The sequence below is a fragment of the Serratia sp. CY32780 genome, assembly GCF_052169135.1.
GTDB lineage: Bacteria > Pseudomonadota > Gammaproteobacteria > Enterobacterales > Enterobacteriaceae > Serratia > Serratia sarumanii.
On the sequence record NZ_JBJNLI010000002.1, the window covers coordinates 1 to 56,072 of the forward strand.

General features: G+C 58.7%; 57 protein-coding genes, 4 tRNA genes, 1 rRNA gene and 1 other annotated feature (1 of these 63 running past the window's edge). Of the genes, 19 read left to right on the forward strand and 43 right to left on the reverse strand.

Annotated elements, in window-relative coordinates:
* The 4 genes from ACJ8HH_RS13550 to rluD all read right to left on the reverse strand — a co-directional run.
* Positions 1-211, reverse strand: a 16S ribosomal RNA gene (locus ACJ8HH_RS13550); the annotation flags it as partial.
* 511 nt (positions 212-722) lie between these two features.
* Positions 723-3,296 (reverse strand): ATP-dependent chaperone ClpB, encoded by a 2,574-nt coding sequence (gene clpB, locus ACJ8HH_RS13555; protein WP_025301647.1) that lies wholly within the window; start codon positions 3,294-3,296, stop codon positions 723-725.
* Between the two features lie 130 nt (positions 3,297-3,426).
* On the reverse strand, positions 3,427-4,158 hold the full coding sequence (gene yfiH, locus ACJ8HH_RS13560; protein ID WP_060451846.1) for a purine nucleoside phosphorylase YfiH: 732 nt from the start codon (positions 4,156-4,158) through the stop codon (positions 3,427-3,429).
* Positions 4,158-5,135, reverse strand: coding sequence for a 23S rRNA pseudouridine(1911/1915/1917) synthase RluD (gene rluD / locus ACJ8HH_RS13565; RefSeq protein ID WP_004932452.1), 978 nt, complete (start codon positions 5,133-5,135; stop codon positions 4,158-4,160). Before rluD ends, yfiH begins: the two co-directional genes overlap by 1 nt.
* A 131-nt stretch (positions 5,136-5,266) precedes the next feature.
* On the opposite strand from rluD, the gene bamD reads away from it, so the two are divergent.
* The 4 genes from bamD (at position 5,267) to pheA (ending at position 8,101) form a co-directional block, all read left to right on the forward strand.
* Positions 5,267-5,998, forward strand: a complete 732-nt coding sequence (gene bamD, locus ACJ8HH_RS13570) for an outer membrane protein assembly factor BamD (RefSeq protein ID WP_004932456.1) — start codon at positions 5,267-5,269, stop codon at positions 5,996-5,998.
* A 312-nt stretch (positions 5,999-6,310) separates the two neighbouring features.
* A complete protein-coding gene (gene raiA, locus ACJ8HH_RS13575) occupies positions 6,311-6,652 on the forward strand; it encodes a ribosome-associated translation inhibitor RaiA (protein WP_004932457.1) in 342 nt (113 codons plus the stop codon).
* Between the two features lie 122 nt (positions 6,653-6,774).
* Positions 6,775-6,901: a sequence feature (Phe leader region), on the forward strand.
* Positions 6,776-6,823, forward strand: a complete 48-nt coding sequence (locus ACJ8HH_RS13580) for a hypothetical protein (RefSeq protein WP_101428074.1) — start codon at positions 6,776-6,778, stop codon at positions 6,821-6,823. Its footprint overlaps the feature before it by 48 nt.
* A gap of 42 nt (positions 6,902-6,943) precedes the next feature.
* Entirely contained in the window at positions 6,944-8,101 is a 1,158-nt protein-coding gene (gene pheA / locus ACJ8HH_RS13585) for a bifunctional chorismate mutase/prephenate dehydratase (RefSeq protein ID WP_033650020.1), read from the forward strand.
* A gap of 58 nt (positions 8,102-8,159) precedes the next feature.
* On the opposite strand, the gene tyrA is transcribed toward pheA, so the two are convergent.
* Both tyrA and ACJ8HH_RS13595 read right to left on the reverse strand, forming a co-directional pair.
* Positions 8,160-9,281: a bifunctional chorismate mutase/prephenate dehydrogenase gene (gene tyrA, locus ACJ8HH_RS13590; protein WP_033637185.1), complete on the reverse strand. Its 1,122-nt coding sequence runs from the start codon at positions 9,279-9,281 to the stop codon at positions 8,160-8,162.
* A 3-nt stretch (positions 9,282-9,284) separates the two neighbouring features.
* Positions 9,285-10,361 (reverse strand): 3-deoxy-7-phosphoheptulonate synthase, encoded by a 1,077-nt coding sequence (locus ACJ8HH_RS13595; protein ID WP_060451845.1) that lies wholly within the window; start codon positions 10,359-10,361, stop codon positions 9,285-9,287.
* 507 nt (positions 10,362-10,868) lie between these two features.
* Between ACJ8HH_RS13595 and ACJ8HH_RS13600 the strand changes: the two genes are divergently transcribed.
* The 4 genes from ACJ8HH_RS13600 (at position 10,869) to ACJ8HH_RS13615 (ending at position 12,894) form a co-directional block, all read left to right on the forward strand.
* Entirely contained in the window at positions 10,869-11,633 is a 765-nt protein-coding gene (locus tag ACJ8HH_RS13600; protein ID WP_004932469.1) for a DUF481 domain-containing protein, read from the forward strand.
* A 249-nt stretch (positions 11,634-11,882) separates the two neighbouring features.
* Positions 11,883-12,104, forward strand: a complete 222-nt coding sequence (locus ACJ8HH_RS13605) for an HP1 family phage holin (RefSeq protein WP_025301641.1) — start codon at positions 11,883-11,885, stop codon at positions 12,102-12,104.
* Complete coding sequence (locus ACJ8HH_RS13610; protein WP_039568943.1) at positions 12,088-12,603, forward strand: lysozyme; 516 nt, start codon at positions 12,088-12,090, stop codon at positions 12,601-12,603. The genes ACJ8HH_RS13605 and ACJ8HH_RS13610 overlap by 17 nt, the downstream gene beginning before the upstream one ends.
* A gap of 63 nt (positions 12,604-12,666) precedes the next feature.
* Positions 12,667-12,894 carry an ogr/Delta-like zinc finger family protein gene (locus tag ACJ8HH_RS13615; protein ID WP_033637183.1) on the forward strand — a complete coding sequence of 76 codons (228 nt, stop codon included), beginning with the start codon at positions 12,667-12,669 and terminating at the stop codon, positions 12,892-12,894.
* Between the two features lie 143 nt (positions 12,895-13,037).
* Here the strand turns inward: ACJ8HH_RS13615 and rplS are convergent, their stop codons facing one another.
* The 5 genes from rplS to ffh all read right to left on the reverse strand — a co-directional run bounded on the left by rplS (position 13,038) and on the right by ffh (position 16,654).
* Positions 13,038-13,394: a 50S ribosomal protein L19 gene (gene rplS, locus ACJ8HH_RS13620; protein ID WP_025301638.1), complete on the reverse strand. Its 357-nt coding sequence runs from the start codon at positions 13,392-13,394 to the stop codon at positions 13,038-13,040.
* Between the two features lie 48 nt (positions 13,395-13,442).
* The gene (trmD, locus tag ACJ8HH_RS13625) at positions 13,443-14,210 is read right to left on the reverse strand and encodes a tRNA (guanosine(37)-N1)-methyltransferase TrmD (protein WP_004932485.1); all 768 of its coding nucleotides are present in this window, start codon (positions 14,208-14,210) and stop codon (positions 13,443-13,445) included.
* Positions 14,211-14,262: 52 nt separating this feature from the next.
* Positions 14,263-14,811 carry a ribosome maturation factor RimM gene (rimM, locus tag ACJ8HH_RS13630; RefSeq protein WP_060451844.1) on the reverse strand — a complete coding sequence of 183 codons (549 nt, stop codon included), beginning with the start codon at positions 14,809-14,811 and terminating at the stop codon, positions 14,263-14,265.
* Between the two features lie 18 nt (positions 14,812-14,829).
* A complete protein-coding gene (gene rpsP, locus ACJ8HH_RS13635; RefSeq protein WP_004932501.1) occupies positions 14,830-15,078 on the reverse strand; it encodes a 30S ribosomal protein S16 in 249 nt (82 codons plus the stop codon).
* A gap of 214 nt (positions 15,079-15,292) precedes the next feature.
* Entirely contained in the window at positions 15,293-16,654 is a 1,362-nt protein-coding gene (gene ffh, locus ACJ8HH_RS13640) for a signal recognition particle protein (RefSeq protein ID WP_004932504.1), read from the reverse strand.
* A gap of 169 nt (positions 16,655-16,823) precedes the next feature.
* On the opposite strand from ffh, the gene ACJ8HH_RS13645 reads away from it, so the two are divergent.
* Entirely contained in the window at positions 16,824-17,615 is a 792-nt protein-coding gene (locus tag ACJ8HH_RS13645; protein ID WP_004932506.1) for a cytochrome C assembly family protein, read from the forward strand.
* Between the two features lie 41 nt (positions 17,616-17,656).
* Complete coding sequence (locus ACJ8HH_RS13650) at positions 17,657-18,946, forward strand: HlyC/CorC family transporter (protein WP_033637180.1); 1,290 nt, start codon at positions 17,657-17,659, stop codon at positions 18,944-18,946.
* A gap of 63 nt (positions 18,947-19,009) precedes the next feature.
* Here the strand turns inward: ACJ8HH_RS13650 and luxS are convergent, their stop codons facing one another.
* From luxS to pncC, 13 genes are all read right to left on the reverse strand, one after another.
* The gene (luxS, locus tag ACJ8HH_RS13655) at positions 19,010-19,525 is read right to left on the reverse strand and encodes an S-ribosylhomocysteine lyase (RefSeq protein ID WP_019455133.1); all 516 of its coding nucleotides are present in this window, start codon (positions 19,523-19,525) and stop codon (positions 19,010-19,012) included.
* Positions 19,526-19,691: 166 nt separating this feature from the next.
* Positions 19,692-21,254 (reverse strand): glutamate--cysteine ligase, encoded by a 1,563-nt coding sequence (gshA, locus tag ACJ8HH_RS13660; protein WP_039568927.1) that lies wholly within the window; start codon positions 21,252-21,254, stop codon positions 19,692-19,694.
* An 82-nt stretch (positions 21,255-21,336) separates the two neighbouring features.
* Complete coding sequence (locus tag ACJ8HH_RS13665; RefSeq protein WP_004932520.1) at positions 21,337-21,765, reverse strand: YqaA family protein; 429 nt, start codon at positions 21,763-21,765, stop codon at positions 21,337-21,339.
* On the reverse strand, positions 21,762-22,328 hold the full coding sequence (gene yqaB / locus ACJ8HH_RS13670) for a fructose-1-phosphate/6-phosphogluconate phosphatase (RefSeq protein WP_033650025.1): 567 nt from the start codon (positions 22,326-22,328) through the stop codon (positions 21,762-21,764). The genes ACJ8HH_RS13665 and yqaB overlap by 4 nt, the downstream gene beginning before the upstream one ends.
* A gap of 178 nt (positions 22,329-22,506) precedes the next feature.
* Positions 22,507-22,583: transfer RNA gene (locus tag ACJ8HH_RS13675), tRNA-Arg, on the reverse strand.
* Positions 22,584-22,774: 191 nt separating this feature from the next.
* A tRNA-Arg gene (locus tag ACJ8HH_RS13680) sits at positions 22,775-22,851 on the reverse strand.
* 58 nt (positions 22,852-22,909) lie between these two features.
* Positions 22,910-22,986: transfer RNA gene (locus ACJ8HH_RS13685), tRNA-Arg, on the reverse strand.
* Between the two features lie 3 nt (positions 22,987-22,989).
* Positions 22,990-23,082: transfer RNA gene (locus tag ACJ8HH_RS13690), tRNA-Ser, on the reverse strand.
* A 311-nt stretch (positions 23,083-23,393) separates the two neighbouring features.
* Positions 23,394-23,579, reverse strand: coding sequence for a carbon storage regulator CsrA (gene csrA / locus ACJ8HH_RS13695; protein ID WP_004091602.1), 186 nt, complete (start codon positions 23,577-23,579; stop codon positions 23,394-23,396).
* Between the two features lie 252 nt (positions 23,580-23,831).
* A complete protein-coding gene (alaS, locus tag ACJ8HH_RS13700; RefSeq protein ID WP_060388115.1) occupies positions 23,832-26,459 on the reverse strand; it encodes an alanine--tRNA ligase in 2,628 nt (875 codons plus the stop codon).
* Positions 26,460-26,592: 133 nt separating this feature from the next.
* Positions 26,593-27,105 carry a recombination regulator RecX gene (gene recX / locus ACJ8HH_RS13705; protein WP_033649272.1) on the reverse strand — a complete coding sequence of 171 codons (513 nt, stop codon included), beginning with the start codon at positions 27,103-27,105 and terminating at the stop codon, positions 26,593-26,595.
* A 60-nt stretch (positions 27,106-27,165) separates the two neighbouring features.
* Positions 27,166-28,230, reverse strand: a complete 1,065-nt coding sequence (gene recA, locus ACJ8HH_RS13710) for a recombinase RecA (protein WP_004932541.1) — start codon at positions 28,228-28,230, stop codon at positions 27,166-27,168.
* 111 nt (positions 28,231-28,341) lie between these two features.
* A complete protein-coding gene (pncC, locus tag ACJ8HH_RS13715; protein WP_033649270.1) occupies positions 28,342-28,830 on the reverse strand; it encodes a nicotinamide-nucleotide amidase in 489 nt (162 codons plus the stop codon).
* Positions 28,831-29,073: 243 nt separating this feature from the next.
* Between pncC and ACJ8HH_RS13720 the strand changes: the two genes are divergently transcribed.
* On the forward strand, positions 29,074-30,453 hold the full coding sequence (locus ACJ8HH_RS13720; RefSeq protein WP_049213106.1) for an MFS transporter: 1,380 nt from the start codon (positions 29,074-29,076) through the stop codon (positions 30,451-30,453).
* Between the two features lie 11 nt (positions 30,454-30,464).
* Here the strand turns inward: ACJ8HH_RS13720 and chbG are convergent, their stop codons facing one another.
* The 6 genes from chbG to ACJ8HH_RS13750 all read right to left on the reverse strand — a co-directional run bounded on the left by chbG (position 30,465) and on the right by ACJ8HH_RS13750 (position 36,670).
* Entirely contained in the window at positions 30,465-31,226 is a 762-nt protein-coding gene (chbG, locus tag ACJ8HH_RS13725; RefSeq protein ID WP_060451843.1) for a chitin disaccharide deacetylase, read from the reverse strand.
* A gap of 148 nt (positions 31,227-31,374) precedes the next feature.
* Positions 31,375-32,223, reverse strand: a complete 849-nt coding sequence (chbR, locus tag ACJ8HH_RS13730; protein WP_033637170.1) for a transcriptional regulator ChbR — start codon at positions 32,221-32,223, stop codon at positions 31,375-31,377.
* Positions 32,224-32,238: 15 nt separating this feature from the next.
* Complete coding sequence (locus tag ACJ8HH_RS13735; protein WP_060419449.1) at positions 32,239-33,624, reverse strand: glycoside hydrolase family 1 protein; 1,386 nt, start codon at positions 33,622-33,624, stop codon at positions 32,239-32,241.
* Positions 33,625-33,667: 43 nt separating this feature from the next.
* A complete protein-coding gene (gene chbC / locus ACJ8HH_RS13740; protein ID WP_004932557.1) occupies positions 33,668-35,029 on the reverse strand; it encodes a PTS N,N'-diacetylchitobiose transporter subunit IIC in 1,362 nt (453 codons plus the stop codon).
* A gap of 12 nt (positions 35,030-35,041) precedes the next feature.
* Positions 35,042-35,359 (reverse strand): PTS sugar transporter subunit IIB, encoded by a 318-nt coding sequence (locus tag ACJ8HH_RS13745; RefSeq protein ID WP_004932561.1) that lies wholly within the window; start codon positions 35,357-35,359, stop codon positions 35,042-35,044.
* A gap of 417 nt (positions 35,360-35,776) precedes the next feature.
* On the reverse strand, positions 35,777-36,670 hold the full coding sequence (locus tag ACJ8HH_RS13750) for a LysR family transcriptional regulator (protein ID WP_060451842.1): 894 nt from the start codon (positions 36,668-36,670) through the stop codon (positions 35,777-35,779).
* Positions 36,671-36,776: 106 nt separating this feature from the next.
* On the opposite strand from ACJ8HH_RS13750, the gene ACJ8HH_RS13755 reads away from it, so the two are divergent.
* The 4 genes from ACJ8HH_RS13755 to ACJ8HH_RS13770 all read left to right on the forward strand — a co-directional run bounded on the left by ACJ8HH_RS13755 (position 36,777) and on the right by ACJ8HH_RS13770 (position 40,397).
* Positions 36,777-37,577, forward strand: a complete 801-nt coding sequence (locus ACJ8HH_RS13755) for an SDR family NAD(P)-dependent oxidoreductase (protein WP_048321287.1) — start codon at positions 36,777-36,779, stop codon at positions 37,575-37,577.
* 12 nt (positions 37,578-37,589) lie between these two features.
* Complete coding sequence (locus tag ACJ8HH_RS13760; protein WP_039568911.1) at positions 37,590-38,561, forward strand: aldo/keto reductase; 972 nt, start codon at positions 37,590-37,592, stop codon at positions 38,559-38,561.
* Positions 38,562-38,590: 29 nt separating this feature from the next.
* On the forward strand, positions 38,591-39,583 hold the full coding sequence (locus tag ACJ8HH_RS13765) for a Vgb family protein (RefSeq protein ID WP_060428626.1): 993 nt from the start codon (positions 38,591-38,593) through the stop codon (positions 39,581-39,583).
* A 196-nt stretch (positions 39,584-39,779) separates the two neighbouring features.
* Positions 39,780-40,397 carry a Fic/DOC family protein gene (locus ACJ8HH_RS13770; RefSeq protein ID WP_033649260.1) on the forward strand — a complete coding sequence of 206 codons (618 nt, stop codon included), beginning with the start codon at positions 39,780-39,782 and terminating at the stop codon, positions 40,395-40,397.
* Here the strand turns inward: ACJ8HH_RS13770 and ACJ8HH_RS13775 are convergent.
* Positions 40,394-40,561: a hypothetical protein gene (locus ACJ8HH_RS13775; protein WP_162846236.1), complete on the reverse strand. Its 168-nt coding sequence runs from the start codon at positions 40,559-40,561 to the stop codon at positions 40,394-40,396. The genes ACJ8HH_RS13770 and ACJ8HH_RS13775 overlap by 4 nt on opposite strands.
* A 392-nt stretch (positions 40,562-40,953) precedes the next feature.
* Between ACJ8HH_RS13775 and mutS the strand changes: the two genes are divergently transcribed.
* On the forward strand, positions 40,954-43,509 hold the full coding sequence (gene mutS / locus ACJ8HH_RS13780) for a DNA mismatch repair protein MutS (protein ID WP_060451849.1): 2,556 nt from the start codon (positions 40,954-40,956) through the stop codon (positions 43,507-43,509).
* A 79-nt stretch (positions 43,510-43,588) separates the two neighbouring features.
* Here mutS and rpoS read toward each other — a convergent pair whose 3' ends face one another.
* The 8 genes from rpoS to ftsB form a co-directional block, all read right to left on the reverse strand.
* Entirely contained in the window at positions 43,589-44,587 is a 999-nt protein-coding gene (gene rpoS, locus ACJ8HH_RS13785; protein ID WP_004932578.1) for an RNA polymerase sigma factor RpoS, read from the reverse strand.
* A 54-nt stretch (positions 44,588-44,641) separates the two neighbouring features.
* Positions 44,642-45,640 (reverse strand): murein hydrolase activator NlpD, encoded by a 999-nt coding sequence (nlpD, locus tag ACJ8HH_RS13790; RefSeq protein ID WP_033649258.1) that lies wholly within the window; start codon positions 45,638-45,640, stop codon positions 44,642-44,644.
* 325 nt (positions 45,641-45,965) lie between these two features.
* Positions 45,966-46,592: a protein-L-isoaspartate(D-aspartate) O-methyltransferase gene (locus ACJ8HH_RS13795; RefSeq protein WP_033637164.1), complete on the reverse strand. Its 627-nt coding sequence runs from the start codon at positions 46,590-46,592 to the stop codon at positions 45,966-45,968.
* The gene (gene surE, locus ACJ8HH_RS13800) at positions 46,586-47,347 is read right to left on the reverse strand and encodes a 5'/3'-nucleotidase SurE (protein ID WP_039568903.1); all 762 of its coding nucleotides are present in this window, start codon (positions 47,345-47,347) and stop codon (positions 46,586-46,588) included. The genes ACJ8HH_RS13795 and surE overlap by 7 nt, the downstream gene beginning before the upstream one ends.
* Complete coding sequence (gene truD / locus ACJ8HH_RS13805; protein WP_033649256.1) at positions 47,328-48,374, reverse strand: tRNA pseudouridine(13) synthase TruD; 1,047 nt, start codon at positions 48,372-48,374, stop codon at positions 47,328-47,330. The genes surE and truD overlap by 20 nt, the downstream gene beginning before the upstream one ends.
* A gap of 4 nt (positions 48,375-48,378) precedes the next feature.
* Complete coding sequence (ispF, locus tag ACJ8HH_RS13810) at positions 48,379-48,852, reverse strand: 2-C-methyl-D-erythritol 2,4-cyclodiphosphate synthase (protein ID WP_004932594.1); 474 nt, start codon at positions 48,850-48,852, stop codon at positions 48,379-48,381.
* 10 nt (positions 48,853-48,862) lie between these two features.
* The gene (ispD, locus tag ACJ8HH_RS13815; RefSeq protein ID WP_033649254.1) at positions 48,863-49,570 is read right to left on the reverse strand and encodes a 2-C-methyl-D-erythritol 4-phosphate cytidylyltransferase; all 708 of its coding nucleotides are present in this window, start codon (positions 49,568-49,570) and stop codon (positions 48,863-48,865) included.
* Positions 49,571-49,573: 3 nt separating this feature from the next.
* Complete coding sequence (gene ftsB, locus ACJ8HH_RS13820; RefSeq protein ID WP_016929043.1) at positions 49,574-49,894, reverse strand: cell division protein FtsB; 321 nt, start codon at positions 49,892-49,894, stop codon at positions 49,574-49,576.
* Between the two features lie 403 nt (positions 49,895-50,297).
* Between ftsB and ACJ8HH_RS13825 the strand changes: the two genes are divergently transcribed.
* The 3 genes from ACJ8HH_RS13825 to ACJ8HH_RS13835 all read left to right on the forward strand — a co-directional run bounded on the left by ACJ8HH_RS13825 (position 50,298) and on the right by ACJ8HH_RS13835 (position 52,722).
* Entirely contained in the window at positions 50,298-51,068 is a 771-nt protein-coding gene (locus ACJ8HH_RS13825) for a basic amino acid ABC transporter substrate-binding protein (RefSeq protein ID WP_039568898.1), read from the forward strand.
* Between the two features lie 180 nt (positions 51,069-51,248).
* Positions 51,249-52,016: an amino acid ABC transporter permease gene (locus ACJ8HH_RS13830; RefSeq protein ID WP_086556831.1), complete on the forward strand. Its 768-nt coding sequence runs from the start codon at positions 51,249-51,251 to the stop codon at positions 52,014-52,016.
* A complete protein-coding gene (locus ACJ8HH_RS13835) occupies positions 52,000-52,722 on the forward strand; it encodes an amino acid ABC transporter ATP-binding protein (RefSeq protein ID WP_039568894.1) in 723 nt (240 codons plus the stop codon). The genes ACJ8HH_RS13830 and ACJ8HH_RS13835 overlap by 17 nt, the downstream gene beginning before the upstream one ends.
* Before the next feature lie 52 nt (positions 52,723-52,774).
* Here ACJ8HH_RS13835 and ACJ8HH_RS13840 read toward each other — a convergent pair whose 3' ends face one another.
* From ACJ8HH_RS13840 to cysD, 4 genes are all read right to left on the reverse strand, one after another.
* Positions 52,775-53,101: a DUF3561 family protein gene (locus tag ACJ8HH_RS13840; protein WP_004932611.1), complete on the reverse strand. Its 327-nt coding sequence runs from the start codon at positions 53,099-53,101 to the stop codon at positions 52,775-52,777.
* Positions 53,102-53,185: 84 nt separating this feature from the next.
* Positions 53,186-53,875 (reverse strand): adenylyl-sulfate kinase, encoded by a 690-nt coding sequence (gene cysC / locus ACJ8HH_RS13845; RefSeq protein WP_080311536.1) that lies wholly within the window; start codon positions 53,873-53,875, stop codon positions 53,186-53,188.
* Positions 53,814-55,241 (reverse strand): sulfate adenylyltransferase subunit CysN, encoded by a 1,428-nt coding sequence (gene cysN / locus ACJ8HH_RS13850; RefSeq protein ID WP_039568891.1) that lies wholly within the window; start codon positions 55,239-55,241, stop codon positions 53,814-53,816. The genes cysC and cysN overlap by 62 nt, the downstream gene beginning before the upstream one ends.
* An 11-nt stretch (positions 55,242-55,252) precedes the next feature.
* Positions 55,253-56,072, reverse strand: the 3' portion of a protein-coding gene (cysD, locus tag ACJ8HH_RS13855; protein ID WP_004932620.1) for a sulfate adenylyltransferase subunit CysD. 89 nt of this gene lie beyond the right edge of the window; 820 of the gene's 909 nt are visible here — the last part of the coding sequence; its start codon lies off the right edge, out of view — the gene reads right to left on this strand; it ends in the stop codon at positions 55,253-55,255.

A 56,072-nucleotide genomic window follows, 5' to 3' on the forward strand; every position in this document is an offset into this window, starting at 1 on the left:
CGAAGGTCCCCCTCTTTGGTCTTGCGACGTTATGCGGTATTAGCTACCGTTTCCAGTAGTTATCCCCCTCCATCAGGCAGTTTCCCAGACATTACTCACCCGTCCGCCGCTCGTCACCCAGGGAGCAAGCTCCCCTGTGCTACCGCTCGACTTGCATGTGTTAAGCCTGCCGCCAGCGTTCAATCTGAGCCATGATCAAACTCTTCAATTAAAAGCTTGATTTGCTTCCACTCGAGAAGCGATGCTCAAAGATTTACTGCATGAATTTTACTTCAGTTAGTCACTCTTCAAGACTTGATATTTTTTTGCATCCGAAGATGCTGGATATCGTCTTGTGGAGTGCCCACACAGATTGTCTGATAAATTGTTAAAGAGCAGTGCCGAGAAACTCATCGGCGCGGGCTGCGTATATTACGCTTTTAGCCCGGAGAGTCAAGCGTTTATTTCGCTTTTCTCTCGCTGACCCGGCGGCTTGTCAGTCGTTGTTCCCGGTCAGTGGAGGCGCATTATAGGGAGTTCTCGGCAGGCCGCAACCCCTAATTGCAAAAAACTTTTCAAGCGCTCAAATAATCGCCCAAAATGCCTTTTTAGGATGTTTATTAGTCAAAAAACACCGGTTTTAGCGCAGCAATAGCGGCAAACCCTGTAAATAGAGACAAATGAAGATAAAGAAAAGGGAGCGGTCACCCGCTCCCTTTCATCTTCACGACGCTTAATTGCCGTTATTGGCGTGCAACGATATGGTCGTTTTCCACATCCAGCGTCACCAGCTTGCCGGGAATCAGCTTGCCGGACAGGATTTGCTGCGCCAGCGGGTTCTCGATCTCCTGCTGAATCGCGCGTTTCAACGGACGCGCACCATACACAGGGTCGTAACCGGTTTTGCTCAACAAAGCCAGGGCCGGTTCGGTCATGGTCACTTCGTAACCTCGCTCTTCCAAACGTTTGTACAAACGCGACAGCTGAATTTTGGCGATTGCAGCAATGTGTTTCTCGCCCAGCGGATGGAACACCACCACTTCGTCGATACGGTTGATGAACTCAGGACGGAAGTGGTGGCTCACCATCTCCATCACCGACTCTTTCATCTGCGCGTAGTTCATCTGACCGAAGTGCTCCTGGATCAGATCGGAGCCCAGGTTGGAAGTCATGATCACCACGGTATTGCGGAAATCGACGGTACGGCCTTGGCCATCGGTCAGTCGGCCGTCATCCAACACCTGCAGCAGAATGTTGAATACGTCCGGGTGCGCTTTCTCGACTTCATCCAGCAGAATCACCGAGTAAGGCCGGCGGCGCACGGCTTCCGTCAGATAGCCGCCCTCTTCATAACCAACATAGCCCGGAGGCGCGCCGACCAGACGCGAAACGGAGTGTTTCTCCATAAACTCGGACATGTCGATACGCACCATGGCGTCGTCGCTGTCGAACAGGAACGAAGCCAGCGCCTTGCAGAGCTCGGTTTTCCCCACCCCGGTCGGGCCGAGGAACAGGAACGAACCGATCGGCCGGTTAGGATCGGACAACCCGGCGCGGCTGCGGCGGATAGCATTAGAGACCGCGCTGACCGCTTCGTCCTGGCCGATCACCCGCGAATGCAGCTCTTGCTCCAGGCGCAGCAGTTTGTCGCGTTCGCCTTCCAGCATTCTGGCCACCGGGATGCCGGTGGCACGCGCCAGCACTTCGGCAATTTCCGCATCGGTCACCCGATTGCGCAGCAGTTTCATGCTCTTGCCTTCGGCCTGCGTGGCGGCGGCGAGCTGTTTCTCCAGCTCAGGGATTTTGCCGTATTGCAGTTCCGACATCCGCCCCAGATCGCCGACGCGGCGCGCCTGCTCCAGGGTGATTTTGGCCTGCTCGAGTTCAGCCTTGATGTTCTGAGTGCCGGAGAGCGAGGCTTTTTCCGCTTTCCACTCTTCTTCCAGCTCCGAATATTCGCGCTCTTTCTGCCCCAGCTCATCGCTGAGCATGTCCAGGCGTTTCTTGCTGGCGTCGTCAGACTCTTTATTCAGCGCCTGCTGTTCCAGCTTCAACTGAATGATGCGGCGTTCAAGCCTGTCGAGCGACTCCGGCTTGGAATCCATCTGCATGCGAATACTGGATGCCGCTTCGTCGATCAGGTCGATAGCCTTGTCCGGCAATTGACGATCGGCGATATAACGGTGAGAAAGCGTCGCCGCCGCCACGATGGCCGGGTCGGTGATCTGCACGTGGTGGTGCAATTCGTAACGCTCTTTCAGGCCGCGCAGGATAGCGATGGTGTCTTCCACGCTCGGCTCCGCCACATACACTTTCTGGAAACGGCGTTCGAGCGCCGCGTCTTTCTCTATATATTGGCGGTACTCATCCAGCGTTGTGGCACCGACGCAGTGCAGTTCGCCGCGCGCCAGCGCCGGCTTGAGCATGTTGCCCGCATCCATCGCACCATCCGCCTTACCGGCGCCGACCATGGTGTGCAGTTCGTCGATAAACAGGATAACGCTGCCTTCCTGCTTGGCCAGATCGTTGAGCACGCCTTTCAGACGCTCTTCAAACTCGCCGCGGTATTTGGCGCCGGCGATCAAGGCGCCCATATCGAGGGACAATACGCGCTTGTGCTTCAGCCCTTCCGGCACTTCGCCGTTGATGATGCGCTGCGCCAGGCCTTCGACGATGGCGGTTTTACCCACGCCAGGTTCGCCGATCAGCACCGGGTTGTTTTTGGTACGGCGTTGCAGCACCTGAATGGTGCGGCGGATCTCTTCGTCACGGCCGATCACCGGGTCAAGTTTGCCCTGCTCGGCGCGTTCGGTCAGATCGATCGTGTATTTCTTCAATGCTTGCCGTTGGTCTTCGGCGCCTTGATCTTCCACGCTGTCACCGCCTCTCATTTGTTCAATGGCTTTGCTGATTTTGTCGGCCGTTGCGCCGGCCGCTTTCAACAAGTCGGTCAACGAGCCGCGGTCTTCCAGCACCGCCAGCACAAACAGCTCGGAAGAAATGAATTTGTCCGCACGCTTCTGTGCCAGCTTGTCGCACAGGTTCAGGACGCGCACCAACTCGTGGGACGGTTGAACGTCGCCACCGGTACCTTCTACCTGCGGCAAACGGGACAGCGCCTGTTCGATCTCGGTGCGCACGCGCCCGGCATCGATACCTGCGGAAGTTAAAAGTGGACGAACCGTGCCCCCTTCCTGATTGAGCAGGGCGCTCATCAGATGTAGCGGTTCAATAAACTGGTTGTCGTGCCCAAGGGCTAGTGACTGGGCATCGGCGAGGGCAAGCTGGAATTTGTTGGTAAGACGATCCAGACGCATAACACCTCCAAGATGGGTCGAAATTGCTACTGGAGATTAAATGAGGTCATCCCTCAAATTTTCAAGGTTATCTCGACGCTAAATTTTCGGTACAACGCCATGCGTCGTTGGATCGTCCTAATTCAATAGGTTATATCAGCCAGATTAAACTTGCCAGACGTCCGGTTATTCCATCGCGTCGATAGGAGAAAAAATGACTCTTTTCGTTAACCGTGCAGCGGTCGCCGCCGTAGATGGCCTGCACGCCTGCCCGCAACAAACGTTGGCGGGCCAGCAAGTAGATATTAGCCAAAAACTTATCGCCGTGCGGCGTAAATGCCAACGCGGCTTCGGCGTCTTCCGCGATAAAGGCAGCGCGCACCTCCGGCCCGACCTCAAACTGCTGCGGGCCGATCGCCGGCCCCAGCCAGGCGCTGATCTGGCTCGGCGCGGCGCTGAACGCCGTCACGGTTTGCTCCAGCACGCCATGGCATAACCCACGCCAGCCGGCGTGAGCGGCGGCCACTTCATCGCCGTGCTGCGAACAGAACAGCACCGGCAGACAATCCGCCGTCATCACGGCACACACCTGCCCCGGCACGTTGCTGTAAACCGCATCCGCCCGCAGATCGGCGGGCGCTTGCCCCGCCAACGTCACCACACGGGTGCCATGTATCTGCTCGAGCCACACCGGCATCTGCGGCAAGCCGGCGACGGTAACCAACCGTTCCCGATTGCGCTTCACCGCTTGCTCCTCGTCACCGACGTGGGCGCCGAGGTTCAGCGAGTCATAAGGCGGCAGGCTGACGCCGCCGCCGCGCGTGGTGCTGCAGGCCTTAACGCCGGGAGGCAATGGCCAGTCGGGCAGAATGAGCGAGTTCATTACCAGTCCATCTGATCTTTGAATTCTTCGGTATCCGCCTTCAGCGCGTTAATCAGATCGACCATGTCCTGCGGCAGCGGCGCATGCCACTCCATCTGGATGCCGCTGATCGGATGGTACAAACGCAGCATGGTGGCGTGCAGCGCCTGGCGGTCAAAACCGCGCAGCGTGTTGATGAAGGCTTCCGAAGCCCCCTTCGGCGGACGTGGACGGCCGCCGTACAGCGGATCGCCCACCAGCGGATGGCTGATGTAAGCCATGTGCACGCGGATCTGGTGAGTACGGCCGGTTTCCAGGCGCAGACGCAGACGGGTGTGCGCGCGGAAGTGTTCCATGATGCGGTAGTGCGTCACCGCCGGTTTACCCATCGGGTGCACCGCCATGTGGGTACGCTTGGTGGAATGGCGCGCTATGGGCTCTTCTACCGTGCCGCCGGCGGTCATGGTGCCAATCGCCACCGCTTCGTATTCACGGGTGATTTCACGCGCCTGCAGCGCTTCCACCAGCCGGGTTTGCGCCGGCACGGTTTTCGCCACCACCATCAGGCCGGTGGTGTCTTTATCCAGACGGTGCACGATGCCGGCGCGCGGCACGTCGGCGATTTCCGGGTAGTGATGCAGCAGCGCATTGAGCACCGTGCCGTCCGGGTTACCGGCGCCAGGGTGCACCACCAAATCGCGCGGCTTGTTGATCACCAGGATGTCGCTGTCTTCATAGACGATATCCAACGCGATATCCTGCGGCTCCCAACGCGCCTCTTCTTCTATCTGTGCATCGATGGCGACCGTCTCTCCGCCCAGCACCTTCTCTTTCGGTTTGTTTGACGTTTTGCCATTGACCTTCACCCGATCGCCCAGGATCCACTCTTTTATGCGAGATCGTGAATAATCAGGGAACAATTCGGCCAAAGCCTGATCTAAACGTTGTCCGAGTTGAGATTCGGCCACCGTTGCGGTGAGTTGTACTTGTTGTGCCATATGCAGCTTCTTCGTTAACGTTGGGTTTTCACGGCGATGCCGTTTAATATAATGTGCTATTGTACCTGGTCTTTGTCGGGAGCTTAACGGACAGTCTCCCGGAATAACACCCTGAGGATAATCAAAACGTCATGACGCGTATGAAATATCTGGTGGCGGCAGCCACGTTGAGCCTGGCGCTGGCAGGTTGCTCCACATCCAAGGATGCGGTTCCCGACAACCCACCTTCGGAAATCTATGCCACCGCGCAGCAAAAGCTGCAGGACGGTAACTTCAAGGGCGCGATTACGCAACTCGAAGCGTTAGATAACCGCTATCCTTTCGGGCCGTATTCCCAGCAGGTCCAGCTGGATTTGATTTACGCCTACTATAAGGCCGCCGACTTGCCGATGGCGCAGGCATCCATCGATCGCTTCATGCGCCTGAACCCGACGCACCCGAACATCGATTACGTGATGTACATGCGCGGTCTGACCGACATGGCGCTCGATGACAGCGCGCTGCAGGGCTTCTTCGGGGTTGACCGTTCGGACCGCGATCCTCAGCACGCTCGCGCTGCGTTCCGCGACTTCAGCCAGCTGATTCAGCAATACCCGAACAGCCAATACGCGACCGACGCCAACAAGCGTTTGGTGTATCTGAAAGACCGCTTGGCCAAGTATGAGCTTTCGGTGGCGGAATACTACACTAAACGCGGTGCTTACGTCGCGGTCGTTAATCGCGCCGAGCAGATGTTGCGTGAATTCCCGGATACCAAAGCGACGCACGACGTGTTGCCGCTGATGGAAAATGCCTACAAGCAACTGCAGCTGAACGGCCAGGCTGACAAAGTGGCCAAAGTGATCGCCGCCAACCCGCAATAAGCGCGCGTCGGCAACGGCAAAAAAACAAAACGGCAGCCTCGGCTGCCGTTTTCATTGGCGTGGACCTGGTTTTCACTGGAAGAATACACAAGTAAAAACACGGTGTTAGCTAGCGCTCCTCACCGGTCAACTCATCGATAATGCGCCATCCGGCGGCAACTCTCAAGCATTAGATAACCAATTCAAATGCTGAATCACAGATTGAACTAACTTTGCAAAAAGTGACAAAAAATCGTGATTTACATCACGCATTTAAACAAAAAGCGGGGTATGCTGGGTTCACCAAGACGGAAAGACAGAGAGGTAAGTTATATGACATTGAACATTACCAGCAAACAAATGGATATCACTCCCGCAATCCGCAATCACGTCGAAGACCGTCTCACCAAACTGGAAAAATGGCAGACCCAGCTGATAAACCCGCATATCGTCTTATCCAAAGAACCGCAGGGGTTTGTCGCCGACGCTACCATTACCACGCCGAACGGCCCGCTGGTCGCCAGCGCCAAACATGATGACATGTATACCGCCGTTAACGAGCTGATCGCCAAGCTGGAGCGCCAGCTGAACAAGGTGCAGCACAAAGGCGAAGCGCGCCGCTGCAATGCCAGCGTGAAAGACATCGTGCCGGAAGTGACGCAGGAACAGGAATAACCGTCCGACTGCGGTTGCCGCATCAAACGCGCCCGAGGGCGCGTTTTTTGTCGGGTATTTTTGTTGACGGGGTAAAAGCCAGCGGTTACTTTAAAACCTGTTCGCATTAACCTTAGGTAGACCATGCCACGCACACCGTTTTTCTTCGCATTCTTTTTTACCTTCCCCTGACTGGGAGGCGTTTCGTCGTGTGAGAAAGAATGCGAAGACGAACAACAAGGCCTCCTGGAAACAGGAGGCTTTTTTTATGGCTGTTATACAACGAATAAGAACTGAAGGCGGAAGCTGATTATGACTGACAACCCGTTATTGGTGCTGCGCGAGCGCATCAGCGCACTGGATTTGAAACTGTTGGCCCTGCTGGCGGAACGCCGTGAACTGGCGATCGAAGTCGGCAAGACCAAACTGCACTCTCACCGTCCGATCCGCGACAAAGAGCGCGAGCGCGATCTGCTGGATGCGCTGATCGCCGCCGCCAAGCCTTACGACCTGGACGGTTTCTACGTCACCCGCCTGTTCCAACTGATCATTGAAGACTCCGTCCTGACCCAGCAGGCGCTACTGCAGCACCAGCTCAATCCCGTCAGCCAACACTCCGCCCGCATCGCCTTTCTCGGCCCGAAAGGCTCTTATTCACATCTGGCGGCGCGCCAATACGCCGCCCGCCATTTCGATCGGTTGATCGAATGTGGCTGCCAGAAGTTTCAGGATATCTTCGCCCAGGTGGAAACCGGCCAGGCGGACTACGCCATTCTGCCGATCGAGAACACCAGCTCCGGCTCGATTAATGAGGTGTACGACCTGCTGCAACACACCAGTCTGTCGATCGTCGGCGAACTGACCAACCCGATCAACCACTGTGTTCTGGTGGCCGGCGACAGCGATTTGAGCCAGATTGAAATCGTCTACAGCCACCCGCAGCCGTTCCAGCAGTGCAGCCAGTTCCTGAATCGATTCCCGCACTGGAAAATCGAATACACCGAAAGCACGGCCGCCGCAATGGAGAAAGTCGCCAAGTTGAATTCGCCGAAGGTGGCGGCGCTGGGCAGCGAGGCCGGCGGCGCGCTGTACGGGCTGCAAGTGCTGGAACACAACCTCGCCAATCAACAGCAGAACATCACCCGCTTTATCGTCCTGGCGCGTAAAGCGATCGACGTCTCCGAACAGGTGCCGGCCAAAACCACGCTGATCATGGCGACCGGCCAGCAATCCGGTGCGCTGGTCGAAGCGCTGCTGGTATTGCGCGACAACGGCATCATCATGACCAAACTGGAGTCACGCCCGATCAACGGCAATCCGTGGGAAGAGATGTTTTACATCGATGTGCAGGCCAACCTGCGTGCCGACGCAATGCAAAAAGCGCTGCGCGATCTGGCGCCCATCACCCGCTCGCTGAAGGTGCTGGGCTGTTATCCCAGCGACACCGTGGTGCCGGTCAACCCATCCTGACGCGATAAAAAAAGGTTCGGCCAAGCCGAACCCTTCATTTTTATTTACCGCCGGTATTTTACTGCCGGCTGTCGTTAGCCTGCCGTAACAGCGTGCGGCTTTCCACCAGGAAGCGCTGGGCGTAATCGCCAAACCAGTGCTCCACCTTGCGGAAGCTATCGATAAACGCCTGTTTGTCGCCGTGCTCCAACAGCTTGATCGCCTCGCCGAAGCGCTGGTAGTAGCGTTTGATCAACGCCACGTTTTCCTCCGACGACATGATAATGTCGGCGTACAGCTGCGGGTCCTGCGCAAACAGGCGGCCAACCATCGCCAGCTCCAGCCGGTAGATCGGCGAAGAGAGCGCCAGCAACTGCTCCAGTTGCACGTTCTCTTCCGCCAGATGCAACCCGTAGGCGAAGGTGGCAAAGTGCCGCAGCGCCTGAATAAACGCCATGTTCTGATCGTGTTCGACCGCACTGATGCGGTGCAGCCGCGCCCCCCACACCTGTAGCTGTTCAAGCAACCACTGGTAAGCCTCTGGCCGGCGGCCGTCGCAGTAAACCACGACCTGCTTCGCCACGCTGCCCACGTCCGGGCCGAACATCGGGTGCAACCCCACCACCGGGCCACTGTGCACCGCAAGCATCGCATGCAGCGGACGGTTCTTCACCGACGCCAAATCCACCAAAATACAGTCGTCGGGCAACGGCGGCAGGCGGCTTATCACCTGTTCGGTCACATGGATCGGCACGCTGACGATCACCATGCCGGCGTCTGCCAACAGCTGTTCCGCCTGCGGCCAATCTTCCTGATCCAATACCCTGACCTGATAACCCGACAACGTCAGCAGACGGTTGAACAGCCGGCCCATCTGGCCGTTGCCGCCAATGATGACGATCGGCCGCAGCTGCGGGCACAGGGTTTTAAAGCCTTTATCGTTCTCGCTGACGTACGATTCGCGCATCACGCGGCGCAAGACATCCTCGATCAAATCCGGCGGCACCCCGAGGTTTTCCGCCTCTTGACGGCGCGAGGCCAGCATCGCCGCTTCGCGCTCCGGCACATAAACCGGTAAACCGTGGCGGCTTTTCACCTCGCCGACTTCCGCTACCAGATGCAGGCGTTTCGCCAGCAGATCCAGCAGCGCTTTGTCCACCTCGTCAATTTGATCGCGCAACGCGGTCAGTTCTGCCACCATAACTTACTTTTCTCCCGTGCGTGCCGTCAGCGCAGCGCCGAGTTCCTGATGCATATGACGCAGCAGCGTTTCCGTGCTTTCCCAGTTGATGCAGGCGTCGGTGACGGACACACCGTAACGCATGTCTGCACGCGGCTGCTCGGAAGACTGGTTGCCCTCATGCAGATGGCTCTCCAGCATGATGCCGGTGATCGAACGGTTGCCCGCCTTAATCTGCTCCATCACGGACTCGGCCACCGCCGGCTGACGGCGATAGTCTTTATTCGAGTTGCCATGGCTGCAATCTATCATCAAGGACGGATGGAGTCCCGCCTCGAGCATCTGTTTTTCACAGGCCGCAACGTGCTCGGCGCTGTAGTTCGGGGTTTTACCGCCGCGCAGGATCACATGCCCGTCCGGGTTGCCCTGGGTCTGCAGCAGGCAAACCTGGCCCGCCTGGTTGATGCCGACAAAACGGTGCGGCATGGCGGCGGCGCGCATGGCGTTGATGGCGGTGCCCAGACTGCCGTCGGTGCCGTTTTTGAAGCCGACCGGCATCGACAGGCCGGAAGCCATTTCGCGGTGGGTCTGCGACTCGGTGGTGCGCGCACCGATCGCCGACCAGCTGAACAAGTCCCCCAGGTACTGCGGGCTGTTCGGATCCAACGCTTCGGTAGCCAACGGCAAGCCCATGCCCACCAGATCCAGCAACAGGCGACGCGCGATATGCAAGCCTGCTTCAACGTCAAACGAACCGTCCATGTACGGATCGTTGATCAAACCTTTCCAGCCGACAGTGGTTCTGGGTTTTTCAAAATAGACGCGCATAACGATATACAGCTGATCGCTCAAGTCAGCCGCCAGGGTTTTCAAACGACGGGCATAGTCCAGCGCCGCATCCGGATCGTGGATCGAACAAGGCCCGCACACTACCAACAGGCGATGATCGCGCCCCTGCAAAATGTTGGCGATGGTGTTGCGCGCGGTGGCGATTTCATTTTCGTCGTCGGCGCTAAGCGGGAACTGGTTCTTCAGCTCCTCCGGTGTGATGAGAACCTGTTCTGCACTGATGTGTACGTTATTGAGCGCGTCTTTTTGCATGATGCTATTCCTGTCGTTTGGCGTTATGCGTTGAAGTGGAACCTTGAGCGTTTCAGGGCTCTACCTTATCACGCAATGTAAAGTTTTCAATCCAATTTCCGTAAATAAAAAATTACCGTAATTACCCCTAAGAAAAACCATTGGGAAAGGCACTTCAATAAATAAAATAAACTCAATAATTTCAATAACATATACAAACAAAAAGATTGCCAGCGCCTCTCTACCCGCTTGCCTGGCAATAGACGGGAATCGTAAACATAAATGTACATTTGATTTTACAAGGAAGACGCGCCCCCCACCTCAGCGCCAACGAATGGGCTGAGACAGGCATCCGCCAGACTCAGCACGAAGCGCTGCTGAAAGCGATGAATTTCAGTAGAAGAAAAGCGAATAAATAAGGAATAAAAATTAAAAACTTAAGCTAATGGCGGCTATTTTTGTCGCCGAAATGAACCGATATAATGTGACCGTCATCAACAATAACCACCCTTAACAACTGGATCCAAAATGCTCTCTTCTCGCGCTCGTCGCGCTTTTCCGCTGTATATTTGCTGCTTAACGACTTTCACCAGTGTTTCAGCTCTCGCCGACAATACGCTTTTCACCGCGATGGACGATCCGGCCACCGCCAAGAAACCGTTTGAAGGCAACGTGCAGGCGGGCTACAACGCCCAGTCAGGCAACTCGCAGAGTTCCACCCTGCTGGCCAACACCAACATGACCTGGTTCAACAGCGACGCGGCGTACAGCCTGTGGGGGGCGGCCAACAACACCACCTCCTCCAACGTACGCTCCTCCGAAAAATACCAGGCCGGTGGCCGTACGCGCTATAACCTGACCGACCGCAACTACCTGTTCGGCCAAGCCAGCTGGCTGAGCGACCGTTTCAACGGTTACGATTCACGCTCCACGCTGACGGGCGGCTACGGCCGTCAACTCCTCAACGGGCCGCTCAGCGACCTGCGGGTAGAATTCGGTCCCGGCGTGCGCCATGACGAATACCACGGCGGCGGCCGCTCGACCAAAGGGCTGGCCTACGGTGCGGCCAACTATTCCTATCAGCTGACCGACAACACCAAGTTCATTCAGGGCGTTTCCGCGCTGGCGAACGAGGAAACCACGCTGAACTCGGAAAGCGCGTTGAACGTGGCGATCAACGATCGCTTCTCACTGCGCGTAGCCTACACCGTGACCTACAACAGCAAACCGCCGGCCTCGGCACCGAAAAACACCGACACCACCACCTCGGTCACGCTGGTCTACGGCCTGTAATCTCCCTTCCAGAATCTCTCGAAGCCCATCATCGATGGGCTTTTTTATGCCTGCCGCCCTCTTTTGCACAATCTGCTAAAAATATTCATCCCACCCATTGACGACTTTAGCAAATAGCTTAATACTGTATGCATATACAGTAATTATTGTACAGCCTCGGGGCATGATGGATTTCGATAGTGAGCGACCAGTAACGCATCGATGGCCACCATAGTTCCCGAGATGCTGTAAACAAAGCGAGCATAAGTTATGGAGAAAATCACCTCATTCATCACCTACGCCATGGCGCTGTTTCTCGCCTGGCTCGGCAAGCTCTCTCCGCAGGACATTGCCTTTTTAGTCGGTGCGGCGGTAGGCATCGGCACGTTTCTGGTGAACTGGTACTACCGACGTAAAAGCCTGCAGATCTTGAAGGCCATTGAGCGCAATGCGGCATCACGGAGGAAAATTTACGATGAGTGCAATCGTTAAGCGCTGCAGCGTCGCCGCCGTTTTGGCCATCGCGGTGCTGTTACCGTCATTTGGCGAGCTGCAAACCTCAGAAGCCGGTCTCAGGCTGATCGCCGATCTCGAAGGTTGCCGCCTGTCGCCTTACCAGTGCAGCGCCGGGGTGTGGACGCAGGGCATTGGGCATACTGCCGACGTCATCCCAGGCAAGACGATCGATGAACGGCAAGCCGCGGTGGGTTTGGTCGACGATGTTCGCCGCACCGAACGCGGCATGGCCGCTTGCCTGCCGCATACGCTCTCGCAACAAACCTATGATGCGGTGATCGCCTTCGCCTTCAACGTGGGCATCAGCGCAGCCTGCCACTCTACGCTGGTCGCGCTGCTGCAACAGCGCCAGTGGCGGCAGGCCTGCGATCAGTTGCCTCGCTGGATTTACGTAAACGGAAAGAAAAACAAAGGGCTGGAACAGCGACGCGCCACGGAACGCGCACTGTGCTTGCAGGGTATTGCCTCATCATGACGAGTTCGCTCGCCGAAGGGTGATGCCACAACAATTTCACTTAATTTGTTCAAGGGGGTTCTTATGATGCACTGTCCATTATGCGGTCACGTGGCCCACACTCGCTCCAGCCGCTATCTGAGCGAGTCGACCAAAGAGCGTTACCATCAATGCCGCAACATCAATTGCAGCTGCACGTTCGCCACGCACGAGTCCGTCGCGCGGGTGATCGTCAAACCTGGCGATGACATTGTCCCGGCGCAGCCGCACCCGCCGGAGAGTCAGCATAAACAAAGCGCCGCCGCGCTGTAATGCAAAAAGCCTGCTGATGCAGGCTTTTTAATGTCGCTGCCAGGCGGCCAAGTCTCGCAAATGCGAGATGATAGATTTTCCAGATAAAAAAAGGGGTTGGCATAATGCCAACCCCTGATAACTATTAACTTTTGGATGCAGCGTTAGCCAACGCGGTTCAGACGCTCTTTGATACGAGCAGCCTTACCAGTACGCTCACGCAGGTAGTACAGTTTAGCTTTACGAACGGCACCACGACGTTTCACAGCAATGCTGTCGATTACTGGGGAGTGAGTCTGGAATACGCGCTCAACACCTTCGCCGTTGGAAATCTTACGAACAGTGAATGCAGAGTGCAGACCGCGGTTACGGATAGCGATAACCACGCCCTCGAATGCCTGCAGACGTTTTTTGCTACCTTCAACGACCCATACCTTCACTTCCACGGAATCACCCGGACGGAATGCAGGTACGTCTTGTTTCATCTGCTCTTGTTCAAGTTGCTTAATAATGTTGCTCATAATATGTCTCTTACCCTAGGTAAACTGATATATCGGTCCCGTCTGATGTCAGACGTTTCCTTCATAGTCCTGTTGCCTGGCCTGATGTTCCCGTTGGAACTCAGCCAGCAACACCGCTTGCTCGTCAGTCAGAGCTAGGCTTTCTAGAAGTTCAGGTCTTCTAAGCCAGGTTCGGCCCAGCGACTGCTTTAAGCGCCAGCGACGTATCTCGGCATGGTTGCCCGACAGCAGAACCGGCGGTACTTCCATCCCTTCCAACACCTCTGGGCGGGTATAGTGCGGGCAGTCCAGCAATCCGTCGGCGAAGGAGTCTTCCTCCGCTGAGGCCTGATGGCCCAGCACACCCGGTATGAAACGGGCGACTGAATCAATCAGGGTCATCGCCGGCAGTTCCCCGCCGCTGAGAACGTAATCGCCGATTGACCATTCTTCGTCAATTTCGGTTTGGATTACGCGCTCGTCTATCCCTTCGTAGCGGCCGCACACCAGAATCATCTTCTGATTGGCCGCCAGTTCGCACACGCCGGTTTGATCCAGCTTGCGCCCCTGAGGTGACAGATAAATCACCTTTGCTCCCTCGCCTGCCGCTGCTTTCGCCGCATGAATGGCTTCCCGTAAAGGTTGCACCATCATCAGCATTCCCGGGCCGCCGCCGTAAGGGCGATCGTCCACGGTGCGATGCCGGTCGTAGGTGAAGTCGCGAGGACTCCAACACTGCACGCTCAGCAGGCCATTTTTTACTGCCCGGCCAGTCACCCCGTAATCGGTGATAGCGCGGAACATCTCAGGAAACAGGCTTACAATACCGATGAACACAAGCCAATCCCCTTACCGTTATTCCACTTGCTTCGACCGTTTGATCCGGGGGTCAAAAACCAGGATCCCAATCTGCCTCAATCACGCGGGCAGTGAGATCGACTTTCTTGATAACCTGCCCATGAAGAAACGGAATCAACCGCTCCTTCATGCCGAACGCATCTTTCAGGTTCGCTTTCACAACCATCACATCGTTCGAGCCGGTTTCCATCATATCGATGACTTTACCCAGCTCGTAGCCGACGGTGGTGACTACCTGGCAGCCCATCAGGTCTTTCCAGTAGTAATCGTCACCCTCCAGCGGAGGAAGTTGATCGGAATCCACCATAATCTCGCGATTAGTCAGCAGATTCGCCGCGTCCCGATCGTCAATGCCTTTGACCTTGATGATCAGATCCTGACTGTGGCGCTTCCAGTCTTCCAACTCGATATGCTGCCACTGACCCGCCTGCTGGATAAACCACGGCTGATAGTCAAAAATGCTTTCGGCGTTCTCGGTGGATGAAAACACTCTGAGCCAACCACGAATGCCGTAAGCGGACCCCATTTTACCGAGTACAATCGGCGCGATCGGCGCTACCGGTTTGAGTTGCTTGCTCATTGCCACCACCGCGACAGATTAAGCTGCTTTCTTAGCGTCTTTGATCAGCGCGTGAACGCGATCAGAAACGGTTGCACCCAGACCGACCCAGTGCTCGATGCGGTCCAGGTCCAGACGCAGTGCTTCAGCCTGACCGGAAGCGATCGGGTTGAAGAAGCCTACGCGCTCGATGAAACGACCATCACGAGCGTTGCGGCTGTCGGTCACTACTACTTGATAGAACGGACGCTTTTTAGCGCCGCCACGTGCCAAACGAATTGTTACCATAACATCCTCTTTAGTTAATAAAACAGCCGGGCCCCATTGAGGGACGGGGCCCGGTTGCAATATAAAAAGCCCGAAAATTTTACTCATTTTGGCGCAAAAAGCAATCTAAAGCGTCGATCGCAGGGGACAACTTTTGCAGCCTGTCAAATTTCGGGCGGTTTTCACCGCGAACGGCGAATGCTGAAAGCGCCCGCACTCGGCGTGCGGAGGCCCATCAGCGGCCTGGGAAGCCCGGCGGCATCATACCTTTCATGCCGCGCATCATCTTCGCCATACCGCCTTTCTTCATCTTCTTCATCATACGCTGCATTTCGTCGAACTGCTTCAGCAAGCGGTTGACGTCCTGCACCTGCATGCCGGCCCCCATCGCGATGCGGCGCTTGCGCGAGCCCTTGATGATTTCCGGTTTGGCGCGCTCTTTCAGCGTCATCGAGTTGATGATCGCCTCCATGCGCACCAGCACTTTATCGTCCATCTGCGACTTGACGTTGTCCGGCAGCTGGCCGGCGCCCGGCAGCTTGCTCAGCATGTTGGCCATGCCGCCCATGTTGCGCATCTGCTTGAGCTGCTCCAGGAAGTCGGTCAGATCGAAACCGTCACCCTTCTTCAGCTTGTTGGCCAACTTCTCCGCCTGCTCGCGGTCGACCTTGCTTTCGATATCTTCGATCAGCGACAGCACGTCGCCCATGCCCAGGATGCGCGATGCCACGCGATCCGGGTAGAACGGCTCCAGCGCTTCGGTCTTCTCGCCCACGCCGAGGAATTTGATCGGCTTGCCGGTGATATGACGGATGGACAGCGCGGCACCGCCGCGCGCGTCGCCGTCGACCTTGGTCAGCACCACGCCGGTCAGCGGCAGCGCTTCGTTAAACGCCTTGGCGGTATTGGCGGCGTCCTGGCCGGTCATGGCGTCGACCACGAACAGGGTTTCCACCGGCTTGATCGCCGCGTGCACCTGTTTGATCTCGTCCATCATCGCTTCGTCAACGTGCAAACGGCCGGCGGTATCGACGATCAGTACGTCGTAGAACTTCAGCTTGGCCTGTTGCAGCGCGCGATTGACGATGTCGATCGGTTTTTCTTTGACGTCAGACGGGAAGAAATCGATGCCGACGCCTTCCGCCAGCGTTTCCAGCTGTTTGATCGCCGCCGGGCGATAAACGTCCGCGGAAACCACCAACACTTTCTTCTTCTGTTTTTCTTTCAGGAATTTGCCGAGTTTACCGACGCTGGTGGTTTTACCGGCACCCTGCAAGCCCGCCATCAGCACCACCGCCGGCGGCTGGGCCGCCAGATTCAGCTCGGTGTTGACTTCGCCCATCGCGGCGATCAGCTCGCCTTTGACGATCTTGACGAACTCCTGCCCCGGCGTCAGGCTCTTGTTGACTTCATGGCCGACCGCGCTCTCTTTGACGCGGTTGATGAAGTCGCGCACCACCGGCAGCGCGACGTCCGCTTCCAGCAATGCCATGCGCACTTCACGCAGGGTTTCCTTGATATTCTCTTCGGTCAGCCGCCCGCGGCCGCTGATATTGCGCAACGTGCGCGACAATCGATCGGTTAAATTTTCAAACATCGTCTCATGCTCAACGTGTAATGACAGGCCGCTCCGGCGACACAATTGCGCCGATGATAACACGAAGCGCGGCGGATCTCTGCCTCAGCGTTGGAGATAGGTTGGAGTGAAACGCGCGCAACGTTATACTGACACTCCAATTAACCACGCCGAAGCAAAATTAAACGCTATGCCAGTTTTCTCCATTGTGGCTTTGATGGCCTACCTGCTCAGCCTTGGACTGATCATTCCCAGCTTGTTGCGGAAGAACAGCGCATACCGTCGGCTTGCCCTCGTCTCGGCGGTGGTGGCGCTGATTTGCCATGCCATCGCGCTGCAGCAGCGCATCTTTGACGTCAGCGCCGGGCAGAATCTCAGCCTGCTGAACATTGGCTCCATCGTCAGCCTGATCATCTGCTCGGTGATGACCTTCGTCGCCTCGCGCGACCGCGGCTGGTTCCTGCTGCCGATCGTCTACAGCTTCGCGATGATCAACCTGGCCTTCGCAAGCTTCATGCCCGGCGAGTTCATCACTCACCTGGAAGCCAGCCCGGAACTGATGGTGCATATCGGCCTGGCGCTGTTCTCTTACGCTACCCTGATCATCGCCGCGCTCTACGCCTTGCAGCTCGCCTGGCTCGATTACCTTCTGAAAAACAAGAAGTTGACCTTTAGCGCCGACATGCCGCCGCTGATGAGCATCGAGCGCAAGATGTTCCATATCACCCAGATCGGCGTGGTGCTGCTGACGCTCACCCTGTGCACCGGCTTGCTGTACATGGATAATCTGTTCAGCAAAGAGAACGTGCATAAAGCCGTGCTGTCGATCATGGCCTGGTTCGTGTATATCGTGCTGTTGTGGGGCCATTACCATGAAGGCTGGCGCGGCCGCCGCGTCGTCTGGTTCAGCTTCGCCGGCGCCTTCCTGCTGACGCTCGCCTACTTCGGCAGCCGTCTGATTCAGCAGGTGATGGTGCGCTAAGCCGGCCGCCTCAACTTTCCCTCTCTATAAGGAATACTGCATTGGAGCATGTGTCGACGGGGACCCTCATCATTATCCTGGTGATCATGATCGTGGTCTCCGCTTACTTCTCCGCCTCCGAAACCGGCATGATGACGCTCAACCGTTATCGCCTGCGTCACCTGTCCAAACAGGGCAATCGCTCGGCGCGCCGTGTGGAGAAGCTGCTGCAAAAACCGGATCGGCTGATCGGCCTGGTACTGATCGGCAACAACCTGGTCAACATCCTCGCCTCGGCGCTGGCGACCATCGTCGGCATGCGGCTGTATGGCGACCTCGGCGTGGCGATCGCCACCGGCATACTGACCTTCGCCGTGCTGCTGTTCGCCGAAGTGCTGCCGAAAACCTTCGCCGCGCTCTACCCGGAACGCATCGCCTTCCCCAGCAGCTTTCTGCTGGCGCCGCTGCAAAAAGTGATGTTCCCGCTGGTCTGGCTGCTCAACGGCATTACCAGTATGACGCTGCGCCTGTTCGGCATTCGCACCAACGTGCGCATCAGCGATGCCGTCAGCAAGGATGAGCTGCGCACCATCGTGCGCGAATCCCAGTCGCAAATCTCCCGGCGCAATCAGGACATGCTGATCTCGGTGCTGGATCTGGAAAAGGTGACGGTTAACGACATCATGGTGCCGCGCACCGAGATCGTCGGCATCGACGTCAACGACGACTGGAAGTCGATCATGCGCCAGTTGACCCACTCGCCGCACGGCCGCATCGTGCTGTACCGCAGTTCGCTGGACGACGCCATCGGCATGCTGCGCGTGCGCGAAGCCTACCGCCTGATGACCGAGAAAAAAGAGTTCAACAAAGAGAACCTGCTGCGCGCCGCCGACGAGATTTACTTCGTGCCGGAAGGCACGCCGCTCAACGTGCAGCTGGTGAAGTTCCAGCGCAACAAAGAGAAGGTCGGCATCGTGGTCGATGAGTACGGCGACATTCAGGGCCTGGTCACGGTGGAGGATATCCTCGAGGAGATCGTCGGCGACTTCACCACCTCGATGTCACCCACGCTGGCGGAAGAGGTCACGCCGCAGAGCGACGGCTCGGTCTTGATCGACGGCACCGCCAACGTGCGCGAGCTGAACAAGGCCTTCAACTGGACCTTGCCGGCCAACGAGGCGCGCACCGTCAACGGCATGCTGCTCGAAGAGCTGGAAGAGATCCCCGAAATCGGCACCCGGTTGCGTATCGGCCATTATGATATCGACATTCTCGACGTGCAGGGCAACATGATAAAACAGGTGCGGGTCACGCCGATCACCTCGCTGCAGTCCAGCGTCGGCCATCACTGACCGCTGGCCAGAACGTAAAAAAGACGCGAAATCGCGTCTTTTTTTCTCTGCGGGAACTCGCGGCTAGATATGCAGTTCCTGCAGCTTCTCTTTCGGCAGCGCCAGCTCGTCGTTGTGGTTCACCACCACGTCGTTATCCAGGATGTGCTTGGCGATCTCCTGCGCTTCTTCCAGCGAGTGCATATGGTAAGTGCCGCACTGGTATTCGTTCAGCTCAGGGATTTTGCGCTGGTCGGTCACTTTCAGCACGTCGGCCATCGCCGCTTTCCACGCATCGGCTACGCGCTGCTCTTCCGGCACGCCGATCAGGCTCATGTAGAAACCGGTACGACAGCCCATCGGGGAGATGTCGATAATCTCCACGCCCTGGCCGTTCAGGTGGTCACGCATAAAGCCGGCGAACAGGTGCTCCAGCGTGTGAATGCCGCGCTCGGGCATCACTTCCAGGTTCGGGCGGCAAAAGCGCAGATCAAACACCGTGATGGTATCGCCGTGAGGCGTCTTCATGGTTTTCGCAACGCGGACAGCCGGGGCTGCCATACGGGTATGATCGACGGTAAAGCTATCCAGCAATGGCATTTCGCTACCTCCTCGTAAAAGAGCATTTATTTCGAAACTTTTTTTCCTAACCGGGAAACCTTTTCCAACCCTGCGAGTCTCAGTATCTGAAAGACGCGCATTTGTTATCATCATCCCTGTCATCAGAGATGCATATTTGGCCACATTGATGTGGCCTTTTTCTTTTTCAGCTTCCGCCGTTTTGCTTCAGGAACGCTTCAAAGCTTAGCGTATCATTGGCTTCTATGTCGCGTTGGCGTTGCCACGAGGCTTCCCGCTCTTTATCCAGCTCGGCCTCGTTCAGGATTTCCAACGGCTCTTCCAGCAGCATCTTGCGATATTGCTCCGCCAATTGCAGGCCGACGCGCCCGGTGCCTTCCGCTTGCATCGCTTTCAGGATGCGCGCGGAGAAGGTCAGCTCAGGGTCGTCGAACGCGGCGACCAGCTCATCGCACACCTGCTGGTATTGGCGATCGCCGGCTTCGCCGTCCAACACTTCCGCTACCCGACGCAGATCGGCGAACAACGCCTTGCCCACTTTTTCGAGCGGTTCATGGCTGGCGCCACAGCCGATGCCGATGGTCTGGCCCGGCTTGCGGCCCTCCAGGATCACCCGGTTCCAGTTCTTGCGCGTGCACAGCAGTTCATCGCTGCTCATCTCCGGCGCATCGGCCAGCGCGCACCACACCAGGAACAGATCCAGGAAACGCGCCTGCACCGCATCCACGCCGATCGGCGAGAACGGGTTGATGTCCAGCGAACGCACTTCGATGTATTCGATACCACCGCGCAGCAGCGCGTCAGACGGCGTCTCGCCGCTTTGGGTCACGCGCTTCGGCCGGATCGGCGCATACAGCTCGTTCTCGATTTGCAGCACGTTGCTGTTCAGCTGCAGGTAACGGTCACCCTCTTTCACGCCCAGCTTGGCGAACTCTTCGGAAGGCGTCGCGATCGCCCGTTTCAGACCGGCCACATAGCTGTGCAGATCGTTAAAGGTGATGCCCAGATTGCTTTGCGACTTGTTGGTATAACCCAGGTCGCTCAGGCGCAGCGAAGTGGCGTACGGCAGGTAGCACATCCCCTGCTCGGTGCGCTCGAACGGCAGATTGGTCTCGCGCCCCTTGAGGAACGAAGAACAAATGGCCGGCGATGCCCCGAACAGATACGGGATCACCCAGCCGAAACGATAATAGTTGCGGATCAGGCGGAAATAGCCCGCCGAGATCTGCTCTTTACCGCTTTCTGCGTCCTGCACGCCGGCCCAGGCCTGCCAAAACTCCAGCGGCAGCGAGAAGTTGTAGTGCACGCCGGAAATGGTCTGCATCAGCGCGCCGTAGCGATTCTTCAACCCTTCGCGGTACAGCGTCTTCATGCGGCCGATGTTCGACGAGCCGAACTGCGCCAGCTCGATATCCTGCTCAGCTTCGATAAAGCACGGCATGCTGAGCGGCCACATGCGCTCATCGCCGATATTGCGCGCCACGTAGCGATGAATATCGCGCAGGAACGTCAGCAGGTGGTCGATATTGTCATCAACCGGCGTAATGAACTCTAACAGCGCTTCGGCGAAATCCGTGGTGATCCAGTGGTGCGTCAATGCCGCGCCCAGCTTTTCCGGATGCCCGGTGGTCGCCAAGGTGCCGTTCGGCGTGACCCGCAGCGTTTCACGCTCGATGCCGCGACGAATGCCTTTTAATGCCTGGGGATGGGCTTCCAACCAAGAAAGCGCCTGTGATACGTCCGGGATCAAATTGACCTCCCGCTTCTAAAAACAATAACTCGTAAGCATACTGAATCCGCACCCGAGAGAATATTGAGTTATATTCACTTGGTTACTGCCACCAGGCGATGCCCTGTACCGTTATCATAGCCAAAACGATGTAACGCAGCGCCTTTCCGATACACAGAAACAGCGCGACAGAGCCCCAGGGCATGCGCAGCCAACCTGCCAACACGCACAACAAATCGCCCACCACCGGCACCCAGCTGAGCAACAGCGCAGCCGGGCCGAAGCGTTGCAGCCACCCGAGCGCCGTTGCCAGCCCCCGCTGTGGTTTCAACGCCGGTAACAGGCGCCCGATAATGACATTGGTCAAGCCACCCAGCGTGTTGCCCAGGGTCGCGGCCAGCACCAGCAACTCCGGCGAGACGCGACTCTGGGTCAGCAAGGCGACCAGAACGATTTCTGAATTTCCCGGCAGCAGCGTCGCACTGAGGAAGCTACTGCCAAATAACGATATTACGGCTAGCGTACTACTCACAGCGTACGGACGTCTACCACCGCCATACCGGCGCTTTTCGCCGCCTGAATGCCGAAATCAGCGTCTTCAAACACCACGCATTTTTCCGGCCGCACGCCGATCAGTTCGGCGCAGCGCAGGAAGGTGTCCGGCTCCGGTTTGTGGCGCTGCACGTCGTCCGCACCGACGATCGCGTCGAAGCAGTTGAACAGGCCGAGATGACGCAGCAGCATTTCCGCCATGCGGTGCTCGCTGCCGGTGCCGACCGCCATCGGACGGCGGCCATGATAGGACTTCACCACCTCGATCAGCGGCAATGGACGCACGCTGTCCAACAGCATCGCTTCCACCGCGCGGGTTTTCTCCGCGGCCAGGTGATGGGGATCGAGATCGGCCTGATGGCTGGCGATAATCGCCTGGGCGATGCGCCAGGTCGGTGAACCGCTCAGCGCCACCATGGCCGCTTCATCAAACGTCATGCCATAACGGGACAGCACTTCACGCCACGCTTTGCGGTGCGTTGGCTCGGTGTCCAGAATCGTGCCGTCCATGTCGAAAATAAGACCCTGATAGCGGTCGTACATCGTTACTCCATGATCGTTGAGGAAAGAAAACTACTTTAGCGTAAAGCCGTTGGGTTGTCGCTGACTGCGTCATAACGGAATGTGCTGTGCCCTATCGGGCGCAAAGGAGGACAGGGGTGAAGAGAGAATGGTTAAATGCTGAAAAGCGAAAAACCCGCCGAAGCGGGTTTCTCTTAGATGGTGCATCCGGGAGGATTCGAACCTCCGACCGCTCGGTTCGTAGCCGAGTACTCTATCCAGCTGAGCTACGGATGCATTACTGTTTTTACTGCTTGCCTGCTTCGCTAATGAGGCCAGACTTAAAGAATGGTGCATCCGGGAGGATGATTTGGCGCTTGCGCCTCACCCTGCGGGCCGTTGCTGAAGCAACGTTATCCTCCCTAAGGGACACTTTCTTTTTTACTGCCCGCCTGAAGATTTCTCTTCGCTGTACGGGAAGTGAAGAATGGTGCATCCGGGAGGATTCGAACCTCCGACCGCTCGGTTCGTAGCCGAGTACTCTATCCAGCTGAGCTACGGATGCACAGTAATTCTTTGATACCCTATGGTACTTTGTTCCCAACTCTACCATACGGCTAATATGGTGCATCCGGGAGGATTCGAACCTCCGACCGCTCGGTTCGTAGCCGAGTACTCTATCCAGCTGAGCTACGGATGCAAATGGCGGTGAGGCGGGGATTCGAACCCCGGATGCAGCTTTTGACCGCATACTCCCTTAGCAGGGGAGCGCCTTCAGCCTCTCGGCCACCTCACCAAACGCTTTCTTTCGAATTGTGCCTAACTCGCTTTAGAGAAGCTCATCGGCACTGCGTGGCGCACATATTACTTTCTCCGACTTTTAAGTCAAACAATTTTTCCCAACTCATGCGCGTTTGCACAATTCGCACCCAACATGGGCGATTTCACGGCAAAAAGGGCGTTTTATCAACAGGCAACCGCCGCGTCTGTAGCAACAAAGCAGGAAACTAACCGGGAAAATAATCACGAAAAAGAAGAGGGAGGGCGAAGGAAGTGGGTAAAACGATGCAGTAGCGTCTCGTCTGGCAACGAGACGCTGCTTCGGAATCAGTAAGTCGTCTGCTGAGACTTCTCTGCCTGAATGCGCTGATAGATTTCTTCACGGTGAACCGAAACCTCTTTGGGGGCGTTCACACCAATACGCACCTGGTTGCCTTTTACCCCTAGCACAGTAACCGTAACCTCATCGCCAATCATGAGGGTTTCACCAACTCGACGAGTCAGAATTAACATTCTTTGCTCCTTGAAAGATTAAAAGAGTCGGGTCTCTCAGTTTCCCCGTCATTATCCATCATATGTGGTGAAAACGTAAGCCGCGCAACCCACAATAAGTGTAAGCAGACTTGGTCCCACCTCAGATAATGGTAAGTTTAGCCGACCTGAAAAACTTTGTTCCCGCAATTGTAACTAAATTGTGTTAGCACAGTATGAAAACGCCATAATCAACAAAGTATTATGGCGTTTGTGCGTGCTATTTATTTATATTCACAGCTTCGAGGCCACCCAGGCTTCTACGCTGTTTAACGCCGCTGGCAGGGCGTTGATATCCGTCCCCCCCGCCATCGCCATATCCGGGCGACCACCGCCCTTGCCGCCGACCTGCTGCGCCACGTTGCCGATCAACTCGCCGGCTTTCACGCGGTCAGTCAGATCCTTGGTCACACCAGCAACCAGACTGACTTTGTCATCAGCCGTCGTTGCCAACACGATGATGGCCGAACCCAATTGATTTTTCAGGTCATCTACCATGGTGCGCAGCATTTTGGCTTCGACATTATCCAACTGGCTGACCAACAGCTTCACGCCGTTAACCACTTTTGCCTGGCTGGACAACGAAGCGCTCTCCTGCGCCGCCTGCTGATCTTTCAACTGCTGCAGTTCTTTTTCCAGCGCGCGCGTGCGATCGAGCACCGAGCGCACTTTATCGGTCAGGGTGTTACTGTCGCCTTTGACCAACTGAGCAACGTCTTGCAACAAATCGCTTTGCTGATGCAGCGTAGCGATAGCGCCAGCGCCGGTCACCGCTTCAATACGGCGGATGCCCGCCGCGGTGCCCGACTCGCTCAGAATGCGGAACAGGCCGATATCGCCGGTGCGGCTGGCGTGGGTGCCGCCGCACAGCTCGGTGGAGAAGTCGCCCATGGTCAGCACGCGCACGTTGTCATCGTACTTCTCGCCGAACAGCGCCATCGCGCCCTTCTCTTTGGCATCTTCCAAGGCCATCAGCTCGGTCTGCACCGGCAGGTTACGACGCACCTGCTGGTTCACCAGATCTTCCACCGCGCGGATTTGCTCCGGCTTCATCGCTTCGAAGTGCGAGAAGTCGAAACGCAGGTATTTGTCGTTAACCAGCGAGCCTTTCTGCGCGACGTGGTCGCCCAACGTTTGGCGCAGCGCGGCGTGCAGCAGGTGAGTTGCGGAGTGGTTCAGACGAATGCTGTTACGGCGCTCAGCGTCGATCTGCGCGTCCACGCGATCGTTCAGCTTCAGCGAACCCTGCGCCAGTTTGCCCTGATGGCCGATAGCCTGACCGTATTTCTGGGTATCGTTGACCGTAAACTCAGCGCCGGCGGCTTTCAGCACGCCTTTATCGCCGACCTGGCCGCCGGATTCGCCATAGAACGGCGTCTCATCCAGCACCACCACCGCCTCTTCGCCGGCGTTGATCTGATCGACCGGCTGGCCGTCGCGGAACAGCGCGATGACCGTCGCCTGCTGCTCGTCGTGATCGTAACCGCTGAACTGGCTGCTGCCATCCACGCGGATCAGGCTGTTATAGTCGGCGCCAAAGCCGCTGGATTCGCGCGCACGGCGGCGCTGTGCTTCCATCGCGTCTTCAAAGCCCGCTTCGTCGACTTTCAAACCGCGCTCGCGGCAGACGTCAGCGGTCAGATCGATCGGGAAACCGTAGGTATCGTACAGACGGAAAGCGGTTTCGCCGTCCAGGGTATCGCCCTGCAGCTTGGCCAGCTCTTCGTCCAACAGCGCCAAGCCACGCTCCAGCGTGCGGGCAAACTGCTCTTCTTCGGTTTTCAGCACCTGCTCCACCAGCGATTGCTGGCGTTTCAGTTCGTCGGCCGCCGGGCCCATCACTTCGATCAACGGCGCCACCAGTTTGTAGAAGAAGGTGTCTTTCGCGCCCAGCATGTTGCCATGGCGGATCGCGCGACGAATGATGCGGCGCAGCACATAGCCGCGGTTTTCGTTAGACGGGATCACGCCGTCCGACACCAGGAAGGCGCAGGAACGAATGTGGTCGGCGATAACGCGCAGGGATTTGTTGTCCAGATCGGTTGCGCCGGTCACTTTAGCCACGGCGGCGATCAGGGTACGGAACAGATCGATTTCATAGTTGGAGTTCACATGCTGCAACACCGCCGCAATGCGCTCCAGACCCATACCGGTATCCACAGAAGGTTTCGGCAGCGGCAGCATGGTGCCGTCGGACTGACGGTTGAACTGCATGAAAACGATGTTCCAGATCTCGATGTAGCGGTCGCCGTCTTCTTCCGCGCTGCCTGGAGGGCCGCCCCAGATGTGATCGCCGTGATCGTAGAAAATCTCGGTGCACGGGCCGCATGGGCCAGTGTCGCCCATCTGCCAGAAGTTGTCGGAAGCGAAAGGCGCGCCCTTGTTGTCGCCGATGCGGATAATGCGCTCGGCCGGTACGCCGATTTGCTTCTGCCAGATGTCGAACGCTTCGTCATCGGTTTCATACACGGTGACCCACAGTCGCTCTTTCGGCAGGTTGAACCAGTTTTCACCGGTCAGCAGTTCCCATGCGTAGCCGATCGCGTCGTGCTTGAAGTAATCGCCGAAGCTGAAGTTGCCCAGCATTTCAAAGAAGGTGTGGTGACGCGCGGTATAACCGACGTTTTCCAGGTCGTTATGCTTGCCGCCTGCGCGCACGCAGCGCTGCGAGGTGGTGGCGCGGGAATAGGCGCGTTTGTCGAGCCCCAGGAAAACATCCTTAAATTGGTTCATGCCGGCATTGGTAAACAGCAATGTCGGATCATTGTTAGGCACCAGGGAGCTGCTCGCTACAACCTGATGACCCTTACTATGAAAGAAATCGAGAAACGCTTGACGGATCTCAGCGGTGCTCTTGCTCATAATTTTCCTGGAAAGGCTAGAATAACGACACGTGAGCCGGTGACGCGTCATCCCGACGATGACAACCAGCTCACGAACAAAAAGTGGGGATAAGATAAATTTTCTTCAGAGGGAAGTAAAACCCCGTGTGCGCTCATTGCGCAAAATCACGGTAAATTGACTGAATTTCTTCCTGGAAGAAGCCGCGATAGAGCAGATAACGCTGCACTTTGGCTTTCTCTTTCCAGTCGGTTGGCAACGCATCGCCAAATTTTCGCTGCGCCACCTGTTTTGCCTGTTCGCACCAGTCGATATCGCAATCCGCCAGCGCGTCCTGCACCAGCGCTTTGTCGACGCCCTTTTGCATCAGTTCGCTGCGGATGCGCTGCGCACCGTAACCTTTACGGCTGCGGCTGCCGATGTAGCTGTGAGCGAAACGCTTATCGTCCAGCCAGTTATGCTGGTAACAGTAGGCGATAACCTGCTCGATCAGCGCAGGATCCACCGGCTCTTCAACCACCGGCGGTGATGCCGGCGCATGTGGCCCCTTGCTGCCAAAACGGGCTTTCGCCACAAACGGCTGCGCCGCAAGTTTGCGGCGCAGTTCAGCTTCACTATGATCGCGTTGCGACAGCAGGCGCATGGCGCGGCTTAGCAAGTCATTCATCATTCAAGCCTGAATTTATGGGATATGCGCCACACGAACGGCAGCGCACATCTTCAGCGATTAGAACTGCTCGCTGGTTTCCGCTTCGTCGTCTTCGAAGTCGTCACCGGAAGCGGCCACCAGCTCACCGCCGCTGTGCAGCAGCAAATCGCGCAGCTTCTTATCCAGCTCGGCGGCGATAGCCGGGTTTTCTTTCAGGAAGTTACAGGCATTCGCCTTGCCCTGACCGATTTTCTCGCCGTTATAGCTGTACCAGGCGCCGGCTTTTTCGATCATCTTGTGCTTCACGCCCAGATCGACCAGCTCACCACGGCTGTTGATGCCTTCGCCGTACATGATTTGGAATTCAGCCTGTTTGAACGGCGCAGCGATTTTGTTCTTCACCACTTTCACGCGGGTTTCGCTGCCCACCACTTCGTCGCCCTCTTTGATGGCGCCGATGCGGCGGATATCCAGACGCACCGAAGCGTAGAACTTCAGGGCGTTACCGCCGGTCGTGGTTTCCGGGTTGCCGAACATCACGCCAATTTTCATACGGATCTGGTTGATGAAGATCAGCAGGGTATTGGCGTTTTTCAAGTTGCCAGCCAGCTTACGCATCGCCTGGCTCATCATGCGCGCCGCCAGACCCATGTGCGAATCGCCGATTTCACCTTCGATTTCCGCCTTCGGCGTCAGCGCCGCCACGGAGTCGACGATGATGACGTCAACCGCGCCGGAGCGGGTCAGCGCATCACAGATTTCCAGCGCCTGCTCGCCGGTGTCCGGCTGGGAGCACAGCAGGTTGTCGATATCGACGCCCAGCTTTTTCGCATAGATAGGATCCAGCGCGTGCTCGGCGTCGATGAACGCACAGGTTTTGCCTTCGCGCTGCGCAGCGGCGATCACCTGCAGCGTCAGGGTGGTTTTACCGGAGGATTCCGGGCCGTAGATTTCGACGATGCGGCCCATCGGCAGGCCGCCGGCGCCCAGAGCGATATCGAGTGACAGTGAGCCGGTGGAGATCGTTTCCACGTCCATGGAGCGGTCTTCACCCAGGCGCATGATGGAGCCTTTGCCGAACTGTTTCTCAATCTGGCCCAGTGCCGCAGCTAACGCCTTTTGCTTGTTCTCATCAATAGCCATTTTTGCTCCTTCGTTTCGCAATGCCGGTGTTACCCCACACTGCCACTGAATGTATGTTGTGCAGGAAATGTCACTAATTATACTGTATGGTCATACAGTATCAAGCCTAATTTACAAAAATTCGTCGATGGCGGTTTGCAGCGCGAAAATCGTCGCCTGCAGCCGCACCGCATCGCGATCGCCCTCGAATTGCATCTTGCGCGACAGCCCCCGGCCATCGCTGCCGGCGAAGCCGAACCACACGGTGCCGACCGGCTTTTCCGCGCTGCCGCCGTCCGGGCCGGCGATGCCGCTTACCGAGAGCGCCAGATCGGCCCGCGCCGCACGCAGCGCCCCTATCGCCATCTCGCGCACCACCTCTTCGCTGACCGCGCCGTGCGCCGCCAACGTGGCTTCGCTCACCCCCAGCAGGTCGTGCTTCGCCGCATTGCTGTAGGTGACGAAACCGCGATCGAAATAGGCGGAACTCCCCGCGATATCGGTAATGGCCTTGGCGATGCCGCCGCCGGTGCAGGATTCCGCGCAGGTGATCCAGCGGCCCTGAGCCTTCAGTTTTTCCCCCGCCAGCACGCTGAGCCGGCGCAGTTGGTTTTCACTCATAACCCCTCCCTCGCGAATTCAGGTATATGCGCCCGATAGTAGCATTTATCAAGGCGGCGCGACGTCTGGCGCGCAGAAATGCGCAGCGCCTCGCAGGAGGTGCGGTTTTAAGCGCCCGGCCAAGCTGCTAGTATCAAAAGAAGCGCCCCAGCGAGCGGCGGCGCACCAGCACAAGGAACATCACGGAGGCGGCACGCTGCGGCGGCGGCCTCAGGGCGCACCAGAAGAGATTAGGACGATAGCGTGAAAAAAACGTTGGGCGTATTCTTGCCGTTGTACACCACCACCCTGCTGCTGCTGTTGGGCTCGGGCCTGCTCACCACCTACGTCTCGCTGCGGCTGGCCTCCATCCACGTCAGCAGCGCGCTGATCGGCGCCATCATCGCCGCCAACTACATCGGGTTGGTGATCGGCGGCAAGGTCGGCCACTTTCTCATCGCCCGCGTCGGGCATATCCGCGCCTACGTGGCCTGCGCCGGCATCATTACCGCCGCGGTGCTGGGGCACGGCCTGACGGCGTTCATTCCCGCCTGGGTTGCGCTGCGCCTGGTGATCGGGCTGTGCATGATGTGTCAGTTCATGGTGCTGGAAAGCTGGCTAAACGACCAGGCGGAATCCAACCAGCGCGGCATGGTGTTCGGTTTCTATATGGCGGCGACCTATCTCGGCATGTCGCTGGGCCAGATCGTGCTGATGCTGCAAAGCAATCTGGGCATCGCCACGCTGCTGGTGATCGCACTGTGCTTCGCGCTCTGCCTGGTGCCGATCGCTCTCACCACCCGCACCAATGCGCGCCACATGTCGCCGGCGCCGATGGAACTGCGTTACTTTGTCGGCGCTATTCCCAAGGTGCTGGCCACCACGCTGGTGATCGGCATGGTGGTAGGTTCGTTTTACGGCCTGGCGCCGGTCTACGCCAGCCTGCAATCCTTAAGCACGCAGCAAACCGGCCTGTTCATGGCGCTGGCCATCTTCGCCGGGCTGGTGGCGCAATTCCCGCTCAGTTGGCTGTCGGATCGCTATAACCGCCCCTTGCTGATGCGCCTCAACGCCATTTTTCTGATCGTGGCGGCGCTGCCGCTGGCGCTGCTGCCGCACATCGATTTCCCGCTGCTGCTGGCGGTGGGGTTCGTCGTCAGCATGCTGCAGTTTACGCTCTACCCGCTGGTGGTGGCATTGGCCAACGATCTGATCGAGCCGGAGCGTCGCGTCTCGCTGGCCGCCTGCCTGCTGATGGCGTTCGGCGTCGGCGCCAGCATCGGGCCGCTGGCGGTCGGCGCGCTGATCGAGCCGCTAGGCGGCAATATCCTGTACGCCTTCTTCGCCCTGTGCGGCGTGCTGCTGGCGGCCCTCAGCCGCACGGCGAAAGCGGAGGAGCCGCAACTGGCGCAGGACGCGCCGGTGCCGCACATTCCGCTGCCGGACAGCCTCGCCAGCTCGCCGCTGTCGCCGGCGCTCAATCCGACCTTTGATGAGCAGATCATTCACGACACCATGCCCCCGCCGGAAGCGGCGCCCGATGTCGACGAGCCGCAGCCTGAAGAACAGGAAACGGAGCACTTGCCTCAGGGCGCCGATCCGCAAGAGGACACCGGCCTGAAAAAGGCGCACGCCATGCTGTAAACGGCGCGGAGCTACAGATCCAGGAAAGAGCCCAGCAGAAAACCGCGTTCGGCGATCGCCGCTTTCAGCGTCGGCGCGGTCAACACATCCAGCTCGACGAGGCGCGGGTGGCAGTATTTGCTCTGCAGGATCGTCGCGTCGAGGAACGCCGGGTGGCACATCATTTCCAATGACTCGGCGCCCAGCTCGTCAGCGCGCGCCAACCGCTGCAGGAACAAGGCTTCGGAAATCGTTTCGCCGTAGAACCCCGCGTCAAACGCGTCGGTGCTGCAGGGCGTCTGCAACGCAATATCGCGCCGTTTCGCCTCTTCGCGATCGAGGCGCAGCGGCAGACCCTGCGCCTGCGCAAACGCCTCCACCAGCGGGTAAATCTGCGGCTGCATATGTACATGGTGGTGGCTGTCGATGTGCGTCGGCGGCCTGCCGAACAGCGTCACAAACCGCGCGAACTGGCGCTGCAGCTCCTCCTGGATCTCGCCCAGCTGCAGCTCGCCGGCCTCGGCGCGGCGCCACAGCCATTTGCCCAATTCGCCATGCTCGTTGACCAGCGAAGGCATGGCGCCCAGCGGCCTGCCATGGGTCAAAACGAAATGCAGCCCGATCGGTAGCCCCGGATATTGCCGGCTGAGCGCCGCCGCGTGCTGTGCGCCGCCGCCGTTCACCATCGCCGTGGTAGAGGAAACGACGCCATGCTGATACGCCTCGATAACACCGTAGTTTTGTCCCTTGCTCAGGCCGAAGTCATCGGCATTCACGATCAGTAGTTTTTCCATAGTGGCTCCCGCGGGATGAATTTTTGGCAAGGGAAGCCCGACCGACCGGCGCGGCATTCCCCTTCGCTAAGGTAAAAATCGAATGATTAACCGGCCGGCGGCCTGAAGCTCATCGGCATATCGGCGTTGATACTGATCGGGAGCGGCCCTAAAGAGGGCCGTAGCACTTTTTTCGGTAGTTGCCTGGGGTCACATCGGTGAGCCGCTTGAAGTTTTTAATGAACAGGCTGACATCGCCATAGCCGGAATCGAAGGCGATATCGGAAACCGAATAGTTGGTGACCTCCAGCTGCGTCTTGGCGAAGTTGATGCGGATCTCATTGATCACCTGCATCGGCGTCTTGTGGTAGTAACGCCGCATCGCCCGGGTCAGATATTCCTGGGTTTTCCCCGACAGCGCCACCATGTTAGCCAACGCCCTTTCGCCGAACATCGCCTTGTCATGCATGCCGGCCAGGGTGTTCTTCAGCCACTGCGGGATATCATCGCCGCCATCGTTTTCTTCTTTATGGTGACGAATACGGCTGATCACATAGAAGGTCAGCGTTTCGAGAAATTCGGCGAAGTCGTCCTCGCGAAACTGCGGCGAGCTCACCACCGATTCGATATAGGCCAAAAACTCGTTTCTCAGGCTGTAGGCCTGCGAGGCGACGAAGCAGCGCGGCAGCTGCTGCAAATAGTGCTCTTCAAAGAACGCTTTGCTGACCGCCACGTTGAAGATTTTCGTCGCGCCGAACTCGTAAAAGCTCTGGTGGTAGGAGCCGATGGGGATAAAGACGAAATCCCCGCGCTCCAGCAGCACCCGCTTGCCGTTGATCTCCTGATAGCATTTGCCGCTCAGCACGATGGTGAACTCGTAATAGTCGTGCTGATGCAGCCCGGTGGCGCTTTCCACCTTGTTGTAGATAAACAGGTGAAAATCTTTGCAGTTAAAAAAATCCTGCTCGCGAATCAGCTTCACGTCGTTGGCACTCAGCGAAATTCGGTTGTCGGACACGGCGCCAGCCTCCCGTTAGTCAAATCCGTTGCGTCTGGCCGCCTCGGCAAACCAGTAGCCGCTTTTCTTGATGGTGCGGCGCTGATCCGCCCGATCCAGCCGCACCAGCCCATAACGATTCTTGTAGGCGTTCAGCCAGGACCAGCAGTCGATAAAGGTCCACAGATGATAGCCTTTGCACTGCGAGCCTTCCGCCAGCGCGCGGTGCAGCCACTTCAGGTGCTCGCGAATAAAGTCGATGCGGTAATCGTCCTCCACCCGCCCATTGGCGCCGATAAACGCCTCTTCGCCCTCAACGCCCATGCCGTTTTCCGAAATATAACAAGGCAGGTTGCCGTAGTTCTCTTTCAGATCCATCAGGATGTCGTACAGCCCCTTTTCGTAGATCTCCCAGCCGCGGTGCGGATTGATTTTGCGGCCCGGCATTGCATAGTAACTGAACAAATCCTCCGGCGATGCGATCGGCCCCTCGGCACGACGCCCCTCTTTCGCCTGCACCCTGCGCGGCTGGTAATAGTTGACGCCGAGGATGTCCACCACGCCGCCTTCAATCAGCTGCGCATCCTGCGGCTCGCAGTGGGGCATCAGCCCATGCCGCTCCAGCAGCTGCAGCAACGCCACCGGATAACGCCCTTTGGCGACCGGATCGAGGAAACTGCGGTTGAACAGCAGATCGGCGTCGTGCGCGGCCTGCCGATCCTCCGGCGCGTCGGAACGCGGATAGGTCGGGCTCAGATTCAGAATGATGCCGATGCTCCCCGGCAGCTCCCGCGCTCTGAAACGCTGCACCGCCATGGCGTGCGCCAGTACGCTGTGATACGCCACGGTGACCGCCCGTTTGAAGTCCACCACGCAAGGGTAATGCAGGTCATTCAGGTAACCGGCCTCCACCGGCACGATCGGCTCGTTGAAGGTGAACCAGTGGGTGACCCGATCGCCAAACAGGCCGAAGCAGATATCGGCGTAACGCGCATAGGCTTCGACCACCGCCCGGCTTTCCCAGCCGCCGCGCTGCTGCATGCACAGCGGCATATCGAAGTGGTAGAGATTGATAAACGGGGTGATGCCCTGCGCCAGCAGCTCGTCGATCATCGCGTTATAGAACGCCACCGCCTGCGGGTTCACCTCGCCGTCACCGTCCGGGATCAGCCGCGACCACGAGATAGACGTTCTGAAGGTATTGTGGCCCAGCGTTTTGAGCAGCCCGATATCGGCGCGGAAATGGTCGTAAAAGGTCGAGGCCTCGGCCGGCCCCACCCGATCGTGAAAGCGCTCGGGCGCGATCTCGAACCAATAGTCGAAGATGTTGCGGCTCTTGCCGTCCCGCGCGGCCGCCCCTTCAGACTGCGGCGCGGAGGTGGCGCTGCCCCACCAAAACCCGTCGGCAAATTGATATTCCATACTCGCGTCCCTCGCAGGGCGGCCGCGCCGCCCCGTTCCACAGTTAGAATTTCAGCGCCTTGGCGATGTCTTCTTCGCTTTCCGTCGCCGCGTCGATCTGGCTCTGCGCCTTGTTGGAGATCGCCACGAACGGCAGATAAATCACGGTGGCGACCGCCAGGTTAAACAGGCTCAACAACATGGCCATGATGCTGCCGTTGGTGTTGAAGAACGCCCCCAGGCCGACCGGCATGGTCCAGGGCGCGATGTTGGTGATAGGCGGGATCAGCCCGGAATAATAAGCCAGCGAGGTGATAATGGTCAGCACCGGCTGCACCAGGATGAACGGAATGAACATCACCGGGTTCATGATCACCGGCAGGCCGAACAGAATCGGTTCGTTGATCTGAAAAATGCCGGACGGCGTCGCCAGCTTGGCGACCTGGCGGTAATCCTCGCGGCGCGAGGCGATGAAGATGGCGATGATCAGGCCCAGCGTCGAGCCGGTGCCGCCGAGGTAAATGTAGGAGTCGACGAACGGCTTCGCCCACATGTGGAACTCTTTCCCGGCGGCCACCGCCGCTTCGACCGAACCGTATTTGTTGTACAGCTCCACGTTTTCGAGTGCGAACGGCGTCATGATGCCGCTGTCCAGCGCCGCCAGCGCCATGGAGCCGTGCACCCCAAAGAACCACAGCAGCGAGGAGAACAGCACGTACACCCAGCCTACCACGCTGCCCATCTTGGCCAACGGCGCCGAAATGCCGTCCATGATGATCTGGTGGAAGTTGGTGCCCCAGTGCGCCAGCGCGAACGCCACCAGCCCCATGATGGAGAGGATGATGAAACCGGGGATCAGCGCCGAGAAGGAGCGCGACACCGAAGCCGGCACGCTGTCCGGCAGGCTGATCACCCAGTTGCGCCGCACGATGAAAGCAAACATCTCGGCCACCACCAGCCCGATCACCATACCGGAAATGATGTTGGCGCCGCCCAGCCAGTTGGCGCCCACCGCATAGGCCTCGCCGACGTTGAACGGCGTGACGGTCATAAAGGCCGCCACCGCCAGCAGCGCCGAGGCGAGCGGATCGACCTTGCGCTCTTCGGCCAACGCCATGCTGATAAAGAACGGCGTCATCAGGGACATGATCCCCAGCGTGCCGTTGTACACGCTGCCGCCAATGCTCTTCAGGCTATTGAGCGTCTCGATGGTGGAGGCGTCCAGGCGCACGCCCAGCGAATAGAAGAACGATCCTTCGCCGAAGCTCAGGAACACGTTGTTAATCAACACGAACATCGCCCCGGTCAAGGTCAGCGGCATCAGGCGGATAAAGCCGTTCTTGATGGCGTTGACGTGGGGCTGCTTGCCGATTTTTACGGCGAAAGGCAGGATAACCTTCTCGAGCGAGGCAATGAGGGTATTCACGGCGGCCTCCTGTTATTGGTTGGCTTTCTTGATGGCGGCCACCGCGGCCTTCAGCACGCCCAGCCCATCGACCTTGCCGTACAGCAGCGGATCGATGACTTCAACGGGTTTGTTGGGCAGCTGTTTTTGCACTTCCGGCAAGGTGTAGGCAATCTGCGGCCCCAGCAGGATCAGATCCGCTTCAACGCCTTTCTCCGCAGCCAGCGCTTCCGGGTAGGCGGCGATGATCACCGGCACTTCGTATTTCTCGGCCTGCGCCTTCATTTTTGAAACCAACAGGGAAGTGGACATACCGGCAGAACAAAACAGATAGATTTTTTTCTTTTCCATACCAAGCACCTCAGATAATCAAAAAAACCCCGTGTTATTTGTATGCCAGATGCAATCACGATTGCTTCACGCACATTCCTTATGAAAATTTCCGTCACGTTGCCCTGGTTGCAGACAGTATACGGAGCATGAAAAACGGATCGGTAAGCCAGGGGAGAGAATAACCGTCTCTCCTTGACCTGATGGCTTGACCCCCTTCACATTTCGCATAAAAAAATAGTGTGACCGGGCTCTCAAATAACCGATATAAACTCAGAATATTCGCAATAAACACTCAAATAACAATTATAAACAGACAGTTATAAACACACCGAGAATTTAAGGGTTTATTTGCACCTGAACAAACGAAAAGGGAATAAAAATAGTTCAAGCTTGATTCGCCTGCTGCTCTCCGAACGCGATGGCAGGCGAAGAGGATTAGGTGGGCAGACGCAGCAACTCGATCACCGTGGCCAGCGCCACGGAATGGTTCCTGCGGTTGGGGTAATAGAGGTAAAAACCGGGAAACGGCGCGCACCAGTCGGCCAACACTCGCCGCAGCCGCCCGCTCGCAAGATGATCTTCCACCTCCTGCTCGATGGCGAAGGCGATGCCGACGTGCGCCAGCGCCGCCTGCAGCAGCAGCCTGGCGTCATCCACGATCAGCGAGCTGTTAACCGCCACGGTAAATCGCTGCTCGCCCTGCTGAAACGCCCATTTGTAGCGCCCGCCCGAAGAGGCCTTGCGCCAACCGATGCAGCGGTGCTGCAGCAAATCCTGCGGGTGCATCGGTTCGCCGTGCCGTTGAAAATAGCCCGGCGTGGCGACGATGGCAAAACGCAGATCCGGCGTCAGACGCACCGCGCGCATATCGTTGTGCAGATCCTCGCCGAGCCGAATACCGGCGTCAAAGCCTTGCTCGACGATGTTGGCGAACCCTTCGTCCGCCACCACCTCCAGCGTAATGCCGGGATATTCGCTGGCCAACCGCCCCAGATGCGGCACGATGGCGAGATCGATCGCCGAACGCGGCGCGTTGATGCGCACCAGGCCGCGCGGCCCTTCGCGAAACGCATTCAGGCTCTCCAGCGCGGCGTCGATGTCGGTAAAGGCCGGCACCAGCTGTGCCAACAGATGCTCACCGGCCTCCGTCGGCGAGACGTTGCGGGTGGTGCGGTTCAGCAGGCGAATGCCCACCTGCGCTTCCAGTTCGCGCAGGGTGTGGGTCAGCGTCGGCGGCGTCACGCCCAGTCGGGCGGCGGCGCGGCGGAAGCTGCGTTCACTGGCGATAGCCACGAAGGCCGCCAGGCCGGACAATTCGGGTTTCTTCATGCTATTAATATAAATTATCTAATAGTGAGATGAATTTTTAGCGGATAGTTATCCATTATCTAACAACATAGCATTACGATCGAACCCATTACCAGGTATCGATGCGATGATTAATGCTACAGCTCCAACTCATGAAACGCCGCGCCGTCTGGCGGACAAAGTCGTACTGGTGAGCGGCGGCGGCACAGGCATCGGCCGCGCCGCCGCGCTGGCTTATGCCCGCGAAGGTGCCAAAGTGGCGCTGGCCGGCCGACGCGCGGCGGAAATCGAAGCCACGGCGCGCGACATCGCGCTCGCCGGCGGCGACGCCCTGCCCATCGTGGCCGACGTCTCTCAGGAAGACGATATCCGTAGGCTGCTCGCCACGGTGACCGCCCACTACGGCCGGCTCGACGTCGCCTTCAACAACGCCGGCATCATCGGCAACTTCGCTCCCATCACCGAACAGAGCAGCGAAGATTTTGACCGGGTGATCGCCATTAACCTCAGAGGCGTCTGGCTGGCGATGAAATACGAGATTGAAACCTTCCTGGCTCAGCGCTCGGGCGGCGTGATCGTTAACACTTCCTCCTGGCTGACCCACGGCGCGCTGGCCGGTTCATCCAGCTACTCCGCCAGCAAAGGCGCGCTCGATGCGATGATCCGCGCGGTGGCGCTCGAATACAGCGGCCAGGGCATCCGCGTCAACAACATCAACCCCGGCATCATCGACACGCCGATGGCGCGCGGCAGCGTGGCCGACAGCGCGGCGTTCGCGCCCTTTATCGCCCACACGCCCGCCGGCCGCCTGGGCGAATCGGAAGACATCGGCGATGTGGCGCTGTGGCTGGCGACGGACGAAGCCCGCTTCATCACCGGCCAAAGCCTGCTGGTGGACGGCGGTTACACCATCGCCGGCATGCGCTGAGGAGACGACGTCATGAACTACGTTCGGCTTGGCGACAGCGGCCTGAAGGTGTCCCGCCTCTGCCTGGGCGGCATGACCTACGGCGATCCGGCCTGGCGCCCCTGGGTGCTGAAGGAGGATGAAGCGCGCCCCTTTATCCGCGAGGCGCTGGAAGCGGGCATCAACTTTTTCGATACCGCCAACATTTACTCCGGCGGAGAAAGCGAACGCATTCTCGGCCGCGCGCTGAAGGCGTTCGCCCGTCGAGAAGACGTGGTGATCGCCACCAAGGCCTACTTTCCGATGGACGCGCAGCCGAACAGCCGGGGGCTGTCGCGCAAGCACCTGCTGCACAGCATTGACGCCTCCTTGCAGCGGCTGGGAACGGATTACCTCGATCTGTTCGTGCTGCACCGCTTCGACACCGAAACGCCGATCGAAGAAACTGCCGACACCCTCGACGGCCTGGTGCGGGCGGGCAAGATCCGCTATCTCGGCGCGTCTTCACTGCACGCCTGGCGCCTGATGAAAATGCTGGCCTTTCAACGTCAGCACCGCCTGGCGCCGTTTATTTCGTTGCAAAGCCAATACAACCTGGTGACGCGTGAAGACGAAGAGGAACTGATCCCGCTGTGCCTGGAGGAAGGTCTTGGCCTGACGCCCTGGTCGCCGCTGGCCCGCGGCGTGCTGGCCGGCTCCGGCAGTGGCGGCACGCTGCGCGCCGCCACCGACGAGCAGGCCCCCCGTTGGTACGGCGGCAGAAACGAGGTCGAACGCACCGTCGCTGCGGTAGCGGAGGTGGCGGCCGCGCGCGGCGTTCCCCCGGCGCAGATTGCGCTGGCCTGGCTGTTGGCCAAACCCGGCGTGGCATCGCCGCTGGTGGGCATGTCCAAGCCACACCATCTGCAGGATGCGCTGGCGGCGCTCGACCTCAGGCTATCGCAAGAAGACGTGGCCGCGCTGGAGGCGCCAATGGCGCACGCTGCCCGCCCCGAGCGCTGGTAGCCCCTTTTCCTTCATTCCAGGAGAAAGACATGGCATACGTTGTGACCGCGCGAGCGGCGTTATTCACCCTCGCTACTGCACTCACCCTTAGCGCGCCGGCGCAGGCCGCCGTCGATGCACACTGTACAGAAAGCAGCATGACGCTGCCGCCCGGCGCGCTTTACCCCAACGGCATCGCCCGCGCGGCGGACGGCACGCTGTATGTCGGCCTGATCACCAGCGGCAACGTGCTGCGCAAACGGCCGGGTAAAGCGTGGGAAATCTTTTTCCCCGGCGCTGACACGGTGTTCGCCTCAAACGCGCTGCGGCTGGACGAACGGCGCGGGCTGCTGTGGGGCAATTCGCCGGACTTCCTCTCCGGCGGCAAAACGCGCGCCAACCGCATCTACGCGCTGAACGTCGCGGATGGCACGCTCAACCGCAGCCTGGCGCTGCCGGCGGGAGAAATGGGCAACGATATCGTGCTCGGCGCAGACGGTACGGTATACGTGACGGAAACCCGCGGCGGCGGCATCCTGCGCCTGCGGCCGGGCGAAGCGGCATTCAGTACGCTGTATCAGGATCCACGCTTAGCGGCCCCTAGCGGGCTGGGCGCCGCCGGGATCGTGCTGCTCGACGACCGGCTGCTGGCTGTCGCCAATTTCGGCACCGGTAAGCTCTACACCCTCAGCTATAACGATTCAAAGCCGCAGTTGACGGAAATGCAGCTGCCGCGCCTGATTGAAAACCCGGACGGGATGGGGTTGGCACCGGACGGCGCGCTGATCGTGCTGGAAAACGGGATCCAGAGCGGCCAGGGGCGGATCCTGCGGATCCCGTCTCCCAAGGCGGCAGGCATGCACCGGATTGAGGTCTTGCGCGAAGGCATGGAATCGCCGGTCAATCTGACTATCACCCCACAAGGCTGCGCCTTCGTCAGCGAATCGCGCATTCGCCACCGCCTGCTGCCCGGCCATGAATCCGAAGTGCCCGACAGCTTCCGTCTCTATCAACTGCCCCTGCCCCTCACCGCCGCGCAATAAACTCCACGCCGCCTCAGCGGGCGGCGACTTGCGTTGTACCGTTAACATCCAATGAATTGAAAATCTTTATTTCGATGGTATTAATCAGAACTATGATTAATTCTAACTTAATAGACTGATTTTAATTAAATTGTTCCACTACACATCGCTGATTATACTTGCCTTATCCCCCACCTTATTATCATCGAGCGTATTCATGAGCCGATACCATGTTTCCAGCAGCGAAGGTCAATATGAGAAAGAATCCGGCGAGCAAGTTCTAGCCAATAAGCTGGGCATCACCGATAGCGACGAACTCGACGGCGCCGAGTTGGTGTTGCTGGAGCAGCTCTACCGTTCCGTTTTCGAACAGCACTTTCCATTAGGAAGAATCACCGTCGAGATGCTTAAGGGATGGCATCACCGCTGGTTAGGCAATATTTATGCGTGGGCTGGACAAGCAAGAGCCGTCAATATCAGCAAAGGAGGCTTCATGTTTGCCCCTTCGACGCGATTGCCCAAACTACTGGACGATTTCGAAGTGAAATACCTGGCAAGTTACACACCTTGCTCAGACATGAGCGAAGAACAGCTGATAGAAGCGATCGCGATAATCCATGTTGAACTGATACTCATACACCCTTTTAGAGAAGGGAATGGCCGTTTGTCACGGCTGTTGGCCGATGTGATGGCGGTTCAGGGTGGGCATAAACCGTTGGATTATCAAAGCTGGGAACAAAACAGAGCCCAATATATCTCGTCTATTCACTCGGGTATGAACATGAACTACGAGCCGATGAAACACTGGGTCAACCAAGCACTAAGAAAGTATTAGGCAAGGCGCAGATGAGCGAATTTTTTACGCACTTCTTCTAAAGAAGCTTCAATTCTGGCTGAAGGTTGACCTGTTTCAACCGCCGTTGATGTCGCCACTGAGCGGGCAATGTCCGTACGAGATGGCTTAACATAACCCACCGGCACTTTTTTAGTATTACTCATGACGCCCCCCGATCAGAAAATTCATTGATGAGATTATATCAAGGATTGTACATAACTTCATGCCCCTCACCGCCGCGCAATAAACTCCACGCCGCCTCAACGGGCGGCGACTTGCGTTGTTGCCCGCAGGCGAACGACAATCTCGCTTCGTTACAACTCCTCCTTGCGCAGCGCTTCCCATTTTTACCTGTGACAGCCGATTGCCCGCTGGGCTAGTATAAGCGTCTGTGCAAACCTCGGGTTTGAGCGCGCCGTTTGGCGTTTTGATGATTTGATTTGCGCCGCCCGCCAAGCGCTGAATGGGGCGGCGCCTGCTGAAACAATGTGATAGCGAATGACGACAATGAAAATCACAGTTCCCTTTACATTCAATGGATTGGAAAAATAATCGCATGAATAGCACCGATAAACTCGATTCGCATACGCCGATGATGCAGCAGTACCTGCGCCTCAAGGCCCAGCATCCTGAAATCCTGCTGTTTTACCGCATGGGCGACTTCTACGAGCTGTTTTACGACGACGCCAAGCGCGCTTCCCAGCTGCTGGATATCTCGCTGACCAAACGCGGCGCCTCGGCGGGTGAACCGATCCCGATGGCCGGCGTGCCGCACCACGCGGTAGAGAACTACCTGGCCAAGCTGGTGCAGCTCGGCGAGTCCGTCGCCATCTGCGAGCAGATCGGCGATCCGGCCACCAGTAAAGGGCCGGTCGAGCGCAAAGTGGTGCGTATCGTCACGCCCGGCACCATCACCGACGAAGCGCTGCTGCAAGAGCGCCAGGACAACCTGCTGGCGGCGATCTGGCAGGACGCGCGCGGCTTCGGCTACGCCACGCTGGACGTGAGCTCCGGCCGCTTTCGCGTCGCCGAGCCGCAGGATCTGGAAACCATGGCCGCCGAGCTGCAGCGCACCAATCCGGCCGAGCTGCTCTACCCGGAAACCTTCGAACAAATGGCGCTGATCGAACAGCGCCACGGCCTGCGCCGCCGCCCGCTGTGGGAATTCGAGCTTGAGACCGCGCGTCAGCAGCTCAACCTGCAGTTCGGCACCCGCGATTTGACCGGTTTCGGCGTCGAACAGGCGCACCAGGCGCTGCGCACCGCCGGCTGCCTGCTGCAGTACGTCAAAGATACTCAGCGCACTTCGCTGCCGCACATTCGCGGCATCACCATGGAGCGCCAGCAGGACGGCATCATCATGGACGCCGCCACCCGCCGCAACCTGGAACTGACGCAGAGCCTGTCCGGCGGCAGCGACAACACGCTGGCGGCGATCCTCGATCGCACGGTCACGCCGATGGGCAGCCGCATGCTGAAACGCTGGCTGCACATGCCGACCCGCGATATCAAGGTTCTCACCGCCCGCCAACAGGCGATCGGCGCATTGCAGGAGCTGTTCACCGATCTGCAGCCTTCACTGCGTCAGGTGGGCGATCAGGAGCGAATTTTGGCGCGTCTGGCGCTGCGCACCGCCCGGCCGCGCGATCTGGCGCGCATGCGCCATGCTTTCCAGCAACTGCCCGACATTCGCGCGCTGCTGCAAGATGTGGATACCCCGCACGTGCAGCAGCTGCTGTCTCAGGTGGGCCAGTTCGACGAGCTGCGCGAGCTGCTGGAGCGCGCGGTCATTGAATCCCCGCCGGTGCTGGTGCGCGACGGCGGCGTGATCGCCCCCGGTTACAACAGCGAGCTGGACGAGTGGCGCGCACTGGCCGACGGCGCCAGCGATTACCTCGATCGGCTGGAGATCCGCGAGCGTGAAAAGCTGGGGCTGGATACGCTCAAGGTCGGCTTCAACGGCGTACACGGCTACTACATTCAGGTCAGCCGCGGCCAAAGCCACCTGGTGCCGATCCACTATGTGCGCCGTCAGACGCTGAAAAACGCCGAGCGCTACATCATCCCGGAATTGAAAGAGTACGAAGACAAAGTGCTCACCTCCAAGGGCAAGGCGCTGGCGATCGAGAAAAGCCTGTACGACGAGCTGTTCGATCTGCTGCTGCCGCACCTGGCGGAGCTGCAGCAAAGCGCCGCCGCACTGGCCGAGCTGGACGTGCTGGCCAACCTGGCCGAGCGCGCCGATACCCTGAACTACGCTTGCCCGACCATGAGCGAGCAGCCGGGGATCCGCATTACCGAAGGCCGTCACCCGGTGGTGGAGCAGGTGCTGAGCGAGCCGTTTATCTCCAACCCGCTCACCCTGTCGCCACAGCGCCGTATGCTGATCATTACCGGCCCGAACATGGGCGGTAAAAGCACTTATATGCGGCAAACGGCGCTGATCGTGCTGATGGCGCACATCGGCAGTTACGTGCCGGCCACCAAGGCCACCATCGGCCCGGTGGATCGCATCTTCACCCGCGTCGGCGCGGCGGACGATCTGGCTTCCGGCCGCTCCACCTTCATGGTGGAGATGACCGAAACCGCCAACATCCTGCACAACGCCACCGAGCATAGCCTGGTGTTGATGGATGAAATCGGCCGCGGCACCTCCACCTACGACGGCCTGTCGCTGGCCTGGGCCTGCGCCGAGAACCTGGCCAACCGCATCAAGGCGATGACGCTGTTCGCCACCCACTACTTCGAGCTGACGACCCTGCCGGAGAAAATGGAAGGCGTGGTCAACGTGCATCTGGACGCGCTCGAACATGGCGATACCATCGCCTTCATGCACAGCGTGCAGGACGGTGCCGCCAGCAAAAGCTATGGCCTGGCGGTCGCCGCATTGGCCGGCGTACCGCGCGACGTCATCAAGCGCGCCCGCCAGAAACTGCGCGAGCTGGAGTCTATCTCCAGCCACACCGCCTCGGGCAGCGTCGATGCCACCCAGATGACGCTGCTGCAGGAAGAAACCTCGCCGGCGGTTGAAGCCCTGGAGGGGCTTGATCCGGATTCCCTGTCGCCGCGCCAGGCGCTGGAATGGATCTACCGGCTGAAAAATATGGTGTAGTCTGGCGCCAAACGCGGGCATAAAAAAACGGTGAGCATGACGCTCACCGTTTTTATTTGATGCGGTTCAACAACCGGCGTTATTCGCGGAACAGCGCCTCAATGCTCAGGCCCTGCATCTGCAGAATCTCACGCAGACGGCGCAGACCTTCAACCTGAATCTGACGGACGCGCTCGCGCGTCAGGCCAATCTCCCGGCCTACGTCTTCCAGCGTCGCCGCTTCATAGCCCAGCAGGCCGAAACGACGCGCCAACACTTCACGCTGTTTGGCGTTCAGTTCGAACAGCCATTTGACGATGCTTTGCTTCATATCGTCGTCTTGCGTGGTGTCTTCGGGCCCGTTGTCCTTCTCGTCGGCCAGAATGTCCAGCAGCGCTTTCTCCGAATCCCCGCCCAGCGGCGTATCCACCGAGGTGATGCGCTCATTCAGACGCAGCATGCGGCTGACGTCATCCACCGGCTTGTCGAGTTGCTCGGCAATCTCTTCAGCGCTCGGTTCATGATCCAGCTTGTGGGAAAGCTCGCGCGCGGTGCGCAGATAGACATTCAGTTCTTTGACGATATGGATAGGCAAACGAATGGTACGGGTTTGGTTCATGATCGCCCGTTCAATCGTCTGACGGATCCACCAGGTTGCGTAAGTGGAGAAGCGGAAACCGCGTTCCGGGTCGAATTTTTCCACTGCGCGAATCAGACCGAGGTTACCCTCTTCGATCAGATCCAGCAGTGCCAGACCGCGGTTGCTGTAGCGGCGGGCGATTTTCACCACCAGCCGCAGGTTGCTTTCAATCATGCGGCGGCGGGACGGCACGTCACCGCGCAGAGCACGCCGCGCAAAATAGACTTCTTCCTCTGCGGTCAGCAGAGGTGAATAACCGATCTCACCCAGATAGAGCTGCGTCGCATCCAATACGCGTTGCGTAACGCCTTGAGACAACAGCTCTTCTTCCGCTAAATCGTTCTCGCTGGTCTCTTCTTCTACCAGCGCTTTTTCATCAAACGACTCGGCCTCAGCTCCATTCTCGTCGAAATCCGCATCATCATGTAACTCGTTAACTTTCAGCGTATTTTGGCTCATATGCTGCTCCTACCCGTGATACCGCGAGCAGAATCTCAGCGTATTCTGCCCAATCTATCGCTGCGGAAGATAACGCAGCGGGTTTACGGATTTCCCCTTGTAACGAATTTCAAAATGCAAACGTACTGAACTGGTACCGGTGCTACCCATGGTGGCTATTTTTTGACCCGCCTTCACTTCTTGTTGTTCCCGGACCAGCATTGTGTCGTTATGAGCGTAGGCGCTCAGGTAATCATCATTATGTTTGATGATGATTAGATTACCGTAACCCCGTAAAGCGTTGCCTGCATACACTACGCGGCCATCGGCGGTAGCGAAGATCGGCTGCCCACGGGAACCGGCGATATCGACACCCTTATTCCCACCTTCTGATGAGGAAAAGTTATCAATAACCTTACCGTCAGTCGGCCATCTCCAGGTACTGACCGGAGCGCTGTTGCTGACGGTGCTGCTCACTGGTGGAGCGGCTTCCGGCGCGGTAACAGGCGCAGCCGCGGTCCCAACCGCTGCGGCCCCTGCTGCAGGTAACATCTTACCTACATTCTGTTTACCCGAGTTTTCAGAATACGCGTTAGTTGATTGAGAATCAACCGTTGCCGTCTGGATCTGGGAGGTGGAAGGTGGCTTCGGAACGCCGCCTTGGGTCGCGTCAGTCGTCGCCAACATACCGCCGCCGCCGTTGGCGGAACCATTACCAAGCTGAATGGTTTGGCCAACATTCAGGCTGTATGGCTCGGGAATATTGTTGCGCTGCGCCAGGTCGCGGAAATCGTTGCCGGTGATCCAGGCAATATAAAACAGCGTGTCGCCGCGCTTGACCGTATAGGTGTCGCCGCCGCTGTAACTCCCTTTAGGAATGGCGTTATAACTGCGGTTATAAACAATGCGGCCCTCTGGACTGGCCTGCTGCGCCCCGCCATTATTATTGCCGGATGGAACGGCGCCGCCGCCACCCACGCTGCTGATAGGGGCCGACGTTGAGGCATTGTTCGTACAACCCGCCAACCACAAACTTACCATCGTACACACCGCAACCCGGCGTAACGTAATCATTGGGCTTCCCGTGCTCATGCTTCCCCCATGACAGCAATATCAGTGATATATCCAAAATACCCTTTACATCGTAGCCGAGCTTTTGCCACTTCCCAGTTTCTGCGATGTAAAGGCGCCGCCGGCCGATCCCTGAATGCCAGGTCATCTCGCGCCGGAGCATCAAAACGCGCGCCAATGCTAACCAGATTGGCGTTGCCGCACCATAAGACAACTACGTAGAAAGGCCAATTCTAGTGAAAATTAACCTGATTGGAACGAGAAAACCTTATCCGGGCATGATGAAAGTGCAACAGATTTTGCCGACGGTCGAAAAATCAGACGATCGCTAGGCCAATTCGCCTTTCACCAGTGGCACAAAGCGCACCGCTTCTACCGCATCGACAACGAACTCGTTGCCATGACGCTGAATGCGTTTGAGAGTTTGAGCCTGCTCCCCCACCGGCAACACCAGAATACCGCCGTCGTCCAACTGTTCCACCAGCGCCTGCGGGATCTCCGGCGGCGCGGCAGTGACGATGATCGCATCGAACGGGCCGCGCGACGCCCAGCCCTGCCAGCCATCGCCGTGGCGGGTGGAAACATTGTGGAGATCGAGCTGCTTCAGGCGGCGCTTGGCCTGCCACTGCAACCCCTTGATGCGTTCGACGGAACAAACGTGTTGCACCAGATGCGCCAGGATGGCGGTCTGATAGCCGGAACCGGTGCCGATCTCCAGCACCCGCGAGGTGGGCGTCAGATTCAGCAGTTCGGTCATCCGCGCCACCATATAAGGCTGGGAAATGGTCTGGCCGGAGCCGATCGGCAATGCGGTGTTTTCGTAGGCCTTATGATCCAGCGCTTCGTCGACAAAACGCTCGCGCGGCACCGCCTCGATCGCCCGCAGCAGCTTTTCGTCCCGGATCCCCTGCTGCCGCAGCTGCGTCAGCAATGTTTGCATGCGCTTGTTCACCATTCCCCGCTAACCTCTGCTTTGGTTAACCATGTTTTCACGACTTCTTGCGCCGCGTAGGCGGTTAAATCCACCTGCAGCGGCGTTATCGCCACATAGCCTTGTTCCACCGCCGCAAAGTCGGTATCCGGCCCGGCATCAAATTTATCACCAGGCGGCCCGATCCAGTAGATATTTTGTCCGCGCGGATCCTGCTGGCAGAAGACCTTGTCGGCTGGATGGCGGCTGCCGCAGCGGGTCACGCGCAGGCCTTTAATCTCCGCCAGCGGCAGATCCGGTACGTTGATATTCAGGATTTTTCCGGTTCGCAACGGTTCGCGCTGCAGCGCGCGCAGGATGCGGCAGGTAATGACGGCGGCGGTCGCGTAGTGCCGGTGGCCGTTCAGCGACACCGCCAACGCCGGCAGCCCCAGGTGTCGGCCCTCCATCGCCGCCGCGACGGTGCCGGAATAGATGACGTCGTCGCCTAAATTCGGCCCGGCGTTGATGCCGGAGACCACGATATCCGGCGCCGGACGCATCAAGGCGTTGACGCCAAGGTAAACGCAGTCGGTCGGCGTCCCCTGCAGCACCGCAATATCCCCGTTGGCCAGCGTCTGCGCGCGCAGCGGCGACTCCAGCGTTAAGGCATTGGAAGAGCCGCTGCGGTTACGATCCGGCGCCACAACCTGCACTTCGGCGAATTCCCGCAGCGCCGCCGCCAGCACCTGAATGCCCGGAGCGCTGACGCCGTCATCGTTACTCAGCAATATCCGCATCGCTGTCATCCTGCTGCATGATCTCGCGAACCACGCTGGTGGCGAAGCTGCCTGCCGGCAGCCAGAAGCGCAGTTCCACGGTAACGTCATCCCACCAGCTCCACCGCATATTTTGCGGCTGCAGCAGCAGGGCCCGACGAGCGGGGTCGACACGCTCGCGCTTTAAAAGCGTAAGCAATTCCGGCTGCTCCGCCAAGCATTGTTGTTCAAATGCCAACGCGCTGCCGGCGGTGCCCGGCTCGCCGTCGCCCGGCAACGTCGCGGTGACAACCAGCTCACCGGCATCCAAGCGCTGTTGCAACGTCTCCAGCTCATCGGCTTTGGCGACAAACCAGCTGCCGCGGCCGCTCAGCTGCAGGGCGTCACCTTCCAGCACGGTGCGCTGCAGGCCGTCCGCCAGGCGCCTGCTCGCGACCAGATTAAACAGCGCGCTGCGGCTGGCAGAGAGGTAAAAACTGCGCTTGCTACGCTCTTTGACGCGAATTTCATCATTCGCCCAGCGGCGCGCCATCACCAGGTTGTTGCCGCCACGGCCGAAACGCTGGCTGCCGAAGTAGTTCGGCACGCCCTGCGCGGCGATGGCCTGCAGACGGCGCTCAACGTCCTGACGATCTGAAATCTGGCGCAGCACCAGCGTAAAGTGGTTGCCCTTCAGGTTGCCGATGCGCATTTTACGCAGGTGGCGGGCATATGAGAGCACCTCGCAGCCTTCCAGCGCAAACCGGGAGAAATCCGGCGTGTCCTTGCCCGGCATATGCAGGCAGAACCACTGTTCGGTCACCGCGTGGCGATCCTTCAAGCCGGCATAGCTGACGGAACGGGCGTGAATACCGGCGAAGCGCGCCAGATAGTCGGCCACGAACTGGGTATTGCAGCCGTTTTTGCGGATGTTCACCAGCACGTGCTCGCCTTCACCGTCCGGTGCAAAGCCCAGATCTTCCACCACCACGAAATCTTCCGGATTGGCTTTCAACACCCCGGTGCTCTGCGGCCGACCATGCAGCCAGGTCAGATTCGCCATATCCATGCGGTTATTCCTTGATCAGCAAGGCAACCGCTTCGCAGGCGATGCCCTCACCGCGCCCGGTGAAGCCGAGCTGCTCGGTGGTGGTGGCCTTCACGTTGACGTCATCCATATGGCACTGCAGATCTTCCGCCAGGAAAACGCGCATCTGCGGGATGTGCGGCGCCATTTTCGGCGCCTGGGCGATAATGGTGATATCGAGGTTACCGAGGCGGTATCCCTTGGCGCGAATGCGTTTCCAGGCTTCGCGCAGCAGTTCGCGGCTGTCGGCGCCTTTGAACGCCGGATCGGTATCGGGGAACAGCTTGCCGATATCGCCCAGCGCCGCCGCGCCCAGCAGGGCATCGGTCGCGGCGTGCAGCGCGACGTCACCGTCGGAGTGGGCCAGCAAACCTTTGTCGTAAGGGATGCGAACACCGCCGATCACCAACGGGCCTTCGCCGCCGAATTTATGTACGTCAAAACCGTGACCGATACGCATGATGCGCTCCTTAATTGTCCAACTGAGTCAAATAGAACGCCGCCAGCGCCAAATCCTCCGGCCGCGTTACTTTAATGTTGTCCGCCCGGCCGGCGATCAGCAGCGGATGGTAACCGCAATGCTCCAGCGCCGAGGCTTCGTCGGTGACGTTCGCGCCTTCATCCAGCGCGCGCTGCAGGCACTGCTTGAGCAACGGCAGCGGAAACAGCTGCGGCGTCAGCGCGTGCCACAAATCCTGCCGATCGACGGTATGGGCGATGGTTTCGCGGCCGGGTTCGGCGCGTTTCATGGTGTCGCGCACCGGCGCGGCGAGAATGCCGCCGACCTTGCTGTGTGCGGTAATCGCCAGCAGGCGCTCGAGATCGTCGGCGTGCAGGCAGGGGCGCGCGGCATCGTGCACCAACACCCAGTCCGCATCGCCCGCCAGATTCAGCCCGGCCATCACCGAATCCGCGCGCTGCTTGCCGCCCTCGGTGACGATCACTCGCGGATCCTGGGCGATCGGCAACTGTTCGAACTGGCGATCTTCGGGGCCGATCGCCACGATCACCCGCTCGATGCGCGGGTGGCGCAACAGGGCATGGATGGCGTGTTCGACGATGCTATGCCGGCCGATAGTTAAATATTGCTTCGGGCATTCCGCCTGCATGCGGCTGCCGATACCGGCAGCGGGCAGGACGGCAATCACCGAGGGAAAGGTGCCTGCGGAGTGATTCATGCGTTATTTTTGTGCGTTGTTTTGCGAGGAAGACGCCGCGTTGCGTCTGGATTGGTCAGGAACCAGACGATAGAAAGTCTCACCGGGCTTGATCATGCCCAGCTCATTACGCGCACGCTCTTCGATCGCTTCCTGTCCGCCGTTCAAATCGTCGATTTCGGCAAACAGCTGATCGTTACGCGCTTTCAACTTGGCGTTGTTGCCCTGCTGGACCGCAACGTCTTCATTGACCCGCACGTAATCGTGAATACCATTTTTGCCCAGCCACAGTGAATACTGTAACCAACCGAGCAATGCCAGCAATAGCAGCGTAAGTTTTCCCATCTCCGCCCCCTGAAAAACCGACCAATCATCCCACAACTTCTCGTTGGACTCCACACTGAGAGCGGCATTTCAACGCCAAATTCAGAATACGGATGAAGGGTTCCCGAGTTTATAACCCAAATCCGCGGCGAAAGCGGCAAAAAAAGCCCCTTTTACCCGACGCGCGCGGCGCGTTTTCCGATGAGAGACACACTGCCCTTCCTCCATTATGCAGCAAGAATCACTGTACCGTCGCTTACCGGCCCATCGCTTACGCCACAGCAATGCAAAAAATGAATATTTACCACCATAGAAAGAATAATCCTCATGCAGCGGTTGCACTTTCATTCATTGAAGCTTATTTTTATGCACTACTAGTGCATAAATAATTCCAATGTATAACCTTTCATTATCGGGGATCGCGATGTTAAAACGTTTAGTTCTGATCGGCGCCTGCCTGGCCGCCACCTTCTCCACCGCCGCGTTGGCGGCTGAACCTACCTACGTCGTCGGCTCCGGCGGCACCTATCGGCCGTTCGAATTTGAAAACAGCCAAAAACAGCTGGAAGGGTTCGACATCGACATCATCAAAGCGGTGGCCAAGGCCGAAGGCTTCCAAATCAAACTGATCAATACGCCGTGGGAAGGGATCTTCGCCACGTTGAATTCCGGCGATCGCGACATCATCATTTCCGGCATCACCATCACCGACAAACGCAAGCAAATGGTTGATTTCTCGGCGCCTTACTTCCCGGCCGAACAGGCCATCGTCGTGCCGCAGGACTCGACGGTCGATTCTATCGCCGCGCTGAAAGCGCTGAAGGTCGGCGTGGTGAACTCCAGCACCGGCGACATCGTGGTATCCGATGTGCTGGGCAAAAACAGCACCGCCATCAAGCGCTTCGACAATACGCCGCTGATGCTGCAGGAGCTGTATGAAGACGGCATCGGCGCGGCGGTCGGCGACGTCGGCGTGGCCAAGTTCTATATCAAAACCCACCCTGAGAAAGCCTTCAAGCTGGTGCCCGACGCCAAGTTCGAGCGCCAGTATTTCGGCATCGCCGTCGCCAAAGGCAACGACGAACTGCGTAACAAGATTAACGCCGGCCTGAAGAAGATCGTCGCCGACGGCACCTACGCCAAGATCTACCAAACCTGGTTCGACAGCAACGTACCGACGCTGCCGGCGGAATAATCAACTGGCGCGCCTCAGCGCAGTCGGCCAGCAAATAAACAGGCGTAGCGAGCTAAGTCAGATTGGGTGCGGCCAGCGCACAGCCACCGGAGTGGACACGCAGTCCATGAGGATGGCGAGCACTGCCCAATCCCAAGATGACAACGCGCAGTAGCCTTAACACGCTTAAATAAGGATCTGATCTTGAACTTCCGCTGGGAGATTATCCAGGAATACGCGCCGCTGTTTATGGAAGGCGCCTGGATGACCATCAAATGCACCATTATCTGCGTGCTGCTGGGCACCACCTGGGGATTGATCCTCGGGCTGGGCCGTTTGGCGCAGGCGCCGCACGGCATCTGGAAACCCATACTGCATTACGGCGTTCAGTGGCCGGTGCGCATCTACATCAGCGCCTTTCGCGGCACGCCGCTGTTCGTACAAATCATGGTCGTGCACTTCGCGCTGGTGCCGCTGTTCATCAACCCGCGCGACGGCCTGCTGGTCACCAGCGGCCTGATGAGCGTCGATTTCGCCCGCGCGCTGCGCGCCGACTACGGCGCCTTTCTCTCCTGCGTGGTGGCGATCACGCTCAACGCCGGCGCCTATGTGTCGGAAATCTTCCGCGCCGGGATCCAGTCTATCGACCGCGGCCAAATGGAAGCTTCGCGTTCGCTGGGCATGAGCTACGGCAAGACCATGCGCCAGGTGATCCTGCCGCAGGCCTTCCGCCGCATGCTGCCGCCGCTGGGCAACAACGCCATCGCCATCGTCAAGGATTCGTCGCTGGCCTCCGCCATCGGCCTGGCGGATCTGGCCTATGCCGCCCGCACCGTCTCCGGTGCCTACGCCACCTACTGGGAGCCCTACCTGACCATTTCGCTGGTCTATTGGGTCATCACCTTCCTGCTCTCGCTGCTGGTGCAACACATGGAAAAGAGGTTCGGTAAAAGTGATTCGCGTACATAACCTGCAAAAACAGTTCGGCGAGAGCCACGTGCTGCGCGGCATTTCCTGCCGGATCGCCGCCAACGAAGTGGTATGCGTCATCGGCCCTTCCGGCTCCGGGAAGAGCACCTTCCTGCGCTGCATCAACGCGCTGGAAACGCTCTCCGGCGGCGAGATCGAGGTCAACGGCTTCGCCGTCCACGATCAGAAAACCGACCTGAACAAGATGCGTGAAAGCGTGGGCATGGTGTTCCAGCGCTTCAACCTGTTCCCGCACATGACGGTGTTGGAAAACATCATCATGGCGCCGGTGAGCGTGAAGAAACGGCCGCGCGCCGAAGCCATCGCGCAAGCCGAACAGCTGCTGCGCAAGGTCGGCCTGCTCGACAAGATAGACGCCTACCCCAACAGCCTGTCCGGCGGCCAACAGCAGCGGGTGGCCATCGCCCGCGCGCTGGCGATGGAGCCGAAGATCATGCTGTTCGACGAACCCACCTCCGCGCTCGATCCGGAGCTGGTGGGCGAAGTGTTGGCGGTGATGAAGTCCCTGGCCCACGAGGGCATGACCATGGTGGTGGTAACGCATGAAATGGGCTTTGCCCGCGAGGTGGCCGATCGGGTGCTGTTTATCGATCAGGGGATCATTCAGGAGGAAGGTGCGCCGCAGCAGATCTTCAGCCATCCGGCCAATCCGCGCACACAGGCGTTTCTGAGCAAAGTTTTGTAACCTTCGGCACCGCTTTGCAATCCTTCGGGCACCGGCAGCGGCGCCCGCTCTCTCACCACCCGGTCAGGAAGCTGAACACCAGCCAGAACAGGCACAGCACGATGGCGCCGGTCAGCAGCAGCGTCAAAATCAGACGACCGCGCAACAGCATGCTGAGGGTGATGCCGATCAGCACCGACAGCGGCATCAGCGCCAGGAAGAACGGCCAGGTATAGAGCAGGAAAAACAGCGTGTTGGAACCGTAAACCAGGAACGGCAACGCGAACGCCAGCCAGTAGAAAACAAAGCCGCTGACGCCGCCCAGGAAAGAATAAGAAGGCTCCTCTCTCTCCTGTTTTGATTGCTTGGAGTCGATCAAGATAGGCGTGACATTTTGCATAGTGATCCCTGGTTATTCGGCTCGCTCTGCGGCGGCTTAGAGTAAAAAGCGCATGGCGAAAAACGCCACACGCTTTTTTTGAATTCAGGGTTTGATAATAGCCTGACCACGCAACACGTCTAACAATTGCGCAATCAAATTTGTTACCAATTGTTGGCCATCGAGGTGGATTTCCGGCTGCTGCGGCGCCTCGTAAACCGCGTCGATGCCGGTGAAATTGCGCAGCTCGCCGGCGCGCGCTTTTTTATACAATCCCTTCGGATCGCGCGCCTCACAGATCGCCAACGGCGTGTCGACGAACACTTCGATAAAGCGATCGTTGCCGAGCATTTCGCGCACCATCTGCCGCTCGGCGCGGTGCGGCGAAATGAACGCCGTCAGCACCACCAGCCCGGCATCCACCATCAGTTTGGCCACTTCCCCCACTCGGCGAATGTTCTCGCGCCGATCTTCGTCCGAGAAGCCGAGATCGCGGCACAGGCCGTGGCGCACGTTATCGCCGTCCAGCAGATAGGTGCTGACGCCGAGCCCGTGCAGCGCCTGCTCCAGCGCGCCGGCGACGGTGGATTTGCCCGAGCCGGACAGCCCGGTAAACCACAGCACCGCGCCGCGGTGGCCGTTGCGCGCTTCGCGATCCGCGCGCGTCACCGCGTGCGGATGCCAAACCACGTTCTCATCGTCCGGCCCGGTCGCCCTCAGTTCAGCGGCCACCTTATCGGCCACCGAGCAGATCGCGTGCGCCCCAGTGCGGGAAGTGCTTGCGCACCAGCGCATTCAACTCCAGCTCGAAAGCGCTGAACTCGCCGCGCGCCGCCGATGCGGCCTGCAGCGTTTCGCGTACCAGACCGGCGCCCACCGTGACGTTGCTCATGCGATCGATAAAGATCAGCCCGCCGGTGTCGTGATTGCTCTGATAGCTGTCCAGCATCAACGGCTCGTCGAAGGTCAGCTCCACCAACCCGATACCGTTGAGCGGCAACGTGCCGGCCGAGTGTTGCGCCAGCGTATTGATCTCCACCTGATGGCGGATGCTCTCCACGCGGGCGCGGGTCTTTTTACCGGCGATCTTGATGTCGTAGCTCTGGCCCGGCACCAGCGGCTGCTCGGCCATCCATACCACGTCCACCAGCGCGCTCTGCGCCGCCTGCAGGCTTTCGCCGGCGTCGACCAGCAGATCGCCGCGGCTGATGTCCACCTCATCCTTCAGCACCAGCGTAATCGCCTCGCCCGGCACCGCCTCTTGCAGATCGCCGTCGAAGGTCACGATGCGCGCCACGCTGGACTCCACGCCGGAAGGCAGCACCTTGACCCGTTGCCCCACCCGCACCACGCCGGCGGACAGCGTGCCGGCATAGCCGCGAAAATCGAGGTTCGGGCGGTTGACGTACTGCACCGGGAAGCGCAGCGGCTGGTTTTCTCGCTCGCTGACCACGTCCACGCTCTCCAGCACTTCCAGCAGCGTCGGGCCGCTGTACCACGGCATATGGGCGCTTTCGCTCGCCACGTTGTCGCCGTCCAGCGCCGACAGCGGCACGAATTTGATGTCCAGATCGCCTGGCAGCTGCTGGGCGAAGGTCAGGTAATCCTGTTTGAACTGCTCGAACACCGCTTCCTGGTAGTCCACCAGATCCATCTTGTTCACCGCCACCACTAGGTGGCGAATGCCCAGCAGGGTCGCGATAAAGCTGTGGCGGCGAGTCTGGTCCAATACCCCTTTGCGCGCGTCGATCAACAGGATCGCCAGATCGCAGGTGGAGGCACCGGTGGCCATGTTGCGGGTGTACTGCTCATGCCCCGGGGTATCGGCGATGATAAATTTGCGTTTTTCGGTCGAGAAATAGCGATAGGCCACGTCGATGGTGATGCCCTGCTCGCGCTCGGCTTGCAGGCCGTCCACCAGCAGCGCCAGATCGAGCTTCTCGCCCTGGGTGCCGATGCGTTTGCTGTCGCTGTGCAGCGTCGACAGCTGATCCTCGTAGATCTGGCGGGTATCGTGCAGCAGGCGGCCAATCAGGGTGCTTTTGCCGTCATCGACGCTGCCGCAGGTCAGAAAGCGCAGCAGGCTCTTGTGCTGCTGCGCGTGCAGATAGGATTCGACGCCGCCCTGGTCGGCGATTTGTTGTGCGATTGCGTTGTTCATCCGGCGGCTCCTTAGAAATACCCTTGACGCTTTTTCAGCTCCATCGAGCCGGACTGATCGCGATCGATCATCCGCCCCTGGCGTTCACTGGTGGTGGAGACCAGCATCTCTTCGATGATCTCCGGCAGGGTTTGCGCCTGCGAGTCCACCGCGCCGGTCAGCGGCCAGCACCCCAGAGTGCGGAAACGCACCATGCGCTGGCTGATCACTTCACCCGGCTGCAGATCGATGCGATCGTCGTCCACCATCATCAGCATGCCGTCGCGCTCCACCACCGGGCGAGGTTTCGCCAGGTACAGCGGCACGATGTCGATCTTTTCCAGGAAGATGTACTGCCAGATATCCAGCTCGGTCCAGTTCGACAGCGGGAAGACGCGGATGCTCTCCCCTTTGTTGATCTGGCCGTTGTAGTTGTGCCACAGCTCCGGCCGCTGGTTTTTCGGATCCCAGCGGTGGAAGCGATCGCGGAACGAATAGATGCGCTCTTTGGCGCGCGATTTCTCCTCGTCGCGTCGCGCACCGCCGAAGGCGGCGTCGAAACCATACTTGTTCAACGCCTGCTTCAGGCCCTCGGTCTTCATGATGTCGGTATGCTTGGCGCTGCCGTGCACGAACGGGTTGATGCCCATCGCCACCCCTTCCGGGTTTTTATGCACCAGCAGCTCGAAGCCGTACTCCTTCGCGGTGCGATCGCGGAATTCGTACATTTCGCGGAACTTCCAGCCGGTATCGACGTGCAGCAGCGGGAACGGCAACGTACCGGGGAAGAACGCCTTGCGCGCCAGATGCAGCATCACGGAAGAGTCTTTACCGATGGAATACAGCATCACC

Bases quoted from the DNA above. Each gene is read 5' to 3' on its own strand.
- clpB (WP_025301647.1), bottom strand. From the start codon at position 3,296: ATGCGTCTGGATCGTCTTACCAACAAATTCCAGCTTGCCCTCGCCGAT.
- yfiH (WP_060451846.1), bottom strand. From the start codon at position 4,158: ATGAACTCGCTCATTCTGCCCGACTGGCCATTGCCTCCCGGCGTTAAG.
- rluD (WP_004932452.1), bottom strand. From the start codon at position 5,135: ATGGCACAACAAGTACAACTCACCGCAACGGTGGCCGAATCTCAACTC.
- bamD (WP_004932456.1), top strand. From the start codon at position 5,267: ATGACGCGTATGAAATATCTGGTGGCGGCAGCCACGTTGAGCCTGGCG.
- raiA (WP_004932457.1), top strand. From the start codon at position 6,311: ATGACATTGAACATTACCAGCAAACAAATGGATATCACTCCCGCAATC.
- pheA (WP_033650020.1), top strand. From the start codon at position 6,944: ATGACTGACAACCCGTTATTGGTGCTGCGCGAGCGCATCAGCGCACTG.
- tyrA (WP_033637185.1), bottom strand. From the start codon at position 9,281: ATGGTGGCAGAACTGACCGCGTTGCGCGATCAAATTGACGAGGTGGAC.
- ACJ8HH_RS13595 (WP_060451845.1), bottom strand. From the start codon at position 10,361: ATGCAAAAAGACGCGCTCAATAACGTACACATCAGTGCAGAACAGGTT.
- ACJ8HH_RS13600 (WP_004932469.1), top strand. From the start codon at position 10,869: ATGCTCTCTTCTCGCGCTCGTCGCGCTTTTCCGCTGTATATTTGCTGC.
- ACJ8HH_RS13605 (WP_025301641.1), top strand. From the start codon at position 11,883: ATGGAGAAAATCACCTCATTCATCACCTACGCCATGGCGCTGTTTCTC.
- ACJ8HH_RS13610 (WP_039568943.1), top strand. From the start codon at position 12,088: ATGAGTGCAATCGTTAAGCGCTGCAGCGTCGCCGCCGTTTTGGCCATC.
- ACJ8HH_RS13615 (WP_033637183.1), top strand. From the start codon at position 12,667: ATGATGCACTGTCCATTATGCGGTCACGTGGCCCACACTCGCTCCAGC.
- rplS (WP_025301638.1), bottom strand. From the start codon at position 13,394: ATGAGCAACATTATTAAGCAACTTGAACAAGAGCAGATGAAACAAGAC.
- rimM (WP_060451844.1), bottom strand. From the start codon at position 14,811: ATGAGCAAGCAACTCAAACCGGTAGCGCCGATCGCGCCGATTGTACTC.
- rpsP (WP_004932501.1), bottom strand. From the start codon at position 15,078: ATGGTAACAATTCGTTTGGCACGTGGCGGCGCTAAAAAGCGTCCGTTC.
- ffh (WP_004932504.1), bottom strand. From the start codon at position 16,654: ATGTTTGAAAATTTAACCGATCGATTGTCGCGCACGTTGCGCAATATC.
- ACJ8HH_RS13645 (WP_004932506.1), top strand. From the start codon at position 16,824: ATGCCAGTTTTCTCCATTGTGGCTTTGATGGCCTACCTGCTCAGCCTT.
- luxS (WP_019455133.1), bottom strand. From the start codon at position 19,525: ATGCCATTGCTGGATAGCTTTACCGTCGATCATACCCGTATGGCAGCC.
- yqaB (WP_033650025.1), bottom strand. From the start codon at position 22,328: ATGTACGACCGCTATCAGGGTCTTATTTTCGACATGGACGGCACGATT.
- csrA (WP_004091602.1), bottom strand. From the start codon at position 23,579: ATGTTAATTCTGACTCGTCGAGTTGGTGAAACCCTCATGATTGGCGAT.
- alaS (WP_060388115.1), bottom strand. From the start codon at position 26,459: ATGAGCAAGAGCACCGCTGAGATCCGTCAAGCGTTTCTCGATTTCTTT.
- recX (WP_033649272.1), bottom strand. From the start codon at position 27,105: ATGAATGACTTGCTAAGCCGCGCCATGCGCCTGCTGTCGCAACGCGAT.
- recA (WP_004932541.1), bottom strand. From the start codon at position 28,230: ATGGCTATTGATGAGAACAAGCAAAAGGCGTTAGCTGCGGCACTGGGC.
- pncC (WP_033649270.1), bottom strand. From the start codon at position 28,830: ATGAGTGAAAACCAACTGCGCCGGCTCAGCGTGCTGGCGGGGGAAAAA.
- chbG (WP_060451843.1), bottom strand. From the start codon at position 31,226: ATGGAAAAACTACTGATCGTGAATGCCGATGACTTCGGCCTGAGCAAG.
- ACJ8HH_RS13735 (WP_060419449.1), bottom strand. From the start codon at position 33,624: ATGGAATATCAATTTGCCGACGGGTTTTGGTGGGGCAGCGCCACCTCC.
- ACJ8HH_RS13745 (WP_004932561.1), bottom strand. From the start codon at position 35,359: ATGGAAAAGAAAAAAATCTATCTGTTTTGTTCTGCCGGTATGTCCACT.
- ACJ8HH_RS13750 (WP_060451842.1), bottom strand. From the start codon at position 36,670: ATGAAGAAACCCGAATTGTCCGGCCTGGCGGCCTTCGTGGCTATCGCC.
- ACJ8HH_RS13755 (WP_048321287.1), top strand. From the start codon at position 36,777: ATGATTAATGCTACAGCTCCAACTCATGAAACGCCGCGCCGTCTGGCG.
- ACJ8HH_RS13760 (WP_039568911.1), top strand. From the start codon at position 37,590: ATGAACTACGTTCGGCTTGGCGACAGCGGCCTGAAGGTGTCCCGCCTC.
- ACJ8HH_RS13765 (WP_060428626.1), top strand. From the start codon at position 38,591: ATGGCATACGTTGTGACCGCGCGAGCGGCGTTATTCACCCTCGCTACT.
- ACJ8HH_RS13770 (WP_033649260.1), top strand. From the start codon at position 39,780: ATGAGCCGATACCATGTTTCCAGCAGCGAAGGTCAATATGAGAAAGAA.
- ACJ8HH_RS13775 (WP_162846236.1), bottom strand. From the start codon at position 40,561: ATGAGTAATACTAAAAAAGTGCCGGTGGGTTATGTTAAGCCATCTCGT.
- mutS (WP_060451849.1), top strand. From the start codon at position 40,954: ATGAATAGCACCGATAAACTCGATTCGCATACGCCGATGATGCAGCAG.
- rpoS (WP_004932578.1), bottom strand. From the start codon at position 44,587: ATGAGCCAAAATACGCTGAAAGTTAACGAGTTACATGATGATGCGGAT.
- nlpD (WP_033649258.1), bottom strand. From the start codon at position 45,640: ATGATTACGTTACGCCGGGTTGCGGTGTGTACGATGGTAAGTTTGTGG.
- ACJ8HH_RS13795 (WP_033637164.1), bottom strand. From the start codon at position 46,592: ATGGTGAACAAGCGCATGCAAACATTGCTGACGCAGCTGCGGCAGCAG.
- surE (WP_039568903.1), bottom strand. From the start codon at position 47,347: ATGCGGATATTGCTGAGTAACGATGACGGCGTCAGCGCTCCGGGCATT.
- truD (WP_033649256.1), bottom strand. From the start codon at position 48,374: ATGGATATGGCGAATCTGACCTGGCTGCATGGTCGGCCGCAGAGCACC.
- ispF (WP_004932594.1), bottom strand. From the start codon at position 48,852: ATGCGTATCGGTCACGGTTTTGACGTACATAAATTCGGCGGCGAAGGC.
- ispD (WP_033649254.1), bottom strand. From the start codon at position 49,570: ATGAATCACTCCGCAGGCACCTTTCCCTCGGTGATTGCCGTCCTGCCC.
- ftsB (WP_016929043.1), bottom strand. From the start codon at position 49,894: ATGGGAAAACTTACGCTGCTATTGCTGGCATTGCTCGGTTGGTTACAG.
- ACJ8HH_RS13825 (WP_039568898.1), top strand. From the start codon at position 50,298: ATGTTAAAACGTTTAGTTCTGATCGGCGCCTGCCTGGCCGCCACCTTC.
- ACJ8HH_RS13840 (WP_004932611.1), bottom strand. From the start codon at position 53,101: ATGCAAAATGTCACGCCTATCTTGATCGACTCCAAGCAATCAAAACAG.
- cysC (WP_080311536.1), bottom strand. From the start codon at position 53,875: ATGCGCTGGTGCGCAAGCACTTCCCGCACTGGGGCGCACGCGATCTGC.
- cysN (WP_039568891.1), bottom strand. From the start codon at position 55,241: ATGAACAACGCAATCGCACAACAAATCGCCGACCAGGGCGGCGTCGAA.